This is a genomic window from Streptomyces sp. NPDC003393, assembly GCF_053589015.1.
Genome location: NZ_JBSFRB010000007.1, coordinates 112,847 through 169,203, shown reverse-complemented (window position 1 = coordinate 169,203; position 56,357 = coordinate 112,847). Strand labels below are relative to the sequence as shown.

At 71.1% G+C, this 56,357-nt stretch carries 50 protein-coding genes, 1 tRNA gene and 2 pseudogenes (1 of these 53 cut by a window edge); 21 read left to right on the top strand and 32 right to left on the bottom strand.

Annotation, left to right across the window (positions count from 1 at the left end; genetic code table 11):
- Positions 1-240: 240 nt before the first annotated feature.
- The 5 genes from ACWDUZ_RS10160 to bldG form a co-directional block, all read right to left on the bottom strand.
- Positions 241-1,770, bottom strand: coding sequence for a DUF7059 domain-containing protein (locus ACWDUZ_RS10160; protein ID WP_451631347.1), 1,530 nt, complete (start codon positions 1,768-1,770; stop codon positions 241-243).
- Between the two features lie 226 nt (positions 1,771-1,996).
- Positions 1,997-2,614 (bottom strand): small secreted protein, encoded by a 618-nt coding sequence (locus ACWDUZ_RS10155; RefSeq protein ID WP_451631346.1) that lies wholly within the window; start codon positions 2,612-2,614, stop codon positions 1,997-1,999.
- Between the two features lie 196 nt (positions 2,615-2,810).
- Positions 2,811-5,216 carry a sodium-translocating pyrophosphatase gene (locus ACWDUZ_RS10150; RefSeq protein WP_451631345.1) on the bottom strand — a complete coding sequence of 802 codons (2,406 nt, stop codon included), beginning with the start codon at positions 5,214-5,216 and terminating at the stop codon, positions 2,811-2,813.
- Positions 5,217-5,528: 312 nt separating this feature from the next.
- Positions 5,529-5,960: an ATP-binding protein gene (locus tag ACWDUZ_RS10145; protein ID WP_451631344.1), complete on the bottom strand. Its 432-nt coding sequence runs from the start codon at positions 5,958-5,960 to the stop codon at positions 5,529-5,531.
- 106 nt (positions 5,961-6,066) lie between these two features.
- A complete protein-coding gene (bldG, locus tag ACWDUZ_RS10140; protein ID WP_009189842.1) occupies positions 6,067-6,408 on the bottom strand; it encodes an anti-sigma factor antagonist BldG in 342 nt (113 codons plus the stop codon).
- 80 nt (positions 6,409-6,488) lie between these two features.
- On the opposite strand from bldG, the gene ACWDUZ_RS10135 reads away from it, so the two are divergent.
- Positions 6,489-8,975 (top strand): DEAD/DEAH box helicase, encoded by a 2,487-nt coding sequence (locus ACWDUZ_RS10135; protein WP_451631343.1) that lies wholly within the window; start codon positions 6,489-6,491, stop codon positions 8,973-8,975.
- Between the two features lie 24 nt (positions 8,976-8,999).
- On the opposite strand, the gene ACWDUZ_RS10130 is transcribed toward ACWDUZ_RS10135, so the two are convergent.
- The 7 genes from ACWDUZ_RS10130 to ssd form a co-directional block, all read right to left on the bottom strand.
- Complete coding sequence (locus ACWDUZ_RS10130; RefSeq protein WP_451631342.1) at positions 9,000-9,419, bottom strand: Rv3654c family TadE-like protein; 420 nt, start codon at positions 9,417-9,419, stop codon at positions 9,000-9,002.
- The gene (locus tag ACWDUZ_RS10125; RefSeq protein ID WP_451631341.1) at positions 9,416-9,856 is read right to left on the bottom strand and encodes a TadE family type IV pilus minor pilin; all 441 of its coding nucleotides are present in this window, start codon (positions 9,854-9,856) and stop codon (positions 9,416-9,418) included. The genes ACWDUZ_RS10130 and ACWDUZ_RS10125 overlap by 4 nt, the downstream gene beginning before the upstream one ends.
- Positions 9,843-10,043 carry a DUF4244 domain-containing protein gene (locus tag ACWDUZ_RS10120; RefSeq protein WP_451631340.1) on the bottom strand — a complete coding sequence of 67 codons (201 nt, stop codon included), beginning with the start codon at positions 10,041-10,043 and terminating at the stop codon, positions 9,843-9,845. Before ACWDUZ_RS10120 ends, ACWDUZ_RS10125 begins: the two co-directional genes overlap by 14 nt.
- 86 nt (positions 10,044-10,129) lie before the next feature.
- A complete protein-coding gene (locus ACWDUZ_RS10115; protein WP_451631339.1) occupies positions 10,130-10,930 on the bottom strand; it encodes a type II secretion system F family protein in 801 nt (266 codons plus the stop codon).
- Positions 10,927-11,817, bottom strand: a complete 891-nt coding sequence (locus ACWDUZ_RS10110; RefSeq protein ID WP_451631338.1) for a type II secretion system F family protein — start codon at positions 11,815-11,817, stop codon at positions 10,927-10,929. Before ACWDUZ_RS10110 ends, ACWDUZ_RS10115 begins: the two co-directional genes overlap by 4 nt.
- 23 nt (positions 11,818-11,840) lie before the next feature.
- Positions 11,841-13,025: a TadA family conjugal transfer-associated ATPase gene (locus tag ACWDUZ_RS10105; protein ID WP_451631337.1), complete on the bottom strand. Its 1,185-nt coding sequence runs from the start codon at positions 13,023-13,025 to the stop codon at positions 11,841-11,843.
- A 278-nt stretch (positions 13,026-13,303) separates the two neighbouring features.
- Complete coding sequence (ssd, locus tag ACWDUZ_RS10100; protein ID WP_451631336.1) at positions 13,304-14,407, bottom strand: septum site-determining protein Ssd; 1,104 nt, start codon at positions 14,405-14,407, stop codon at positions 13,304-13,306.
- Positions 14,408-14,987: 580 nt separating this feature from the next.
- On the opposite strand from ssd, the gene ACWDUZ_RS10095 reads away from it, so the two are divergent.
- Positions 14,988-15,821 carry an HAD family hydrolase gene (locus ACWDUZ_RS10095; RefSeq protein ID WP_451631335.1) on the top strand — a complete coding sequence of 278 codons (834 nt, stop codon included), beginning with the start codon at positions 14,988-14,990 and terminating at the stop codon, positions 15,819-15,821.
- A 435-nt stretch (positions 15,822-16,256) separates the two neighbouring features.
- On the opposite strand, the gene ACWDUZ_RS10090 is transcribed toward ACWDUZ_RS10095, so the two are convergent.
- Positions 16,257-17,081, bottom strand: a complete 825-nt coding sequence (locus tag ACWDUZ_RS10090; protein WP_451631334.1) for an oxidoreductase — start codon at positions 17,079-17,081, stop codon at positions 16,257-16,259.
- A gap of 100 nt (positions 17,082-17,181) precedes the next feature.
- On the opposite strand from ACWDUZ_RS10090, the gene ACWDUZ_RS10085 reads away from it, so the two are divergent.
- A complete protein-coding gene (locus ACWDUZ_RS10085) occupies positions 17,182-18,162 on the top strand; it encodes an ATP-binding protein (protein ID WP_451631333.1) in 981 nt (326 codons plus the stop codon).
- A 26-nt stretch (positions 18,163-18,188) separates the two neighbouring features.
- Here the strand turns inward: ACWDUZ_RS10085 and ACWDUZ_RS10080 are convergent, their stop codons facing one another.
- Positions 18,189-19,484 (bottom strand): hypothetical protein, encoded by a 1,296-nt coding sequence (locus ACWDUZ_RS10080; protein WP_451631332.1) that lies wholly within the window; start codon positions 19,482-19,484, stop codon positions 18,189-18,191.
- Between the two features lie 274 nt (positions 19,485-19,758).
- Here ACWDUZ_RS10080 and ACWDUZ_RS10075 point away from each other — a divergent pair, with 274 nt between their 5' ends.
- The 6 genes from ACWDUZ_RS10075 to ACWDUZ_RS10050 all read left to right on the top strand — a co-directional run bounded on the left by ACWDUZ_RS10075 (position 19,759) and on the right by ACWDUZ_RS10050 (position 28,175).
- Positions 19,759-22,362 (top strand): bifunctional SulP family inorganic anion transporter/carbonic anhydrase, encoded by a 2,604-nt coding sequence (locus ACWDUZ_RS10075; RefSeq protein ID WP_451631331.1) that lies wholly within the window; start codon positions 19,759-19,761, stop codon positions 22,360-22,362.
- A 266-nt stretch (positions 22,363-22,628) separates the two neighbouring features.
- Positions 22,629-24,584 carry an acetate--CoA ligase gene (acs, locus tag ACWDUZ_RS10070; RefSeq protein ID WP_451631330.1) on the top strand — a complete coding sequence of 652 codons (1,956 nt, stop codon included), beginning with the start codon at positions 22,629-22,631 and terminating at the stop codon, positions 24,582-24,584.
- A 257-nt stretch (positions 24,585-24,841) separates the two neighbouring features.
- Positions 24,842-26,281 (top strand): Na+/H+ antiporter NhaA, encoded by a 1,440-nt coding sequence (gene nhaA / locus ACWDUZ_RS10065; RefSeq protein WP_451631329.1) that lies wholly within the window; start codon positions 24,842-24,844, stop codon positions 26,279-26,281.
- 59 nt (positions 26,282-26,340) lie between these two features.
- Positions 26,341-26,835 carry a phage holin family protein gene (locus tag ACWDUZ_RS10060; protein ID WP_306188706.1) on the top strand — a complete coding sequence of 165 codons (495 nt, stop codon included), beginning with the start codon at positions 26,341-26,343 and terminating at the stop codon, positions 26,833-26,835.
- Positions 26,832-27,782, top strand: coding sequence for an alpha/beta fold hydrolase (locus ACWDUZ_RS10055; RefSeq protein ID WP_451631328.1), 951 nt, complete (start codon positions 26,832-26,834; stop codon positions 27,780-27,782). The genes ACWDUZ_RS10060 and ACWDUZ_RS10055 overlap by 4 nt, the downstream gene beginning before the upstream one ends.
- A 213-nt stretch (positions 27,783-27,995) precedes the next feature.
- Positions 27,996-28,175 carry a hypothetical protein gene (locus tag ACWDUZ_RS10050; RefSeq protein WP_451631327.1) on the top strand — a complete coding sequence of 60 codons (180 nt, stop codon included), beginning with the start codon at positions 27,996-27,998 and terminating at the stop codon, positions 28,173-28,175.
- Between the two features lie 34 nt (positions 28,176-28,209).
- On the opposite strand, the gene ACWDUZ_RS10045 is transcribed toward ACWDUZ_RS10050, so the two are convergent.
- The 3 genes from ACWDUZ_RS10045 to nth all read right to left on the bottom strand — a co-directional run bounded on the left by ACWDUZ_RS10045 (position 28,210) and on the right by nth (position 31,563).
- Entirely contained in the window at positions 28,210-29,409 is a 1,200-nt protein-coding gene (locus ACWDUZ_RS10045) for a MarP family serine protease (protein ID WP_451631326.1), read from the bottom strand.
- 127 nt (positions 29,410-29,536) lie between these two features.
- Positions 29,537-30,259, bottom strand: coding sequence for an NUDIX hydrolase (locus tag ACWDUZ_RS10040; RefSeq protein WP_451631434.1), 723 nt, complete (start codon positions 30,257-30,259; stop codon positions 29,537-29,539).
- A 182-nt stretch (positions 30,260-30,441) separates the two neighbouring features.
- Complete coding sequence (gene nth, locus ACWDUZ_RS10035; protein ID WP_451631325.1) at positions 30,442-31,563, bottom strand: endonuclease III; 1,122 nt, start codon at positions 31,561-31,563, stop codon at positions 30,442-30,444.
- 387 nt (positions 31,564-31,950) lie between these two features.
- Between nth and ACWDUZ_RS10030 the strand changes: the two genes are divergently transcribed.
- Positions 31,951-32,625 (top strand): Crp/Fnr family transcriptional regulator, encoded by a 675-nt coding sequence (locus ACWDUZ_RS10030; RefSeq protein WP_028421034.1) that lies wholly within the window; start codon positions 31,951-31,953, stop codon positions 32,623-32,625.
- A gap of 384 nt (positions 32,626-33,009) precedes the next feature.
- Here the strand turns inward: ACWDUZ_RS10030 and ACWDUZ_RS10025 are convergent, their stop codons facing one another.
- The 4 genes from ACWDUZ_RS10025 to ACWDUZ_RS10010 form a co-directional block, all read right to left on the bottom strand.
- Entirely contained in the window at positions 33,010-33,840 is an 831-nt protein-coding gene (locus tag ACWDUZ_RS10025) for an MBL fold metallo-hydrolase (protein ID WP_451631324.1), read from the bottom strand.
- 46 nt (positions 33,841-33,886) lie between these two features.
- Positions 33,887-34,759: an NUDIX hydrolase gene (locus tag ACWDUZ_RS10020; RefSeq protein WP_451631323.1), complete on the bottom strand. Its 873-nt coding sequence runs from the start codon at positions 34,757-34,759 to the stop codon at positions 33,887-33,889.
- A 308-nt stretch (positions 34,760-35,067) separates the two neighbouring features.
- A complete protein-coding gene (locus ACWDUZ_RS10015; protein ID WP_451631322.1) occupies positions 35,068-35,532 on the bottom strand; it encodes a RidA family protein in 465 nt (154 codons plus the stop codon).
- Positions 35,529-35,687 carry a DUF4177 domain-containing protein gene (locus tag ACWDUZ_RS10010; protein ID WP_107473408.1) on the bottom strand — a complete coding sequence of 53 codons (159 nt, stop codon included), beginning with the start codon at positions 35,685-35,687 and terminating at the stop codon, positions 35,529-35,531. Before ACWDUZ_RS10010 ends, ACWDUZ_RS10015 begins: the two co-directional genes overlap by 4 nt.
- Before the next feature lie 219 nt (positions 35,688-35,906).
- Between ACWDUZ_RS10010 and ACWDUZ_RS10005 the strand changes: the two genes are divergently transcribed.
- Together ACWDUZ_RS10005 and ACWDUZ_RS10000 are read left to right on the top strand one after the other, a co-directional pair.
- Positions 35,907-36,893 carry an ArsA family ATPase gene (locus tag ACWDUZ_RS10005; RefSeq protein WP_451631321.1) on the top strand — a complete coding sequence of 329 codons (987 nt, stop codon included), beginning with the start codon at positions 35,907-35,909 and terminating at the stop codon, positions 36,891-36,893.
- Complete coding sequence (locus ACWDUZ_RS10000) at positions 36,890-38,353, top strand: ArsA family ATPase (protein ID WP_451631320.1); 1,464 nt, start codon at positions 36,890-36,892, stop codon at positions 38,351-38,353. Before ACWDUZ_RS10005 ends, ACWDUZ_RS10000 begins: the two co-directional genes overlap by 4 nt.
- A 23-nt stretch (positions 38,354-38,376) precedes the next feature.
- Here the strand turns inward: ACWDUZ_RS10000 and wblA are convergent, their stop codons facing one another.
- On the bottom strand, positions 38,377-38,715 hold the full coding sequence (gene wblA / locus ACWDUZ_RS09995; RefSeq protein WP_451631319.1) for a transcriptional regulator WblA: 339 nt from the start codon (positions 38,713-38,715) through the stop codon (positions 38,377-38,379).
- Between the two features lie 494 nt (positions 38,716-39,209).
- Between wblA and ACWDUZ_RS09990 the strand changes: the two genes are divergently transcribed.
- Positions 39,210-41,498 carry a transglycosylase domain-containing protein gene (locus ACWDUZ_RS09990; protein WP_451631318.1) on the top strand — a complete coding sequence of 763 codons (2,289 nt, stop codon included), beginning with the start codon at positions 39,210-39,212 and terminating at the stop codon, positions 41,496-41,498.
- A 229-nt stretch (positions 41,499-41,727) separates the two neighbouring features.
- Here the strand turns inward: ACWDUZ_RS09990 and ACWDUZ_RS09985 are convergent, their stop codons facing one another.
- A complete protein-coding gene (locus tag ACWDUZ_RS09985) occupies positions 41,728-42,192 on the bottom strand; it encodes a GatB/YqeY domain-containing protein (protein WP_358865179.1) in 465 nt (154 codons plus the stop codon).
- Between the two features lie 181 nt (positions 42,193-42,373).
- Here ACWDUZ_RS09985 and ACWDUZ_RS09980 point away from each other — a divergent pair, with 181 nt between their 5' ends.
- The 3 genes from ACWDUZ_RS09980 (at position 42,374) to ACWDUZ_RS09970 (ending at position 44,375) form a co-directional block, all read left to right on the top strand.
- Positions 42,374-43,300 (top strand): metallophosphoesterase, encoded by a 927-nt coding sequence (locus ACWDUZ_RS09980; protein ID WP_451631317.1) that lies wholly within the window; start codon positions 42,374-42,376, stop codon positions 43,298-43,300.
- Between the two features lie 245 nt (positions 43,301-43,545).
- Positions 43,546-44,268: a Pr6Pr family membrane protein gene (locus tag ACWDUZ_RS09975; protein ID WP_451631316.1), complete on the top strand. Its 723-nt coding sequence runs from the start codon at positions 43,546-43,548 to the stop codon at positions 44,266-44,268.
- Positions 44,269-44,301: 33 nt separating this feature from the next.
- Positions 44,302-44,375, top strand: a tRNA-Pro gene (locus tag ACWDUZ_RS09970).
- Between the two features lie 71 nt (positions 44,376-44,446).
- Here ACWDUZ_RS09970 and ACWDUZ_RS09965 read toward each other — a convergent pair.
- A pseudogene (locus ACWDUZ_RS09965) lies at positions 44,447-44,720 on the bottom strand (tyrosine-type recombinase/integrase); the annotation flags it as partial.
- Between the two features lie 85 nt (positions 44,721-44,805).
- Positions 44,806-46,182: an NAD(P)-binding domain-containing protein gene (locus ACWDUZ_RS09960; RefSeq protein WP_451631315.1), complete on the bottom strand. Its 1,377-nt coding sequence runs from the start codon at positions 46,180-46,182 to the stop codon at positions 44,806-44,808.
- 414 nt (positions 46,183-46,596) lie between these two features.
- On the opposite strand from ACWDUZ_RS09960, the gene ACWDUZ_RS09955 reads away from it, so the two are divergent.
- Positions 46,597-46,971 (top strand): ArsR/SmtB family transcription factor, encoded by a 375-nt coding sequence (locus ACWDUZ_RS09955; protein ID WP_451631314.1) that lies wholly within the window; start codon positions 46,597-46,599, stop codon positions 46,969-46,971.
- 143 nt (positions 46,972-47,114) lie between these two features.
- On the opposite strand, the pseudogene ACWDUZ_RS09950 reads toward ACWDUZ_RS09955, so the two are convergent.
- From ACWDUZ_RS09950 to ACWDUZ_RS09940, 3 genes and pseudogenes are all read right to left on the bottom strand, one after another.
- Positions 47,115-48,178, bottom strand: a pseudogene (locus tag ACWDUZ_RS09950) (ArsO family NAD(P)H-dependent flavin-containing monooxygenase).
- Positions 48,175-49,266 (bottom strand): ACR3 family arsenite efflux transporter, encoded by a 1,092-nt coding sequence (gene arsB, locus ACWDUZ_RS09945; protein WP_451631313.1) that lies wholly within the window; start codon positions 49,264-49,266, stop codon positions 48,175-48,177. Before arsB ends, ACWDUZ_RS09950 begins: the two are co-directional and overlap by 4 nt.
- Entirely contained in the window at positions 49,263-49,571 is a 309-nt protein-coding gene (locus tag ACWDUZ_RS09940; RefSeq protein WP_451631312.1) for an ArsR/SmtB family transcription factor, read from the bottom strand. Before ACWDUZ_RS09940 ends, arsB begins: the two co-directional genes overlap by 4 nt.
- Positions 49,572-49,675: 104 nt before the next feature.
- Here ACWDUZ_RS09940 and ACWDUZ_RS09935 point away from each other — a divergent pair, with 104 nt between their 5' ends.
- Both ACWDUZ_RS09935 and ACWDUZ_RS09930 read left to right on the top strand, forming a co-directional pair.
- Positions 49,676-50,101 carry an arsenate reductase ArsC gene (locus ACWDUZ_RS09935; protein ID WP_451631311.1) on the top strand — a complete coding sequence of 142 codons (426 nt, stop codon included), beginning with the start codon at positions 49,676-49,678 and terminating at the stop codon, positions 50,099-50,101.
- 569 nt (positions 50,102-50,670) lie between these two features.
- Complete coding sequence (locus ACWDUZ_RS09930; protein ID WP_451631310.1) at positions 50,671-51,504, top strand: PIG-L family deacetylase; 834 nt, start codon at positions 50,671-50,673, stop codon at positions 51,502-51,504.
- A gap of 266 nt (positions 51,505-51,770) precedes the next feature.
- Here the strand turns inward: ACWDUZ_RS09930 and ACWDUZ_RS09925 are convergent, their stop codons facing one another.
- Positions 51,771-52,211 carry a hypothetical protein gene (locus ACWDUZ_RS09925; RefSeq protein WP_451631309.1) on the bottom strand — a complete coding sequence of 147 codons (441 nt, stop codon included), beginning with the start codon at positions 52,209-52,211 and terminating at the stop codon, positions 51,771-51,773.
- 104 nt (positions 52,212-52,315) lie between these two features.
- Complete coding sequence (locus ACWDUZ_RS09920; protein ID WP_451631308.1) at positions 52,316-52,759, bottom strand: hypothetical protein; 444 nt, start codon at positions 52,757-52,759, stop codon at positions 52,316-52,318.
- Between the two features lie 212 nt (positions 52,760-52,971).
- Here ACWDUZ_RS09920 and ACWDUZ_RS09915 point away from each other — a divergent pair, with 212 nt between their 5' ends.
- Entirely contained in the window at positions 52,972-53,442 is a 471-nt protein-coding gene (locus ACWDUZ_RS09915) for a cation:proton antiporter regulatory subunit (protein ID WP_451631307.1), read from the top strand.
- Between the two features lie 6 nt (positions 53,443-53,448).
- Positions 53,449-54,690: a cation:proton antiporter gene (locus ACWDUZ_RS09910; RefSeq protein WP_451631306.1), complete on the top strand. Its 1,242-nt coding sequence runs from the start codon at positions 53,449-53,451 to the stop codon at positions 54,688-54,690.
- Between the two features lie 102 nt (positions 54,691-54,792).
- Here the strand turns inward: ACWDUZ_RS09910 and ACWDUZ_RS09905 are convergent, their stop codons facing one another.
- The gene (locus tag ACWDUZ_RS09905; RefSeq protein ID WP_451631305.1) at positions 54,793-55,848 is read right to left on the bottom strand and encodes a PucR family transcriptional regulator; all 1,056 of its coding nucleotides are present in this window, start codon (positions 55,846-55,848) and stop codon (positions 54,793-54,795) included.
- 148 nt (positions 55,849-55,996) lie between these two features.
- Positions 55,997-56,357, bottom strand: the final stretch of a protein-coding gene (locus ACWDUZ_RS09900; protein ID WP_451631304.1) for a cation:proton antiporter. It continues 860 nt past the right edge of the window; the window shows 361 of its 1,221 coding nt (coding positions 861-1,221); the start codon falls outside the window, past its right edge; the stop codon is at positions 55,997-55,999.

The following is a 56,357-nucleotide window of genomic DNA, read 5'->3' as shown; positions in this document are numbered from 1 at the left end:
ACGGGCCTCCATCCCCCTCACACACGGTCATCGCCCGGTGGCTCATATGCGCCGGGGCCGCGTCCGAAAAAAGTTCGCCGACGGCTTTCCCCTTCTTCCGCCTTCTGTCCCCTGGCGCACTGCCGCCGGGTCGCGCCGTCGTCGGGCTCCGGCCCGCTGTCGCCCAGCCCTTCGCTGTCGGCCGGCCCTCGTCCGCGGCCGCCCGTGCCTGCCCGCCGTCCTGTGCCCCGCCCGCAGCTGTCAGCCAGCGGGCTCCAGGAACCCCTGCTCCACGAGCAGCCGGATCTGCGCGGGCGTCCGTTCGCGCAGCAGCGCCGGGTCCTCGCCCACCAGCTGGGCGATGGCGTCCAGGATCCGGCCGGCGCTCAGCGTCCCGTCGCAGACACCCGCGAAGCCCGCTCCGACGGTGTCCACCGTGGTCGCCCGGCGCATCCCGCGCTGCTGGCGCAGCACCACATGCTCCGGGTCCTCGGCGCCCGGCAGTCCGACCTGCTCCTGCACGATCTCGCCGACGAGCCGGAAGTGTCCCTCGAGCAACGCCGCGTCGTCGTGGTCCCGCAGATAGTCGAGGCGTGCGAAGTGCGCGCGCACGGTGTCGCCGAGCGGCTGCTCGACCGGGTGCGGCCACTCCTCCGCGGTGACGGAGGGCACCGCGGAGCCCGTCCGGCGCAGGGTGATCCAGCCGAAGCCCACCGCCTTCACCTTGCGCGCCTCGAACTCCTCCAGCCAGGCGTCGTAGCGCGCCTGGTACTCCGCCGGGTCGCCCCGGTGGTCGCCCGCGTCCCTGAGCCACAGCTCGGCGTACTGCGTGACGTCCTGCACCTCGCGCTGCACGATCCACGCGTCGCACCCGCGGGGCACCCAGGACCTGAGTCTGTCCTGCCAGTCCTCCCCTTCCACGTGCTGCCAGTTGGCGAGGAACTGCGCGAACCCGCCCTCGTTCAGCCGCTCCCCCGACTGCTGAACGAGCGTGCGGCACAGATCGTCCCCGCCCATCCCGCCGTCGCGGTAGGTCAGCCGGGCGCCGGGAGAGATCACGAAGGGCGGGTTGGACACGATCAGGTCGAACGTCTCGTCGTCACGGACCGGTTCGAACAGCGAGCCCTGGCGCAGATCGGCGGCCGGTGCGCCGGACAGGGCGAGCGTGAGCGCGGCGATGTGCAGCGCGCGCGGGTTGACGTCGGTGGCGGTCACCCGGGTGGCGTGCCGGCTCGCGTGCAGGGCCTGGATGCCCGAGCCGGTGCCGAGGTCGAGCGCGGAACCGACGGGCGTACGGACGGTGATGCCGGCCAGGGTGGTGGAGGCGCCACCGACGCCGAGGACGACGCCCTCCTCGTGGCGCCCGATGCCGCCCGCGCCACCGACCGCGCAGCCCAGGTCGGAGACGATGAACCAGTCCTCGCCGTCGAGCCCGCCGTACGGCCTGACGTCCACGGTCGCGGCCAGCTCGTCCCCGCCGACACGCGTCAGCCAGCCGGTCTCCAGGCACTCCGGCACGGGCAGGACGTCCGCCACACGCGCGGACGGCACGGGCTGTTGCAGCAGGAACAGGCGGACGAGCAGTTCCAGCGGTGCGTCCCCGCGGGTGGCCCGGAGCGCGGGCACGGTCTCACTGCGCGCCAGCGCAGCGTAGGCGGGGGCGCCGAGCAGCTCGAGCAGACCGTCGGCGGTGAAGGAGGCGCCGAGCAGGTCGTCCCGGAGCCGGGAGGCGACATCGGGGCGGTCGGCGGCGGGCAGGGCGGTCGGTGCGGGCACGCTGGAGTCACTCACGCACCCATTGTGTCCGCTCCCACCGACATCGCATGTCCCACCGGCGCGCCTGCGCGTCCCACGGCGTCGCGGACGCGGATCCCACGGCGTCGTACGCACGGATCCCACGGTGCCGTACACGCGCGTGCCACCGGAGTCGTACGCGCGACATCGCACGCGCGCGTGCCCGTGGGGCGGCGGCACGGGCCTGCGGGTCAGCCGTGGGGCGGCGGCACGGGCCTGCGGGTCAGCCGTTGGCCGGCGCGTCCGACGTGGAGGCGGAAGTGGAGGCGGAGGTGGACTTGCAGCTCGGCTGCTTGGCCATCGCCTGGCCGACGTCGCCCTCCTCGAGGTTCTTCAGGGCGTCGCTGCCGCTCTTGCTGAGCTTGTCCAGCTGGGTCGCGATGTCCTTGAGGCCGTCCGCGAACTTCGCCTGGTCCTTGGTGTCGAGCTTGTCCACCTGCTGCTTGAGCGAGGCGTAGGAGGCGCCGAGGTCGTCGAGCTCCTTGACGGCGTCCTGCTGCTTCTTCTTGCCGTTCTCGACCTCGGGCGCACCGGCCGTGTTCACGGCGGCGCCGATCGCCTTGTAGGCATCGGCCATGTCCTGGAAGGCCTTGGCGTCGGTCTTCTGCACGTCGGCCGGAGAGCTGCTGTCCGAGGTCTCCTTCTGGATCGCGGCGTTGGCGGCCTCGATCTTCTTCGCCTGCGGCTGCACCCCTTCGCACACCTGCTTGGCCCAGGCGTCCAGCGCGTCGTTCTTGTCGTCGGCGCCGCTGCCGGTGCATCCCGTCAGTGCCAGTACCAGTACCGCACCGCCGGACAGCGCGGCCGCGAGCTTCTTGTTCACCGGTTTGGTCCCTTCCATGGCTCTCGGCCCCGGAACATACACGCCGTATGGGCGACAACCAGGTTCCGAACGCACCGTATGACCCTTCTTGTAGCCATTTGCACCATGCGAGAGAAGGCTCACGGGAGTGGGTCCGGGCGCACACGCAGCGGGCGGGCGACGCTGTGTGTGCGCCACCCGCCCGCTGCGTGAGCTGGGTCTGTCGTACGACCGCTTACGAAACCACCGCTGGATCGGCTGACTTCGACGTCTGGTCGGCGTTGTCTTCGTCACCCACGGCGATTCCGCGCCGCTTGGAGATGTAGACCGCGACGACGATGACGGCCAGCGCGAGGATCGCGATCGCGATCCGTACGCCGATGCTCTTGTCGCTGCCGTAGCTGAACTTGATGACCGCGGGCGCGATGAGCAGCGACACCAGGTTCATGACCTTCAGCAGTGGGTTGATCGCGGGACCGGCGGTGTCCTTGAAGGGGTCGCCGACCGTGTCGCCGATGACGGTGGCGGCGTGGGCCTCACTGCCCTTGCCGCCGTGGTGACCGTCCTCGACGAGCTTCTTGGCGTTGTCCCAGGCGCCGCCGGAGTTGGCGAGGAACACCGCCATCAGCGTGCCCGCGCCGATGGCGCCCGCGAGGTACGCGCCGAGCGCGCCGACACCGAGGGTGAACCCGATGAAGATCGGCGCCATGACGGCGAGCAGACCGGGCGTGGCGAGTTCGCGCAGGGCGTCCTTGGTGCAGATGTCGACGACCTTGCCGTACTCCGGCTTCTCGGTGAAGTCCATGATCCCGGGCTTCTCGCGGAACTGCCGCCGCACCTCGAACACCACCGAGCCCGCCGACCGCGACACCGCGTTGATCGCCAGTCCGGAGAAGAGGAAGACGACCGCGGCTCCGGCGATGAGACCGACCAGGTTGTTGGGCTGCGAGATGTCCATGATCAGGCTCATCGGAGCACCGGGGCCGGACAGCTTCGCCCCGACGTCCTGCGCGCCGGTGGTGATCGCGTCGCGGTACGACCCGAAGAGCGCCGACGCCGCGAGCACGGCGGTGGCGATGGCGATGCCCTTGGTGATGGCCTTCGTGGTGTTGCCGACCGCGTCCAGGTTGGTGAGCACCTGGGCGCCCGCACCCTCGACATCGCCGGACATCTCGGCGATGCCCTGCGCGTTGTCGGAGACCGGGCCGAAGGTGTCCATGGCAACGATCACACCGACCGTGGTGAGCAGGCCGGTACCGGCCAGGGCCACCGCGAACAGCGCCAGCATGATCGACGTGCCGCCGAGCAGGAACGCCCCGTAGACGCCGAGGCCGATCAGCAGGGCGGTGTAGACGGCCGACTCCAGGCCGACGGAGATGCCGGCGAGGACGACGGTGGCCGGGCCGGTGAGCGAGGTCTTGCCGATGTCGCGGACCGGCCGCCGGTTGGTCTCGGTGAAGTAGCCGGTCAGCTGCTGGATCACCGCGGCGAGCAGGATGCCGATGGCGACCGCGACCAGGGCGAGGATCCGCGGGTCGCCGTCCTTGCCGCGGACCGCCGCGTCGGTGACGCCGGTCAGGTCGGCGTACGACGAGGGCAGATAGGTGTAGACGGCGATCGCGACCAGCGCCAGCGAGATCACCGCGGAGATGAAGAAGCCGCGGTTGATCGCGGACATGCCGCTGCGGTCGGCGCGTCGCGGTGCCACCGCGAAGATGCCGATCATGGCGGTGATCACGCCGATCGCGGGCACCAGCAGCGGGAAGGCGAGCCCGTCGTCGCCGAAGGCGGCCTTGCCGAGGATGAGCGCGGCGACCAGCGTCACCGCGTAGGACTCGAAGAGGTCGGCCGCCATGCCCGCGCAGTCGCCGACGTTGTCGCCCACATTGTCGGCGATGGTCGCGGCATTGCGCGGATCGTCCTCCGGAATGCCCTGCTCGACCTTGCCGACCAGGTCGGCGCCGACGTCGGCGGCCTTGGTGAAGATGCCGCCGCCGACACGCATGAACATCGCGATCAGCGCGGCGCCGAGGCCGAAGCCCTCCAGCACCTTCGGCGCGTCGGCCGCGTACACCAGCACCACACAGGAGGCGCCCAGCAGGCCGAGCCCCACCGTGAACATGCCGACCACGCCGCCCGTACGGAAAGCGATCTTCATGGCTTTGTGCGAGACGGTGGTGAGATCCTTTTCCGGCTCACCCTCCGCCGGAGTCGCTTCCCGTGCCGCCGCGGCGACACGCACATTGCTGCGCACGGCGAGCCACATGCCGATGTACCCGGTGGCCGCCGAGAAAGCGGCTCCGATCAGGAAGAACACCGACCGTCCGGCGCGCTGATTCCAGTCGTCCGCGGGCAGCAACATGAGCAGGAAGAACACCACGACGGCGAAAACGCCGAGGGTGCGCAGCTGACGGCCCAGATAGGCCTTCGCGCCTTCCTGCACCGCTTCCGCGATCTTCTTCATGCTGTCGGTGCCTTCGCCCGCCGCGAGCACCTGGCGCACCAGGACGCCCGCGACCACGAGCGCGGCCAGCGCGACGGCCGCGATGACCGCCACGATGATCCGATTGTCGTGGGTCAGCACTGCGGCTGCGAAGGTTGTGGGTTGGCCCAACTGATGAGGGGTAGAAAGCCCCGCCATTCGTCCTCCTTGACGCTTGGGCTGAGCTCAAGATGTGGACGGATTGTAGGTAGCTGAACCCGATCAAAACAGTGTGCGGTAAATGGAATCAGCCGTCACACCCTTCTCAGCAAATGATCGCCGGGCGCCACGCCACCCGAAAGCAGTAATGCCCCTGGGGCATTGACCCTTGATCCATTATCGGGTTAGTCGATCGTGAACGGCTTCACGAAATGATGGCCCACCCATAGTAAATACGTTCAGCGTCCCGCGACATGCCGAAGGGCCCCACCTCGGTGGGGCCCTTCGGTACGAGAACTGCGAGCCGCGGGCTCAGGCGAGCACGGCTGTGGGCGGTGTGGTCGGCCAGGTCATCTTGATCAACCCGCCGTCCTGCCCGGCCGACACCTTGACGTCGTCGACCAGGCCGCTGATGACCGCGAGGCCCATCTCGTCCTCCTCGGCCTCCGCTTCGTCCACGGCGTCCGGAGCGTCCCCGGGGCCGTGCGTCGCGTGGCGGGCCTCGTCGCCGACCTCGATGGAGAACTGCTTCTCCTCCTCGATCAGCATCACCGTCACCGGTGCCACGATGCCGCCGCTCTGATGCAGCCCGACCGCCCGGGAACACGCCTCGCCGACGGCGAGCCTGACCTCGTCGAGGACGGCCTCGTCCACCCCGGCCCTGCGCGCCACCGCTGCCGCCACCAACCGGGCGGTCCTGACATGCTCGGGCTGCGCGCTGAAGCGGAGTTCGACGGTGGCCATGCATCCCCCTAGGAGCTACGGGCGTGCTGTGGCAGGGCCGGGCCGCCGAGAGCCCGGTCTCCCGCGTTGAGTTCTTCCGCCCCGGACACCGGCCCGGGACCGGCGGTCAGTCGGTGGCCGCCACCGCTTCGTCGACCGAGGTGTGGATGGGGAACACCTTGGTCAGACCGGTGATGCGGAAGATCTTGAGAATGCGCTCCTGGTTGCAGACCAGGCGCAGCGAGCCCTCGTGGGCACGCACTCGCTTCAGACCGCCGACCAGCACGCCGAGACCGGTGGAGTCGAGGAAGTCCACGCCCTCCATGTCGACGACGAGGTGGAAATTCCCGTCGTTCACCAGCTCGACCAGCTGCTCGCGCAGCTTGGGCGCGGTATATACGTCGATTTCGCCACCGACCTCGACGACCGTACGATCGCCGACGGTACGGGTCGACAGGGACAGGTCCACGGATCCTCCAGCACCTTGCTATCGAGCGGTCGCCCATCGGGCACCTCGGCAGAGGCCCCCAGGACGGTTCGCCAGCCGCGATGGCATTCAATCACTTACCGGCAGGCGTGCACGACGCCTTGGCTCCATTGTCCGTCACGCCGGTGACACACTCGGGGCCAATGGCCAAGAATCACCGATCCGATCGATCCCCGACGGACCCCGCAACCCGCCTGACTCCGGGCGCGGTTCTGCACCGGCTCGCCTCGGGGCCGAGCAGGGCTGCGCGCATCACTCATACGGAGCACTTGCCCCCGCGGGCGGGTCGCCATGCCGTCTGGCCCGCAGAGATTCGCCCGGAGGTCGTCGCGGCCGTCCAGGCGTGCGGAATCGAACACCCCTGGGCCCACCAGGCGCGCGTAGCCGAGCACGCCCTCGACGGCGACTCGGTGGTCGTCGCCACGGGCACGGCGTCCGGAAAGTCCCTGGCGTATCTGGTGCCGGTGCTCTCGACGCTGCTGGAGGGTTCCGAGGCGCCCAACGGCCGTGGTGCCACGACCCTCTACCTGGCCCCCACCAAGGCCCTCGCGGCCGACCAGAGCCGCGCGGTACGGGAACTGGCCCGGCCGCTGGGCAGCGCCGTACGGGCCGCCGTGTACGACGGCGACACACCGGTCGAGGAACGCGAGTGGATCCGGCAGTACGCCAACTACGTCCTCACCAATCCGGACATGCTGCACCGCGGGATCCTGCCCTCCCACCCGCGCTGGTCCTCCTTCCTGCGGGCCCTGAAGTACGTCGTCATCGACGAGTGCCACACCTACCGGGGTGTTTTCGGCTCCCATGTCGCCCAGGTCCTGCGCCGGCTGCGTCGGCTGTGCGCGCGCTACGGCGCCTCACCGGTCTTCCTGCTGGCCTCGGCGACCGCCGCACAGCCCTCGGTGGCCGCCCGCCGGCTGACCGGCCTGCCGGTGGTGGAAGTGGCCGACGACGCCTCGCCCCGGGGTGAGCTGGTGTTCGCTCTCTGGGAGCCCCCGCTCACCGAACTGCACGGCGAGAGGGGTGCCCCGGTCCGCCGCACGGCCACCGCGGAGACCGCCGACCTGCTGACTGATCTCACCCTCCAGGGCGTGCGCTCGGTCGCCTTCGTACGCTCCCGGCGCGGCGCCGAACTGATCTCGGTGATCGCCCAGGAGCGGCTGGCCGAGATCGACCGACCGCTGGCCCGGCGCGTCGCGGCCTATCGCGGCGGCTACCTCCCCGAGGAGCGCCGCGCCCTGGAACGCGCCCTCCACTCCGGCGAACTGCTCGGCCTGGCCGCCACGACCGCCCTCGAACTCGGCGTGGACGTCTCCGGTCTCGACGCGGTCCTGATCGCCGGGTATCCCGGCACCCGCGCCTCCCTGTGGCAGCAGGCCGGCCGGGCCGGCCGCGCCGGCCAGGGGGCCCTGGCCGTGCTGGTGGCCCGCGACGACCCGCTGGACACCTTCCTCGTCCATCACCCGGAGGCCTTGTTCGACCAGCCGGTGGAGTCCACGGTCCTCGACCCGGACAACCCCTACGTCCTCGCCCCGCACCTGTGCGCGGCCGCCGCCGAGCTGCCCCTCACCGACGAGGACGCCGAGCTGTTCGGCCCGGCCTGCGCGGAGCTGCTGCCGCAGCTGGAGGCCGCGAAGCTGCTGCGCCGCCGGACGAAGGCCTGGCACTGGACGCGCCGGGAGCGGGCCGCGGACCTTACCGACATCCGCGGCGGGGGCGGACGCCCGGTGCAGATCGTCGAGGCGGACACCGGGCGGCTGCTCGGCACGGTCGACGAGGCCGCCGCGCACACGACCGTGCACGAGGGCGCCGTCCACCTCCACCAGGGCCGCACCTACCTGGTGCGCTCCCTGGACCTGGACGACTCGGTGGCCCTGGTACAGGAGGCCGCCCCGCCGTACACCACGGTCGCCCGGGACACGACGGCGATCTCCGTCCTGGAGACGGACGTCGAGGTCCCCTGGGGCGAGGGCCGCCTGTGCTACGGCTCCGTCGAGGTCACCAACCAGGTGGTCTCCTTCCTCCGCAGGCGGGTCATCACCGGCGAAGTGCTGGGCGAGACGAAACTCGACCTCCCTCCTCGTACGCTGCGCACCCGCGCCGTGTGGTGGACGGTCACCGAGGACCAGCTCGACGAGGCCCGGATCAACCCGGAGATCCTCGGCGGGGCCCTGCACGCCGCCGAGCACGCCTCGATCGGCATGCTGCCCCTCTTCGCCACCTGCGACCGCTGGGACATCGGCGGCGTCTCCGTCCCCCTGCACCCCGACACGCTTCTGCCCACCGTCTTCGTCTACGACGGCCATCCCGGCGGTGCGGGATTCGCCGAGCGCGCCTTCCTTACCGCCCGCGCCTGGCTCACCGCCACCCGCGAGGCCATCGCCTCCTGCGAGTGCGACGCCGGCTGCCCGTCCTGCATCCAGTCCCCCAAGTGCGGCAACGGCAACGACCCGCTCCACAAGAGGGGAGCCGTCCGACTGCTGACGGTGCTGCTGAAGGGGGCTCCCGAGGCGCCCGAGGGACCGGAGGAGAAGGAGGACGTGGCTTAGGCCGTCAGGCTGCGGGCTCGCCTCTCATGGGCCGGGATCGGGCCGTCCGGGGGCGGCTTGGTCCATGTGGGTGATCGGGGGCACAGGCCGCCCCCGCACGGGCCCCTGTGGGCCGGCTCTCGCCCGGACCCGTGCCGTGAACGGCCCGCGTTCCGATGCCGCCGTGACGTCCGAGATGTCGCCGGCGATCGCGCACCGGACGAGTCCGGCGCCCTGCGCCCGTGCCACCCGGTCCGCCCGGGCACAGGCCGCGGCGCGGCCCTCCGCCCAGTGCTCCGCCGCGGCCAGCGCGGCGAGGTCGGCGGCACCGGCCGCACGATGCCGGGTGACCACGGCCTGCCCCAGCGCGAGACCGACCCCGAACACCACGCACAACAGGGCGATCGCCCCCACGCTCCAGACCGTGGCGGAGCCCCGGTCACCGCCGGGGAACCGGCGCCTCATGAGCCCCTCCCGCTCTGCGCCGCGTTGGGCGCCCCGCTCTCCGTGGCGGTCCGGTCCGGGTCCCGGACCGCCCCCACCGATTCCTCCGCCTCGGCAACGGCCTCCTCCCTGAGGCGGAAGGGCAGCGCGCCCAGCCCCGGCGGCTCGGCCTCGACGATCACGCGGACGTACTCGCCCTGCCGGGCCACCGTGACCCTCGCGCCATGGGGCGCCGCCTCGCGCGCCACCCGGGTGACGGCGCCGTCCGGGTCCTGCCGGGCCGCGGCCCGGGCGCCCACCCGGGCCGCGTCCACGCACTGGATCTGCGCGAGCACCACCAGCAGCCCCCAGACCAGGGCCGTCACCACCAGCACCAGCACGGGCAGGACCATGGCGGCCTCCGCGGTGACGAACCCCTGGTCGGCTCCCCGGTCGCGCCGGTGCTCACATCCGGGCACTGAGCGCTCGCTTCACGATGTTCTGCAACTCGGTCTTGACCTGTCCGCTCGTCACCACCTCGTACAGCAGCACGGCGAAGGCCACCGCCGCGATGATGCCCATCGCGTACTCGGACGTGACCATTCCCGCGTCCCCGTGCATCCGGCTCAGCTGGGCACGCAGCCGTGCCCGTGTCCTTGCGTACATCTCAACCCCCGTGAGGTCTCGGTCCGTTCTTCGCTCAGCGCGTACACCCATCGCGCGTTCAGCGCCGTCGGCGCATCCGCCGCCCGTCACCCACCACCTCCTCTCAGCACCCCTCCCGCGAGGCCGATCACCACGGGAAGCACCCCGACCGCGACGAAGGCGGGCAGAAAACACAGCCCCACCGGCGCGGAGACCAGGACGGCCGCCCGTCGGGCCCGGGCGGTGGCGGTGCGCGCCCGGTCGGCGCGTACATCGGCCGCGAGCCGCGCGGCCGGTCCGGCGGCGGGGAGCCCCGACTCGTCGGCCCGCTCCAGCAGCCGCGCGAGGGCCGCGGCGCCCGGTATCGAGGCGAGCCGGCGCCACGCGTCGGCCGGTGCGCCGCCGAGCCGCACCTCCGCCGCCCCGCGCGCCAGCCCTTCCCCCACGGGCCCGCCCAGGGCCTCCCCCACCGCCTGGGCGGCGATCACCGGACCGGCGCCGGCCGTGATACAGGCCGCCACCAGGTCGGCCGCGAGAGGAAGCTGCCGGGCGGCTTCGACCGTGTCGAACTCGTCCCCGGGGCGGGCAGCCGCCCGTTGCCGCCGTTGTAGCCGCCACAGGCCCACGGCGCCGACGATCCCGGCCACCACCCCGACGGGCCCACCGATCAGCACCCAGCCGGCGCCCACGACCCCTGCCGCCGACAGCCCCCACCGCAGGGCGCCCGGCACCGGGAGACGAGGACCGGTACGCACCCGCCGGAGCGCCTGAGCCGTCTCCAGCAGCGAGGCCGCCCGCCGCCGCACTCTCCGCCTCCCACGCAGACCCTTCAGCCACCGCACCGAAAGAGCCACGAGCGCCACCGCTCCCGCGACCGTCCCCAGCCTGTGGACAACCTCCCCGGTCACGCCGCCTCCGCCCGTCGCACGATGCCCAGGGCCCACCACAGCCCCGCCGCTTCCAGCACCCCGCCGACCAGCAGGCAGCCCAGGCCCGCTCCCGTGTGCAGCAGCACGTGCAGCGGATCGGCGCCCATGGCCGAACCGAGCAGGAGACCCAAGGCCGGCAGCCCGGCGAGCATCACCGTGGTGGCCCGCGATCCCGACAACTGAGCACGCAGATCGGCGCGTTGGTCCAGCTCCGTACGGAGCGCCGCTTCGAGCCGCTCGAGCCCGGCGGCCAGGCCCGCGCCCTGGTCCACGGCCACCAGCCAGCAGGCGGCAAGCCCGCGCAGCCCCTCGGCACCCGGTTGCCGGGCCGCCGCGGCGAGCGCGCCGGGCACGTCGCCGCCGAACCGCGCCGCCGCCGACACCGCCGCCTCGGCCTCCCCCAGACCGCCCGACTCCCGTGCCGCGTACTGCAGCGCCTCGCCCGGCTGGCGCCCGGCCCGCAGCTCTCCGGCGAGCGCCGAGCACAGGGCGATCACGGCATCGGCCCGCCGCTCCCGTTCCCGGAGCGCGGCCCGTGCGAGCCGGATCCGGCGCAGCACCGGCACACCGGCCACCCCCGCGACGACCGGCAGCACCGAGGCGCCCAGCACCGCCAGCACCAGCCCGGCGGCCGGCGCCCACCACTCCGCGCGCAACCGCCCCCCAAGGCGGGCCAGTTCGTCGCGGGCCCTCTCCCACACCGGCGGCCCTGCGCCCACCACCCCGCCACCGGCGAGCAGCAACCGCGCCCGCCGCTCCGCGGAGTGCCGCCCGCCCAGCAGCCACACTGCCGCCCCGGCACAGACCACGGCCACCGCCACGGACACCCGCCCGGAAGGCACCGGCCCGGAGAACCCCTCCCCCATGGATGACAATCCCCGCATTCCGCTCACCACTCCTCCTTCGAAAGCCCCGGATCCCTCTCCGAACTCTCCGCACCGAGCACCTTTTTCAGCCGCTCCCACCCTCGTTCCGCCACGAACGCATCCGGGCCCCAGCGCAGCGCCGGTACCGTCCGCACCAGCCCCGAGGCGTCCCGTTCCAGCACCCGCACCTCGGCGATCCGCCGCCGCCCGGAACGGTCCCGCACGAGGTGCACCACCACGGACAGCGCCGCGGCCAACTGGCTGTGCAGCGCGGCCCGGTCCAGCCCGGCGGCCGTGCCCAGCGCCTCCAGCCGGGCTGGCACGTCCGCGGCGGCATTGGCGTGGACCGTGCCGCAGCCGCCCTCGTGGCCGGTGTTCAGAGCGGCCAGGAGATGGACCACCTCGGCGCCGCGCACCTCGCCCACGACCAGCCGGTCCGGCCGCATCCGCAGCGCCTGCCGCACCAGGTCCTCCAGGGTGACGAGGCCCGCGCCCTCCTGGTTGGCGGGTCTGGTCTCCAGGCGTACGACGTGCGGATGATCGGGGCGCAGCTCCGCCGAGTCCTCGGCCAGCACGATCCGTTCCCCTGGCCCGACCAGGCCGAGCAGCGCACTGAGCAGTGTGGTCTTGCCGCTGCCGGTGCCACCGCTGACGAGGAAGGACAGCCGCGCCCGCACCAGTGCCCGCAGGACGCGGTCCCCGCCCGGCGGTACCGTGCCCGCCGCCACCAGTTCGCCGAGCGTGAACGCGCGTGGCCGCACGACGCGCAGGGAGAGGCAGGTGCAGTCGACGGCGACCGGGGGCAGCACGGCATGCAGCCGGGTGCCGTCGGGCAGTCGGGCGTCGACCCAGGGCCGGGCGTCGTCCAGGCGCCGTCCGGCGACGGCGGCCAGGCGCTGCGCGAGGCGTCGTACGGCCGCCGCGTCGGGGAAGGCGACGGCGGTCCGCTCCAGTCCGCCTCCGCGGTCGACCCAGACCCGGTCCGGGGCAGACACCAGGACGTCGGTCACCGAAGGGTCGGCGAGCAGCGGCTCCAGCGGGCCGCTGCCGATCAGCTCGGACCGCAGCCGCTCGGCCGCCCCGAGGACTTCCGCGTCCCCGAGCACCCGCCCCTGCTCCCGCAGCGCCTGGGCGACACGCGCGGGCGTCGGCTCGGCCCCGCTCTCGGCGAGCCACCGCCGCACACGGTCCAGCAACTGGGCTGACATCTCGGCGCCCCCCAGACCCTCGCCGTACCCGAGCCCGTCAGCACTCTTCAGCCCGTCCGCACCCTTCGCCCCGGCAGCGCCCCCGGGCCCGCCGGCAGGGCTCCGGGGGGCACCGGCACGCCCGCCTCCGTTCACCAGCCCCCCGTCCGCCCGGCTCCGTCCGTCGCGATCCTGTCCGTCCGCACGCCCGGCCTCGTCGGCCCGCCCGGCCGCGCTCGTGACGCCCGTCGAAGTGCCCCGCATCCCCGTGCGTCCCCGCCGGGGATCGACCAACGGCCTCATGCGGCACCCGCCTCGGTCAGGGCCCGCTCCCAGAAGGCCGTACAGAACCGGGCCAGCGGACCGCGCGCGTTCCCGCCGGGCGGTGTCCTGCCCTCGCCGGGTCGCCGCAGTCCGGGCTCCACGGGCACCTCGCCCACCAGCGGCAACCCGAGCAACCGGGCCACCTCCCGGTCATCGAGGCCGAGCTCGTACGGCCCCCGTACCGCCACCCGCAGGTCGCGCAGGACCATGCCGACGGCGGAGGCCACACGTGTGGCCGCGGCCACGGCCCGCAGTTCGGCGGGAACCACGAGCAGCCCGATGTCGATCTGGGCCAGAGCCTCGGCGACGCCCTCGTCCACACGGCGGGGCAGGTCGACGACCACGGCACCGCCGCGCCGCCGGGCGGCGGCCAGCACCGCCCGGACGGCCTGCGCCGGGATGGCGACGCAGTCGCCGCGGTCCCAGCTGAGCACCCGCAACGAGTGCAGTTCCGGCAGCGACTCCTCCAGGGCGCCGCCGCCGACCCGGCCGCGCGAGGCGGCGAACGCCGGCCAGCGCAACCCCTCGGCGGCCTCCCCGCCGAGCAGCACATCGAGCCCGCCGCCCAGCGGATCGGTGTCCACAAGAAGGGTGCGCAGCCCCTCCCGCGCGGCGGTGACGGCAAGCCCGCAGGCGAGCGTGGACGCGCCGGCGCCGCCGCGGCCGCCGATGACGCCGACGGTGAGCGCGGGCCGGCCGACACCCTCGGCGACATCGGCGATCCGGTCGACCAGCCATTGCTCACCGTCGGGCAGCACCAGCACATGGTCGGCGCCGATCTCGACGGCACGCCGCCAGACCCCTGAGTCGTCCTGGTCACGGCCGACCAGGACCACTCCGCGCCTGCGCGCGGCCCCGCGCACCCGCCGGGCTGCGTCGTCGCCCACCAGTACCAGGGGCGCGGCCTCCCAGGTGCCCCTGCGCTCGGGCAGCCCGTGATGGACCTCGGGTGTGGCGCCCGCCGCCGCGCACAGGCGCAGCAGGTCGTCGAGGAGTCCGGCGTCCTCGGTGACGATCAGCGGTCCGCCCTGCCGCCCTCCGGTGCCGGGCGGCGGATCGTGTGTGACGGTTCCGGTCACGGGTCGGTCCCCCTTCGATGTATCACTCGCGCGGCCCCTGCGACGGCGCGAATCCAGAACATGTGAAGAACCGGCAACCGGCCTTCATATGGACGGCCGATACGAACCGGCCATACGCGCCCGACAATCGGAACCGGCCATGAACTCGCCGCGAGCGGTGCGCGCAGGAATCACGGTGCAGCGAACCGGGAAATGATGTGGATCTTGGTCGAAATCTGTGGACAACTCAGCCGGTGTGAAAATGGCCATCACCCAAACCGGTGACCCCTGCGCCGGTTCTCGCACGACTGCCACAGCGCAGCCCCACGACTACTCACGGTGACGGATCATGGTGGCGGCGCGGAAGGCGCTCGGTACGGCAGACGCGACCCGTGACGGCCGACAGAAGAGGGAAAACCCACCCGGACATGCGACGACCCCCGCCGGGGGGGAGAGCGGGGGTCGTCTCCACGGCCGACTCGGGGGGGGAGGAGTCGGACCGGGTTAGCACGGTCGCGAACGATCCGTGACTTCCATGGTGTACCCGAGAGGCCTCTCAGGCAAACCCACGCGCCCACCTTACGCCGAATGGGCTGCCCCTATGCTCAAGGGCGTGGAAAACCACTCCTGGCCCCGCACAGCGGCGTTCTTTGATCTGGACAAGACGGTCATTGCGAAGTCGAGCACGCTCACGTTCAGCAAGTCCTTCTACCAAGGCGGGCTGATCAACCGCAGGGCTGTCTTGCGCACCGCGTATGCACAGTTCCTCTTCCTTGCCGGCGGCGCCGACCACGACCAGATGGAACGCATGCGCGCGTATCTGTCCGCGCTGTGCCGCGGCTGGAACGTGCGGCAGGTCAAGGAGATCGTCGCCGAGACCCTGCACGACCTGATCGACCCGATCATCTACGACGAGGCCGCCTCGCTCATCGAGGAGCATCACCGCGCCGGACGGGATGTCGTCATCGTGTCCACGTCGGGTGCGGAGGTGGTCGAGCCGATCGGGGAACTGCTGGGCGCGGACCGGGTGGTGGCCACCCGGATGGTGGTGGGCGAGGACGGCTGCTTCACCGGCGAGGTGGAGTACTACGCCTACGGGCCGACGAAGGCGGAGGCGGTCCGCGAGCTGGCCGCGTCCGAGGGGTACGACCTCGACCGCTGTTACGCCTACAGCGATTCGGTCACCGACCTGCCGATGCTGGAGTCGGTGGGGAACCCGCACGCCGTGAACCCGGACCGGGCCCTGCGCCGAGAGGCTCTCACGCGCGGGTGGCCGATTCTCGACTTCCACCGTCCGGTACGGCTCAAGCAGCGGTTCCCCGGGTTCTCCGTGCCGCCGCGCCCCGCCCTGGTCGCGGCGGCCGCCGTCGGAGCGGCAGCGGCCACCGCGGGACTCGTCTGGTACGCGAGCCGGCGCCGGGGCACGGCCACCTGAGCCCGCTCGCCGGGAATCGGGCGCCGGGTTGCACGCCAGGAATCACACGCAGAACCCGGCGCCCGTTTATGCCCGGTTTAAGACTAAAAGTAAAGAAGTGCGGACAGGGGTTCCGCTTGCCCCTCGCTTGCAGTACAAAGGAGTCAGCGGCCCGCGAGACCGAAGGACATCCGAGAGGATCACCTTTGAAACGCATTCGGCCCACGGACCCAGCATGAACACCGGGCACCCACGCGACGTCGACCCGTCGATTACGGGCCAGCCGCACCAGGTGACGGGCAAAGAACCCGACCTGATGGGCGACATATCGAGGACGCTTGGTAACTCGGTGTTCGTGCCAGCGGCGGTACGAGATCTCGTACCGCCGCAACTCTGTGTACGGGCGCTAAGCACGCGTCTGACACCCCGCACGGGCCCGCGCCCGCTACGCCGCCGTCACGCGGCCCCGCGCTGGAGCGCCTCACACACCGCCGTCGACTCACGTGCGCCCAGCTCGACGGCCTTGGCACAGTGGGTGATCCAAGCCGCCACGCCCTCCGGAGTGCCGGAGACATAGCCGTCCAGGGCCGCCAGGTAGGCCGCGCGGCCCAGTTCGGCGTGGCCGACCTCGGCCGGGCAGACCGACTTCGGGTCCAGGCCGCTCCCGATCAGGACGATGCGCTCGGCCGCTCGCGCCACCAGGCCGTTGTGGGAGACGAAGGGGCGCAGCGCCACCAGCTCGCCGTGCACGACGGCCGCAGTGACCAGGGCGGGCGCGGAAGTGCCTGCGACGATCAGCTCGGACAGGCCCTCCAACCGCCCGGAGACCTCGTCCGCCCCGGGCAGCGGCAGCTCGATCAACGGCTCATGGACGTCCTCGCCCTCCTGGCGCGGCCGCCCGACCGTGTCGTCCGTGCCGGCGGCGGCCACCAGGTGCAGTCGGGCCAGGACCCGCAGCGGCGACTGCCGCCAGATGGACAGCAGCTGACCGGCCTCGGCCGTCAGCCGCAGGGCCGCGCCCAGCACGCGCGCCTCGTCGTCGCCGCTGAAGTCGGTGCGCCGGCGCACCTCCTCCAGGGCCCAGTCGGCCCCGGAAAGCGCGGCGGACCCGCGCGCACCGCGCAGTGCCGCCTCGGAGGTGATCGCGTTGCTCCGGCGCCGCATGATCCGGTGCCCATAGACCCGGTCGACGGCCTTGCGCACGGACTCCACGGACTCGGCCACACCGGGCAGCGCGCCCAGGGCCGCGAGCGGATCGGCGGTCGCGCCTTGCGTACTCATGGGTACGACCCTACGCACCCGAGCGCCACCCTCCCCGAAGGAGTGGTCTTCTTCACGCGGGCTGCCACGTACAGCTATCGCGGCACTACGCTTGGTGAACATGAAAATTGCTTTCGTCGGAAAGGGCGGCAGCGGCAAGACCACGCTGTCCTCCCTGTTCATCCGCCATCTCGCGGCGGCCGGGGCGCCGGTTGCCGCCGTCGACGCCGACATCAACCAGCATCTGGGCGCCGCGCTGGGCCTGGAGGAGGCCGAGGCGGCCGCACTGCCCGCGATGGGCGAGCGGCTGGCGCTGATCAAGGACTGGCTGCGCGGCAGCAATCCGCGCATCGCCTCCGCGGAGACGATGATCAAGACGACCCCGCCCGGCGAGGGCTCGCGGCTGCTGCGGGTGAGTGAGGACAACCCGCTGTACGAAGCCTGTGCGCGTGGGGTGGAACTCGACGGCGGCGCCGTCCGTTTGATGGTCACCGGGCCCTTCACGGACGCGGACCTGGGGGTCGCCTGCTACCACTCCAAGACGGGAGCGGTGGAGCTGTATCTGAACCACCTGGTGGACGGCCGCGACGAGTACGTCGTGGTGGACATGACGGCGGGTTCGGACTCCTTCGCCTCCGGCATGTTCACCCGCTTCGACATCACGTTCCTCGTCGCCGAGCCGACCCGGAAGGGAGTCTCCGTCTACCGCCAGTACAAGGAGTACGCCCGCGACTTCGGCGTCGTGCTGAGAGTCGTCGGCAACAAGGTGCAGGGGCAGGACGACCTCGACTTCCTGCGGGCCGAGGTCGGGGACGACCTGCTCGTGACCGTCGGGCACTCGGACTGGGTGCGCGCCATGGAGAAGGGCCGGCCGCCCCGGTTCGAACTGCTGGAGGACACCAACCGCCGCGCCCTGCGCACGCTCCAGGTCGCCGCCGACGCCACGTACGAACTGCGCGACTGGCACCGCTACACCCAGCAGATGGTGCACTTCCACCTGAAGAACGCCGCCTCCTGGGGGAACGAGCGGACCGGCGCCGACCTGGCGGCGCAGGTCGATCCGGGCTTCGTCCTCGGCGAGGGCGTCACCGCCCTCGCCTGACGACACCCCTGAGCCTCGGACCCCGACTAGGTGTGCCGTTCGGACGGGCCCTGAGACGTCGGTGCTCCGGGCGCGCCCCTGGGCGCCGGGGCCGGCTCGGCCGAGAGGAAGGACGCCCAGCCCTGCGCGGGGGCCTCGCCGACGTCCAGCGTGCGCAGCTTGGCCAGGATCCGCGGGTCCTGGGCGTCCAGCCAGTCGACGAGTTGGTGGAAGGAGACGCAACGCACCTCGGGCTTGTTGCAGACCTCCTTCACGACGTCCTCGACGGCGCGCATGTAGGTGCCGCCGTTCCAGGACTCGAAGTGGTTGCCGATGATCATCGGGGCGCGATTGCCGTCGTAGGCCCGGTAGAAGCCCTTGAGCAGGCCGTCACGCATCTGGTCGCCCCAGTACTCGAACTTGTCGGGGTCTCCCTGGGTCTGTGTGCCCGACTGGCTGACCATGAACTTGTAGTCCATGGTCAGCTGTTCGAAGGTGTGCCCTGGGAACGGCACGAGCTGCATGGACAGGTCCCACAGGTCGTCCTTCCTCCTCGGCCACACCTGGTGGGCGACGCCACTGCTGTCGTAGCGGAAGCCGAGCCGGCTCGCCGCCTTCACGAAGTTCTCCTGGCCCTCCAGACAGGGAGTCCGGGCGCCGATGAGCTCCTTGTCGAAGTCGAAGGGCAGCGGGGCGAGGTTCTCCAGGCCGCTGTTGGTCTTCCAGGTCTTCACGAAGTCCTTGGCCTGGGCGATCTCGCTCTTCCAGTCGTCGACCGACCACTGGCCGACCCCGCCGTTCGGGCCGCAGAAGTGGCCGTTGAAGTGGGTGCCGATCTCGTTGCCCTCCAGCCACGCCAGCCGGACCTGCTGCGCGGTGTCGGCGATGCCCCGCGCGTCGTTGAAGCCGATGTCCGAACTGCCCGGCGCGTGCTGCGGGGCGTCGTACAGGCCCCGCTTGCCCTTGGGCAGCATGGAGACACCGCTGAGGAAGAACGTCATCGTCGCGTTGTTGGCCTTCGCCACCTCACGGAAGTGGGAGAAGAGCTTCCGACTGTCCTCGCCGGCCCCGTCCCAGGAGAACACCACGAACTGCGGGGGCTTCTCACCGGCCCTCAGCCGCTCCGGCCGGAGCAGGTGCGGCTGGGCCCCCGTATACGCGGTGGATCCGTCCCCGATCAGGCGGACGATGCTCCCGGGCGGCTGCTGGACGGCCCCGGGTGCACCAGGCGCGCCCGGAGGGCCCGGTGAGGGGCCGTCGGCGTCACTCACGCACCCGGCGAGCGACGAGGCGCAGGCCGCGGCGGCTACCACGCTCGCGGCGATCCTCTGGGTGGCGGCCATGTTCCGTCCACCTTCTTCCTTCTCTCGTCCGACGCCGTGGCGGCGTGTGCGGGTGGTGTGCCGGGCATGCCGGCAGCGCCGCCAAGGTCGCACGGACGCGAGAAGGAATTAATACGACAAGCCGATAAAAGACTGCATTCACCCATCGAGATGATTGACTGCCCCGTTTGCATCGAAAATCCGTATGCAGACTTTACGTTGCATTACGATTGCTTTACTCAGCGTTGGTTCAGCTGATCCGGAGAAGACCAAAGTTCCGGAGGAAACCAGATTCATGTCAGCCTGCGCCCCCACACATGCGGCAGACTCCGCCCGGCCCCGGCACTCGCATCCACCGCACAGCCCACCCCCACGACGCACCCCTCGACTCACGAGCGCCGATGTCTCGGCCGCCGTCGCGGTCTTCCTGATCGCCCTGCCCCTGTCCCTCGGTATCGCCCTCGCCACCGGCGCCCCGCTTCAGGCCGGGCTCGTGGCCGCCGCGGTGGGCGGACTCGTCGCCGGACGGCTCGGCGGATCCCCGTTGCAGGTCAGCGGCCCCGCCGCCGGACTCACGGTGGTCACCGCCGACCTGATTCACCGTTATGGATGGCGTACGACGTGCGCCATCACCGTTCTCGCCGGCCTCGCCCAACTCGGCCTCGCCTGCCTGCGCATGGCCCGCGGAGCGCTCGCCGTCAGCCCCGCCGTGGTGCACGGCATGCTCGCCGGCATCGGTGTGACCATCGCCGTCGCCCAACTGCACATCGTCCTCGGCGGCAACCCGCAGAGCTCCGTGCTCGACAACCTACGCGCCCTGCCCGCCCAGTTGGCCGACCTGGACCCGGCCGCCCTGGCCATCAGCGTGCTCACCCTGGCGCTGCTGCTGCTCTGGCCCCGGCTGCCCGGCCGGGCCGGGAGCCTGCTGCGCCGGGTGCCGGCCGCGCTCGTCGCCGTCGCGGGCGCCACCGCGATCGCCTCCGCCGGCGGGCTGGTGCTGCCCCGGGTCGATCTGCCGGCCTGGCGCAGCCACGCCCTGGCCGGACTGCCCGAGGGCCCGGTGCTCGGCCTGGCCGCCGCCGTTCTCAGCACCACGCTGGTGTGCAGCGTGCAGTCGCTGCTCGGCGCCGTCGCCGTGGACAAGCTGGTGGCCGCCCGTCCGGGTCCGGCCGCCCCCACCCGCTCCGACCTGGACCGGGAGCTGCTCGGCCAGGGCGCTGCCAACGTTGTCTCCGGCGCGCTCGGCGGGCTGCCCGTGGCGGGAGTCGCCGTACGGAGTTCGGCGAATGTGCGCGCGGGTGCCGTCAGCCGGAACTCCACGATGCTGCACGGCGTTCTCGTAGTGGTTGCCGCGCTGCTGATGGTCCCGCTCCTGGAGTTCATCCCGCTCGCCTCGCTCGCCGCCCTGGTGATGGCCGTCGGCATCCAGATGGTGTCCCTGCACCACATCCGCACGGTGACCCGCCACCGCGAGGTGCTGGTCTACGTCGTCACCACCCTCGGCGTGGTGGCCCTCGGCGTCCTGGAGGGCGTGGCCCTCGGGGTGGCCGCGGCCGTCGCCGTCGCCCTGCACCGCCTCGCCCGCACCCGCATCACGCACATCGAGCAGGAAGGAGTCCATCACGTACATGTGCGCGGACAGTTGACGTTCCTCGCCGTTCCACGGCTCAGCCGGGCCCTGCACATGGTGCCCCACGGGGCGCCTGTCGTCGTCGCCCTGGACGGCTCGTTCATGGACCATGCCGCGTACGAGTCGCTCCAGGACTGGCAGCGTACGCACGCCGCGCAGGGCGGCTCCGTCCAGCTCACCGGCCGCCGCGCCGGAGTCCGCATCGCCGAGCCGGCCGGACCATCCGGATCACCGGGCTGTCGCTGCCGGCCCTGGACACCCTGGCGCAACCACCAGTGCGAGGGCGGCCCACGGACGCTGCCGGCCTCGGGCGACGGCCCTTACCCGGGAGCGGAACCGCTGCCGGTCCCCGACGCGGGAATGGGCGGAGGTACGGCTCGAAGCGCGGGCGCGGGCGCGGACACCGACACGGGATCGGACGCGACTCAAGACGTGGACGCGCATACGGCCCAGGGTGCGGACAGGAGCGGGGGTGCGTTCGAGGGCCGCCGGCCGGCTTCGGACCCCGGTCCGAGCAGACGGCAGCTGGCCAGGGGCATCAGCATGTTCCAGCGGACGGTCGCACCACATGTGCGGGACGAGCTGGCGCGGCTGGCACGCGAGGGGCAGGAGCCTTCCCAGCTCTTCCTCACCTGTGCCGACTCCCGGCTGGTCACGTCGATGATCACCTCCAGTGGTCCCGGCGACCTCTTCGTCGTGCGCAACGTGGGCAATCTCGTGCCGCCACCCGAGGACGACCGGGGTGACGACTCGGTGGCGGCCGGGATCGAGTACGCGGTGGACGTGCTCGGCGTGGGCTCCATCACCGTGTGCGGCCACTCCGGGTGCGGGGCGATGCAGGCCTTGCTCGACGCGGGCACGGGCAGCGGCCACGGCTCCGGCTCCGGCTCGGGCTCCGGCTCCGGCTCCGGCTCCGGCTCCGGCTCCGGCTCCGGCTCCGATAACGCCGGGACACCGCTCGGGAGATGGCTGCGGTACGGGCTGCCCAGTGTGGAACGGATGGCCGACGGCAGCCGCCCGGAGCCCTGGACGGCCGAGGGACGGCCCGCCGAGGCGGTCGAACGGCTGTGTCTGGTCAACGTCCTCCAGCAGCTGGAACACCTGCGCGCCCACGACTCGGTGGCCCGGGCCCTGCGGGCGGGCACGCTGGAGCTGCACGGAATGTACTTCCACGTGGCCGAGGCGCAGGCGTATCTGCTGACGGGAACGGGTGGCAACGAGGTGTTCACCCGTGTGGCGGAGACGCAGGAGTCGCCCAGACCGGTGTGAGGCGGATCCGAGCACGGTCCGGCGGGCCGCACCGGCTGAACCCGGGCGGCCCGCCGTCCGTGGGAACGAATGACACCGATGCCGGGCGCGAGCGGCTCGGGCAAGCGGCTCGGGCGGCCGAGCAGGCAGCGGACGCAGCTCGAGCAGGCACATGGAGGTTCGACAACAGGTCTAAACCAATCTACCGTCGGCCCTTGTCAGCGAGCCCCCGGGTCTGATGAGCTGTGGCCTGGGACACAACGGACACCCTGAGAAAGGGAGATGTCGTGAGCAACGAAAGCCTGGCCAACCTTCTGAAGGAGGAGCGACGCTTCGCGCCGCCCGCTGACCTGGCCGCAGGAGCCAATGTCACGGCCGAGGCGTACGACCAGGCCAAGGCTGACAGGCTCGGCTTCTGGGCCGAGCAGGCCCGCCGGCTGACCTGGGCCAAGGAGCCGACCGAGACCCTCGACTGGTCGAACCCGCCCTTCGCCAAGTGGTTCAAGGACGGCACGCTCAACGTGGCGTACAACTGCGTGGACCGCCATGTGGAGGCCGGGCTCGGCGACCGCGTCGCGATCCACTTCGAGGGTGAGCCCGGTGACAGCCGGGCCATCACCTACGCCGAGCTGAAGGACGAGGTCTCCAGGGCCGCCAACGCCCTGCTGGAACTGGGCGTCCGGAAGGGCGACCGGGTCGCCATCTACATGCCGATGATCCCGGAGACGGCGATCGCGATGCTGGCCTGCGCCCGCGTCGGTGCCGCGCACTCCGTCGTCTTCGGCGGCTTCTCCGCGGACGCGCTCGCCACCCGTATCCAGGACGCCGACGCCAAGGTCGTGATCACGGCCGACGGCGGCTACCGGCGCGGCAAGCCGTCCGCGCTCAAGCCGGCCGTCGACGAGGCGATCGGGCGCGTGGACAACGTCCGCAACGTCCTCGTGGTCCGCCGCACCGGTCAGGAGGTCGCCTGGGACGACAGCCGCGACCTGTGGTGGCACGAGGTCGTCGGCCGGCAGTCGGCCGAGCACACCCCGGAGGCGTTCGAGGCCGAGCACCCGCTGTTCATCCTCTACACCTCCGGTACCACGGGTAAGCCGAAGGGCATTCTGCACACCTCGGGCGGCTACCTCACGCAGGTCGCGTACACGCACTGGGCCGTCTTCGACCTCAAGCCGGAGACGGACGTCTACTGGTGCACCGCCGACGTCGGCTGGGTCACCGGCCACTCGTACATCGTGTACGGGCCGCTGGCCAACGGCGCCACGCAGGTGATGTACGAGGGCACTCCCGACACCCCGCACCAGGGCCGTTTCTGGGAGATCGTGCAGAAGTACAAGGTCAGCATCCTGTACACGGCGCCCACCGCGATCCGTACGTTCATGAAGTGGGGCGACGACATCCCCGCGAAGTTCGACCTGTCCTCCCTGCGCGTGCTCGGCTCGGTGGGCGAGCCGATCAACCCCGAGGCATGGATCTGGTACCGCAAGAACATCGGCGCGGACCGGACGCCCGTCGTGGACACCTGGTGGCAGACGGAGACCGGCGGCATCATGATCTCCCCGCTGCCGGGCGTGACCGACGCCAAGCCCGGCTCCGCCCAGCGCCCCCTGCCCGGCGTCAGCGCGACCGTCGTGGACGACGAGGCGAACGAGGTGTCCAACGGCGGCGGTGGCTACCTGGTGCTCACCGAGCCGTGGCCGTCGATGCTGCGCACCATCTGGGGCGACGACCAGCGCTTCATCGACACCTACTGGTCACGCTTCGAGGGCCGCTACTTCGCCGGTGACGGCGCCAAGAAGGACGACGACGGCGACATCTGGCTGCTCGGCCGGGTCGACGACGTCATGCTGGTGTCCGGCCACAACATCTCCACCACCGAGGTCGAGTCCGCGCTCGTCTCCCACCCCTCGGTCGCCGAGGCGGCCGTGGTCGGCGCGGCGGACGAGACGACCGGACAGGCGATCGTCGCCTTCGTGATCCTGCGCGGTACGGCCGCCGAGACCGAGGACCTGGCCGCCGAGCTGCGCAACCACGTGGGCGCCACGCTCGGCCCGATCGCCAAGCCGAAGCGGATCCTGCCGGTGGCGGAACTGCCCAAGACCCGCTCCGGGAAGATCATGCGGCGCCTGCTGCGCGACGTGGCGGAGAACCGGCAGCTCGGCGACGTCACCACGCTGACGGACTCCACCGTGATGGACCTCATCCAGGCGAAGCTTCCGGCGGCGCCCAGCGAGGACTGAGGCCCGAGCGAGGACCGAGCGACCCGCGCGCTCGGTCAGGACTGAGCACGGCCCGAAGGGGCACCCGGCGGCAGACGCCGCGGGTGCCCCTTCGGGCCGTTCAAGAGCGCACCCGCACACATGGCGAGCGAAGCCGCGCCTCAGCTTAGGTAAACTAAACAAAGCGACGTCAACGCAAGCAGATCCACAAGATCCTCAGGTGTGCCGGGAAGTCTGGTCGGCATGTGCTCGTTCCTGCCCACCGACCGGAGGTTCCCGTGGCCGCGCCCCGCACCAACACCACCAGCAAGTTCCTCGGACGCCTGTCCCTGCCCGAGCGGAACTTCCTCGCAGACGCGCTCCGCACCGAGACCGTCGGCGGCGTCCTGCTGCTCCTCGCCGCGATCGCCGCCCTTCTGTGGGCGAACATCCCGGCCCTGCACGGGAGCTACGAGAGCCTCGCCCACCACCACCTGGGTCCCGCCTCCCTGGGCCTGAGCCTGTCCGTCGAGCACTGGGCCGCCGACGGACTCCTCGCGATCTTCTTCTTCGTGGCCGGGATCGAACTCAAGCGCGAGCTGGTCGCCGGGGACCTCAAGGACCCCAGAGCCGCGGTCCTGCCGGTGGTCGCCGCGCTGTGCGGCATGGCGGTCCCCGCCGTCGTCGACGTGCTCACCAACCTCACCGGCGGCGGCTCGCTCGGCGGCTGGGCGGTGCCGACCGCGACCGACATCGCCTTCGCGCTCGCCGTGCTCGCGGTCATCGGCACCTCGCTGCCCAGCGCCCTGCGCGCCTTCCTGCTCACCCTCGCCGTCGTCGACGACCTGTTCGCCATCCTGATCATCGCGGTCTTCTTCACCGACAGGCTGAACCTCGCCGCCCTCGGCGGGGCCGTCGCCGGACTTGCAATCTTCTGGCTGCTGCTGCGCAAGGGCGTGCGCGGCTGGTACGTGTACGTACCGCTCGGCCTGGTCATCTGGGGGCTGATGTACAACAGCGGGGTGCACGCCACCATCGCGGGCGTCGCGATGGGCCTGATGCTGCGCTGCACACGGCGCGAGGGCGAGGCCCACTCCCCCGGCGAGCACATCGAGCACCTCGTGCGGCCCCTGTCGGCGGGCCTGGCCGTACCGCTGTTCGCACTGTTCAGCGCGGGAGTGTCGATATCCGGCGGGGCGCTGGCGGACGTGTTCACCAAGCCCGAGACGCTCGGCGTCGTCCTCGGTCTGGTCGTCGGCAAGACGCTCGGCGTCTTCGGCGGGACGTGGCTGACCGCCCGGTTCACCAGGGCGTCGCTGAGCGAGGACCTGGCCTGGGCCGACGTCTTCGCCCTCGCCTCGCTCGCCGGGATCGGCTTCACCGTCTCCCTGCTCATCGGCGAGCTCGCCTTCGCGGGCGACGCGGCCCTCACGGACGAGGTCAAGGCCTCCGTCCTCGTCGGTTCCCTGATCGCGGCGGCCCTGGCCACGGTCCTGCTGAAGCTGCGCAACGCCAGATACCGGCGGCTGTGCGAGGCCGAGGAGCGCGACGAGGACCTCGACGGCATACCGGACGTGTACGAGCAGGACGACCCCACGCACCACCTGCGCATGGCCGGCATCCACGCGCGCAAGGCCGCCGAACACCGGCGGCACGCCGAGCTCAGGAAGGCCGAACATGCCGGACGGCGTGCCGAAGTACCGGGCGGGGCAAGCGAGGAGAACGACAGTCCGGCATGATCTGACGGGACGGTACAAAAGCAGCACCGTTCCCAGTCAGGCAGGAGAGGGAGATTGCGATGAGCGCACCCGACGGCAGCCCGGTCGGCGCCGAACGCAGCATCGGCCAGCTGTTCGCCTCGGCGACGACCGAATTGTCGGCGCTGGTGCATGACGAGATCGCACTGGCCAAGGCCCAGCTGAAGCAGGACGTCAAGCGCGGCGCGGCGAGCGGCGGCGCGCTCTCGGCGGCCGGCATCGTCCTGGTGTTCTCGCTGCCGATGCTCAACTTCGCCCTGGCCTACGGCATTCGGACGTGGAGCGGCTGGAACATGGCGGTCTGCTTCCTGCTGTCCTTCGCGGCCAACGTCCTGCTCGCCGGCCTCCTCGCGCTGATCGGCCTGGTGTTCGCGAAGAAGGCCAAGAAGAGCAAGGGCCCGCAGAAGGTGGCCGCGTCGATGAAGCAGACGGCGGGTGTCCTGCAGAACGCCAAACCGCACCCGCGTCCGGAGCGTCCCGCTCTGGAGGACCGGACACCCGAGGCCATCGAAGCTGTGGCACGCTCGTCCTCATGACGGACCCCGCCACCCCTTCGGCGCATTCGCCCTCGGTCGTACGGATCGACGTGCCCGGCGACCGGAAGGTGACGCACCGGGACGTCGCCGCCAACGGCGCTCGCTTCCACATCGCCGAGCTCGGCGACGGCCCGCTGGTGCTGCTGCTGCACGGCTTCCCGCAGTTCTGGTGGACCTGGCGGCACCAGCTGATCGCACTCGCCGACGCGGGATTCCGGGCGGTGGCGATGGATCTGCGGGGCGTGGGCGGCAGCGACCGCACCCCCCGCGGCTACGACCCGGCCAACCTGGCCCTCGACATCACCGGCGTGGTCCGCTCCCTCGGCGAACCGGACGCCGCCCTGGTGGGCCACGACCTGGGCGGCTATCTGGCGTGGACGGCCGCGGCGATGCGCCCCAAGCTGGTCCGGCGCCTGACGGTGGTCTCCATGCCGCACCCGCGGCGCTGGCGCTCGGCGATGCTCGCGGACGTCCGGCAGACCGCGGCGAGTTCCTACATCTGGGGGTTCCAGCGGCCCTGGATCCCCGAGCGGCAGCTCACCGCCGACGACGGCGCGCTGGTGGCCCGTCTGGTACGGGACTGGTCGGGACCGCGGCTGCCGGACGACGAGGCGGTCGAGACCTACCGCCGGGCCATGTGCATCCCGTCCACGGCGCACTGCTCCATCGAGCCCTACCGCTGGCTGGTGCGCTCTCTGGCCCGCCCCGACGGCATCCAGTTCTACCGCCGGATGAAGCGCCCCGTGCGCGTGCCCACCCTGCATCTGCACGGCTCCTTGGACCCGGTGCTGCGGACCCGCAGTGCGGCCGGTTCCGGCGAGTACGTCGAGGCGCCGTACCGCTGGCGGCTGTTCGACGGGCTGGGCCACTTCCCGCACGAGGAGGACCCGGTGGCGTTCTCCGCCGAGCTGGTCAACTGGCTGAAGGATCCCGAGCCCGACCGGTGACCGCGTGACGCGTGACGCGTGACGCAGCGTGAGGATCTCGGCCCGGCCGGTCATGGCGCGTTCCGCGCCGGGTGACCGGTCGGTGACGCTCGCCGGTGCGCCCGGTATCCGAACGTGAACACCTGTCCTTCGAACGGCCATTTGCCCGGCGCATAGGCCAATTGATGCGTCCGTGGGAGGTTATCGACCTTGGGCAGGGGCAGACATCGCAGTATGGGCTGGACGCACGACTACAGTGACGTAGCACGCACCCGCCGTTCGGCGAGCGGTCCGAGCTCCCTCCATGAGGGCGCCCGGCAACTGACGGACGCGGACCCCAGGGTGGGCATTCCGCGCATTCTGCGCCGCCGGGCCCGCTGGGTCTCGATGCGCCTGCGCCACCACCGCGGCTGATCCGCTCCGTCGGCCTCGAGAGCCCGGCACCGGTCTACATCGCGCAGCTGTCGCTGTCCACCTGCTGGTTGGCGGCCCGTCCCTTGGCGATGTCCTGCCGGATCTCGTCCGCCGTCAGCGCGTACCCGGTGTCGGGGTCGTCGAGCGACTTGGCGAACACCACGCCGTAGACCTTGCCGTCGGTGGTGAGCAGCGGGCCGCCCGAGTTGCCCTGGCGGATGGTGGCGTAGAGCGAGTAGACGTCGCGGCCGACGTTGCCGCGGTGGTAGATGTCCGGGCCGTTGGCGGTGATGCGCCCGCGCACGCGCGCGGCACGCACGTCGTACGACCCGTTCTCCGGGAAGCCGGCCACGATCGCGCCGTCGCCGCTGCGTGCGTCCTTGTCGGCGAACCGCAGGGCGGGTGCCTTCAGGTCGGGCACGTCGAGCACGGCGATGTCGCGGCGCCAGTCGTAGAGGACGACTTTGGCGTCGTACCTCCTGCCCTTGCCGCCTATCTGGACGGTCGGTTCGTCGACGCCGCCGACGACATGCGCGTTGGTCATGACCCGGCGGTCGCCGAAGACGAACCCGCTGCCCTCCAGCACCTTGCTGCAGCTGTGCGCGGTGCCGACGACCTTGACCACGGAGCGCTGGGCGACGGCGGCGACGGCGCTGTGCCGCAGGGCCTGGTCCGGGGGCCGCACCTCGGTGATGGGCTCGTCGGCGAACGGGCTGAAGACCTGCGGGAAGCCGTTCTGCGCGAGGGCCGAGGTGAAGTCGTCGAACCAGGTGTTGGCCTGTGTGGGCAGCACCTCGGAGACCCCGATCAGCACCTTGGAGCTGCGGACCTCCTTGCCGACGGTCGGTATCGTCGTGCGGCCGATGAGCGAGCCGATCAGCCAGGCGACCAGCAGCAGGGCGGCGACGTTGACCAGGGCGCCGCCGGTCGCGTCCAGGGCGCGGGCCGGGGACCAGGTGATGTGCACGCGCAGCTTGTTGCCGAGGTGGGTGGTCAGGGCCTGTCCGACCGAGGCGCAGACGATGACGATGATGACCGCGACCACGGCCGCGGTGGTGCTGACCGGTGTGTTGTCCGTCACCGCGTCCCAGAGGACCGGGAGCACGTAGACGGCGGCCAGGCCACCGCCGAGGAAGCCGATCACCGACAGGACGCCGACGACGAAGCCCTGGCGGTACCCCACGACCGCGAACCACACGGCGGCGACCAGCAACAGGATGTCCAGCACGTTCACCGCGTCGAGCCTCGCCTCGTCGTCTTCCGATTCCCACAGTCCGGCCGAGGCCCGCCCCGCCGTTCAGCGGCACAGGACACAGCGTCCTCCCCAGGCCCCGGCCGGAACGGCACGGATCCCCACCCTGTCATGCCCGCCAGTCGAGTGGGACCTGCTTATCGCGGTCCCAGGGCAGCTCCCAGCCCGCGTAATGCAGCAGGCGGTCGATGATTCCGGCGGTGAACCCCCAGACGAGGGCCGATGCGACCAGGAATGCCGGACCTCTGTGGCCGCTGGGGTGGATGGCCATGGCCCGGTTGCCCGGGTCGGTGAGATCCGCCACGGGGACCGTGAAGACCCGGGCGGTCTCGGCGGGGTCGACCACACCGACCGGGCTGGGCTCGCGCCACCAGCCGAGCACGGGGGTGACCACGAAGCCGCTGACCGGGATGTAGAGCCGGGGCAGCACGCCGAAGAGCTGTACGCCGTCCGGATCGAGGCCGGTCTCCTCCTCGGCCTCGCGCAGCGCGGCCCGCAGCGGACCCTGGCCCTTCGGGTCGCCGTCCTCGGGGTCGAGCGCTCCGCCGGGGAAGGACGGCTGGCCGGCGTGGGAGCGCAGCGAGCCGGCCCGCTCCATGAGTAGCAGCTCGGGCCCGCGCTCGCCCTCACCGAACAGGACGAGCACGGCGGACTGGCGCCCCGCCCCGTTCTCCGGGGGCAGGAAGCGGCTCAGCTGCACCGGCTGGACCGTCTCGACGACGCGCACGACCGGCCGCAGCCATACGGGCAGCCCGTCCTTGCTGAGCACGATCGCACCGTCGTGCGACCCGCTCACCGGCCCGTGTGCCGGCCCCTGTGCCGTCCCGCGCATCGTCTCGTGTGCCGGCCCTTGTGCCGTCCCGCTCGCCGTGTCGCCGGCCCTCGTCATCGCCACCCCCGTCCCGATCGCCGTACTGCCGTGTCCAACGCCCGACGGCACCGGGATCGTTCCTCCCGATCCGCCCGAACCGCCGGTTGCGCCGAAACCGTGGGACTCCGTCGGCTTCGCCGGGGTCATCCGGCGGCTCCCAGGGGCGGGGCCGGCTTGCCGCCCGCGTCCAGGTACGCCTGCGGGGGCTTGAGGCGCTGGCCCGGGAAGCCGCCCTTCTCGTACTTCAGCAGCTTCTTCGCCTTCTCCGGGTCGGTCTCGCCCTCGCCGTACGCCGGGCAGAGCGGGGCGATCGGGCAGGCGCCGCAGGCGGGCTTGCGGGCGTGGCAGATACGGCGACCGTGCCAGACGACGTGGTGGGAGAGGTCGGTCCAGTCGCTCTTGGGGAACAGCGCGCCGACGGCCGCCTCGATCTTGTCGGGGTCGGTCTCCTCGGTCCAGCGCCAGCGCCGCACCAGCCGCTGGAAGTGGGTGTCCACGGTGATGCCCGGGTGTCCGAAGGCGTTACCGAGGACCACGAAGGCGGTCTTGCGTCCGACGCCCGGCAGCTTGACCAGGTCGTCCAGCCGGGCCGGTACCTGCCCGCCGAACTCCTCCACCAGCGCCTTGGACAGACCCATCACCGACTTGGTCTTGGCCCGGAAGAAGCCCGTGGGGCGCAGGATCTCCTCGACCTCCTCCGGGTTGGCGGCGGCGAGGTCGTCGGGCGTGGGGTACTTCGCGAACAGGGCGGGCGTCGTCTGGTTGACCCTGAGGTCCGTGGTCTGCGCGGACAGGACGGTGGCGACCAGCAACTGGAAGGGGTTCTCGAAGTCCAGTTCGGGGTGGGCGTACGGGTAGATCTCGGCGAGCTCGCGGTTGATGCGGCGGGCACGGCGGACGAGAGCCGTACGGGACTCACCCTTCGGCGGCTCGGGGGCGAGGGTCTTGGCGGGCGCGGCCTCGCGCAGGACGACGGTGGCCTTCGGCGGCGCGATGGTCACCTTCTTGGGCGGGCGGGCCTTGCTGATCGGGATGGCCTTCTTGGCGGCGGTCTTCCCGGCGGAGGCGGTCTTCCCGGCGGAGGCGGTCTTCCCGGCGGAGGCGGTCTTGCCGGCGGTCTTCTCAGCGACCGGCTTCTTGGCCGGAGCCTTTTTGGCAGGGGCAGCCTTTTCGGCAGGGGCAGCCTTTTCGGCAACTGCCTTCTTGGCAGGGGTCCCCTTCTTGGCGGAGCCCGTCTTCTTGGCGGCGGCCTTCTTGGCGGACACCGTTCCCTTAGCCCCGGTGGAGGCGGAGGCCGTCCTCCTGGACTTGCTCCCGGAGGCACCTTTGGCCGCTTCCGCCGCTTTCCGGCCGCCGCCGGGCTCATGTTCGCCCACAGCGGAATCCTGTTGCGCAGCCACCTGCCCAGCCCCCTAGACCTGTGCTCTCACCGGCGATTTGGACACCCGGCCAGCCTAAAGCCCTGCACCGACATCCGCCCGGGACCTTGAAGATCAGCGTCCGATCGGACCCCTGCCGCGTACGTCTGGACACCTGTGCGGCATCCTTGTGACAGATCACACTGTTTGGACCGTCCGGCAAAATGGGGAACACGGTCCCCTGGCGCACCGGGGGAGCAAGATCCCCTGAGCAGGTCGACAAGGAGAGAACTCGTGGACGACGTTCTGCGGCGCAATCCGCTCTTCGCGGCGCTCGACGACGAGCAGGCCGCGGAGCTTCGCGCCTCCATGACGGAGGTGACTCTCGCCCGTGGCGACTCCCTGTTCCACGAGGGCGACCCGGGCGACCGCCTCTACGTGGTCACCGAGGGCAAGGTGAAGCTGCACCGCACCTCCCCCGACGGCCGCGAGAACATGCTGGCCGTGGTGGGGCCCGGCGAGCTCATCGGCGAGCTGTCCCTCTTCGACCCCGGCCCCCGCACCGCGACGGCGACCGCGCTGACCGAGGTCAAGATGCTCGCCCTCGGCCACGGCGACCTCCAGCCCTGGCTGAACGCCCGGCCCGAGGTGGCCGGCGCACTGCTGCGCGCCGTCGCCCGGCGCCTGCGCAAGACCAACGACCAGATGTCCGACCTGGTCTTCTCCGATGTGCCGGGCCGCGTCGCCCGCGCCCTGCTGGACCTCTCGCGCCGCTTCGGCGTGCAGTCCGAGGAGGGCATCCACGTCGTGCACGACCTGACGCAGGAGGAGCTGGCCCAGCTGGTCGGTGCCTCCCGTGAGACGGTCAACAAGGCCCTGGCCGACTTCGCCCAGCGCGGCTGGCTCCGCCTGGAGGCGCGCGCGGTCATCCTTCTGGACGTGGAGCGGCTGGCCAAGAGGTCCCGCTGACACGGCACCCGCACGGGCACGTCCCGGACGAGGTTCCGCCCGAGGACCTCTCCCCAGGATTCACCCCGCAGGGGGACATCGCGCGCGAGGGTTCCCTCGCGCGCGTGCCGTACGGCTTCGACGCCGACCTGGACCCGTGTGACGGGCCGCCCCGCTCCGTACAGCGGCCGCATCCGGCCGCGGGCCGGTCGGCGGCCTGATCGACGAGGCACTGACTAGGCTAGTGATGTGGCCGGAAAGGTTTGCCGGAGAGCTCGCGGCGTCCGGTGCGGTACGTCGCAAGGCGGAGCATCATCCGTGTACTGGATGTACTCGGGTGATGCGACAACGCGGCGAGGTGCCGGGCCGGGCGTCGCGAGCCGGTGAACCTTTCCGGTCACAGCACTAGATCAGCCCGTGTTCCTTCAGGTAGTCCAGTTGGGCCCGGACCGACAGCTCCGCCGCCGGCCACAGGGAGCGGTCGACGTCGGCGTAGACGTGCGCGACGATGCCGGCCGGGGTGCGGTAGCCGTCCTCGACGGCCGTCTCGACCTGGGCGAGCCGGTGGGCGCGGTGGGCGAGGTAGTACTCGACGGCGCCCTGGGCGTCCTCCAGGACGGGGCCGTGCCCCGGGAGGACCGTGTGCACTCCGTCGTCGACCGTGAGGGACCTGAGCCGTCGCAGCGAGTCCAGATAGTCGCCGAGGCGGCCGTCGGGATGGGCCACGACCGTCGTGCCGCGCCCCAGGATCGTGTCGCCGGTGAGGACGGCCCGGTCGGCCGGGATGTGGAAGCAGAGCGAGTCCGCGGTGTGGCCGGGGGTCGGTACGACCCGCAGCTCCAGGCTGCCGACGGTGATCACGTCGCCCGCGCCCAGGCCCTCGTCGCCGAGCCGCAGGGACGGATCCAGGGCACGCACGCGCGTGCCGGTCAGTTCGGCGAAGCGGGCGGCGCCCTCCGCGTGGTCGGGGTGACCGTGGGTCAGCAGGGTCAGGGCGATCCGCTTGCCGGCCTTCTCGGCGGTGTCGACGACATTGTTCAGATGGCTCTCGTCCAGCGGGCCCGGATCGACGACGACGGCCGGCTCGGAGTCGGGCTCGGAGACGATCCAGGTGTTGGTGCCGTCCAGGGTCATGGCGGAGGCGTTGGGCGCGAGGACGTTGACGGCCCGTGCGGTGGCGGGGCCGGAGAGGACGCCGCCCCGGGGCTGACCGGGGAGCGCTGATGCGTCCGTCATGCGAGGGGACCTTCCTGGGCGTCGGTCGAGTGGTGCCGGCGCGCCGTCACTCGGGCGTCGTACCGCCGTTGGGGATGTGCTTGGTGAACTCGTCGTGGCCCGGCCAGGACAGGACGACCTCGTCGCCGACCAGGCGGGCCCGGGCCAGCACGGGGGTCAGATCACGGGAGGGCGCGGCCGCGAGGGCCTCGGTGGGAGAGCCGTAGCCGACCAACTGGCGCAGGGTGGCGACGGTGGGCGGCAGCATCAGCAGTTCGCCCTTGTCGTAACCGGCCGCCGCGTCCTCGGGGCGGATCCACACCGTGCGGTCGGCCTCCGTGGAGGCGTTTCGGGTGCGCTGGCCCTCGGGGAGGGCGGCGACGAAGAACCAGGTGTCGTAGCGGCGGTGTTCGAACTCGGGGGTGATCCAGCGGGTCCAGGCGCCCAGCAGATCCGAGCGCAGCGCCAGACCCCTGCGGTCCAGGAACTCCGCGAAGGACAGCTCACGGGCCACCAGGGCGGCGCGGTCGGCCTCCCAGTCCGGGCCCGTGGTGTCGCCGACGACCGAGTCCGGGTCGGGGCCGGCGAGCAGGACGCCCGCCTCCTCGTACGTCTCCCGGACGGCCGCGCAGACGATCGCCTGGGCCTCCGCCTCCGCCACGCCGAGCCGGTCGGCCCACCACGCGCGCGTAGGACCGGCCCAGCGGACCCGGAGGTCGTCGTCGCGGGGGTCGACGCCCCCGCCGGGGTAGGCGTACGCGCCTCCGGCGAAGGCCATGGAGGCGCGTCTGCGCAGCATGTGCACGGCGGGCCCGGCATCGGTGTCCCGCAGGAGCATGACGGTGGCCGCGCGCCTGGGGGTGACCGGTGTGAGGGTGCCGTCCGCGAGCGCGCGGATGCGGTCCGGCCAGTCCGGGGGAAACCACTGCCCATTCGCCATGGGCGGAGGCTATCCCGTGGTGGGCGAATGTTCGAGAGGTGCCCGAGGTCAGGGGCCTGCCGCGCACGCTCTTGTGACGTCGGTGGCGGCCCCGCGCCCGCCATGAGCCCCGGTGCGTCGGTCCGCTGCGCCACGGCCCGCCACAACCGGTCGGCGATGCACCGTCCGCACGGCCAGTGGGCTATGTCACCGTCGGCACGGCCGGTCGGCTATGTCACCGTCCGCACGGCCGGTCGGCCACGTCACCGTCGGCGCGACCGGCCCGCACCGGCACCGTGGTCGCCGATGGCCCGCACCGGCGCCCTCCGCTACGGCACCAGCTCGACCTGGATCTCCACCTCCACCGGCGCGTCCAGCGGCAGCACGGCCACGCCGACCGCGCTGCGCGCGTGCACGCCCTTGTCGCCCAGGACCTCGCCCAGCAGCTCGCTGGCGCCGTTGACGACGCCGGGCTGGCCGGTGAAGTCCGCGGCCGAGGCGACGAAGCCCACGACCTTCACGACGCGCGCGATGCGGTCCAGGTCGCCCGCGACGGACTTGACGGCCGCGAGGGCGTTCAGCGCGCAGGTGCGGGCCAGCTCCTTGGCCTCCTCGGGAGTGACCTCCAGGCCCACCTTCCCGGTGACCGGCAGCTTGCCGTCGACCATCGGCAGCTGGCCGGCCGTGTAGACGTACGGCCCGGACTGCACGGCGGGCTGGTAGGCGGCCAGCGGAGGCACGACCTCCGGCAGCGTCAGACCGAGTTCGGCCAGCTTGGCCTCGACCGCGCTCATGCCTGCTTCTCCCGCTTCAGGTAGGCCACCAGCTGCTCGGGGTTCGGCCCGGGCACGACCTGGACGAGCTCCCAGCCGTCCTCGCCCCAGGTGTCCAGGATCTGCTTCGTGGCGTGGACGAGCAGCGGCACGGTCGCGTATTCCCACTTCTTCATGTGGCCGACTGTATCCGCTGCGGTCCGCCGGGCAGCGGCCGACCACACGGCGGTTGTCCGCCCGGCGCACGAGCGACGGCGAGGGCGGTCGGCCGCCGTGCGCACGGCCGTCGGCGGCGGTGGTGGTCCACGTTTTCCACAGGGCGGGAGGCCGACCACGACGCCGGTTGTCCACAGCCTCCCGCGTGCTCGGAGCGCGGACTGGTTAGTCTCGAAGGCGTGAGCAGGCTCCAGGTCGTCAGCGGCAAGGGCGGGACCGGAAAGACGACGGTCGCCGCCGCCCTTGCGCTGGCCCTGGCCACGGAGGGGAAGCGGACGCTCCTCGTCGAGGTCGAGGGCCGGCAGGGCATCGCACAGCTCTTCGAAACCGAGGCGCTGCCCTATGAGGAACGGAAGATCGCCGTCGCTCCGGGGGGCGGGGAGGTGTACGCCCTCGCCATAGACCCCGAACTGGCTCTGCTGGACTACCTCCAGATGTTCTACAAGCTGGGCGGCGCGGGCCGGGCCCTGAAGAAGCTCGGCGCCATCGACTTCGCCACCACCATCGCGCCGGGCCTCAGGGACGTCCTGCTGACCGGCAAGGCGTGCGAGGCGGTGCGCCGCAAGGACCGCGGCGGACGGTTCGTCTACGACTACGTGGTCATGGACGCACCGCCGACCGGCCGCATCACCCGCTTCCTCAACGTCAACGACGAGGTGGCCGGCCTCGCCAAGATCGGGCCGATACACAATCAGGCCCAGGCGGTGATGCGGGTGCTGAAGTCGGCGGAGACGGCCGTGCACCTGGTGACGCTGCTGGAGGAGATGCCCGTCCAGGAGACCGTGGACGGCATCGCGGAACTGCGCGGCGCCCGCCTGCCGGTGGGGCGCGTCATCGTGAACATGGTGCGGCCGCAGCTGCTGGACGCGGCTGACCTGGAACTCGTACGGACCGTGCCGCGGGCCTCCCTCGCCCGGTCGCTGTCCGCCGCCGGGCTCGGCGGCGCACGGCGCGGCGGGCACGCGGAGCGCCTGGTGGAGCCGCTGCTCGGGCAGGCGGAGGAGTACGCCGAGCGGTACGCCCTGGAGGAGGAGCAGCGGTCCGTCCTGGGCGAGCTCGGTCTGCCGCTGCACGAACTGCCGCTGTTCGCCGAGGGCATGGATCTGGCGGGCCTGTACGAACTGGCGACCGAGCTGCGCAAGCAGGGATTGCAGGAAATGTCATGAGCCCGGATCCGGCCCCGGCGAGGGAGACCACGCGCGCGCACGAGGCGTCACTCGGCGCCCGTCGCCTCGCGCCCGCGCGTGTGCTCGACATCGACCCGCTGCTCGACGACCCGGACACGCGGATCCTGGTGTGCTGCGGCTCGGGCGGTGTCGGCAAGACGACGACGGCGGCGGCCCTCGGGCTGCGCGCCGCCGAGCGCGGCCGCAAGGTGGTGGTCCTGACGATCGACCCCGCCCGCCGCCTGGCCCAGTCCATGGGCATCGACTCGCTCGACAACGTCCCCCGCCGGGTGAAGGGCACCGAGGGCGAGGGCGAGCTGCACGCCATGATGCTCGACATGAAGCGCACCTTCGACGAGGTCGTCGAGGCGCACGCCGATCCGGAGCGGGCGGCCGCGATCCTGGCCAACCCCTTCTACCAGTCGCTCTCGGCGGGCTTCGCCGGCACGCAGGAGTACATGGCGATGGAGAAGCTGGGGCAGCTGCGGGCGCGGGACGAGTGGGACCTCATCGTCGTCGACACGCCTCCCTCCCGCTCGGCGCTGGACTTCCTGGACGCGCCCAAGCGGCTCGGTTCCTTCCTGGACGGCCGGCTGATCCGGCTGCTGACGGCGCCCGCGAAGCTGGGCGGGCGCGCGGGAATGAAGTTCCTGAACGTCGGCATGTCGATGATGACCGGCACCCTCGGCAAGCTGCTGGGCGGTCAGCTGCTCAAGGACGTGCAGACCTTCGTCGCCGCGATGGACACCACGTTCGGCGGCTTCCGTACGCGCGCGGACGCCACGTACAAGCTGCTCCAGGCGCCCGGGACGGCGTTCCTGGTGGTCGCGGCCCCGGAGCGGGACGCGCTGCGCGAGGCCGCGTACTTCGTGGAGCGGCTGGCCGCGGAGCGGATGCCGCTGGCCGGTCTGGTGCTCAACCGCGTCCATGGCAGCGGCGCCGGCCGGCTGTCGGCCGAGCGGGCGCTCGCCGCCGCGGAAAATCTTGAAGAACCCCGCATTGTGGATCAGGGAGGCGGGAAAGCTGGACTTCGTAACTCTCCCGAAACGTACGGCGGTTCGGACTCCCCCGAACCTTCACCCTCTTCTCCCGATCCCGTCCCGGCGCCGTCCGCCGACGAGCTGCCCGACGAGCCGTCGGACGCACTGCCTGGCGAACAGACGCCCATGGACTCCGTCCAGGCGTCCGTGGACTCCGTCCAGGCGTCCGTGGACCCGGTCCGGGCGTCCGTGGACCCCGTCGACCAGGTGACCGCGGGCCTGCTGAGACTGCACGCCGAGCGCATGCAGCTGCTCTCTCGCGAGCAGCGCACGCGAGACCGCTTCACCGCCCGCCACCCCGAGGTGGCGGTGGCCGAAGTCGGTGCGCTGCCCGGCGACGTGCACGACCTCGCAGGGCTGCGGGACATCGGCGCCAGGCTCGCGGACAACCGCCGCGAGCTGCCCGAGCCCGGCGAGTGACGGAGGCACCCTCGTGGGTGCCCTCAGCTCACCGCCGCGTAGTTCTCGTACACCTGCTCGTCGTCGAGGGGCACCAGTCCGGCCCCGCGCTCGTACTCCATACGAGCGGTCTCCAGCAGCCGGCGCCACGAGGTGACGGTCGGCCGTCTGCGCAGCAGTGCGCGGCGTTCACGCTCCGTCATGCCTCCCCAGACCCCGAACTCGACGCGGTTGTCGAGCGCGTCGGCGAGACATTCGGTGCGTACCGGGCATCCGGTGCACACCGCTTTGGCCCTGTTCTGCGCTGCTCCCTGAACGAACAGTTCATCCGGATCGGTAGTGCGGCAGGCCGCCTGCGCACTCCAGTCGGTTACCCAGCCCATACCGGCGCCGTCCTCTCCCGAATCGAGGCTCCCCCACGGCGGCAGCGGCATATTCACCGCCGCCAGTTGAGGACGTTACGGAAGGTGGGCACAGCGCAACACCCCCTGCGGGCCCAATCTTGAATGGCCCGAACGGACTATGGGTTAGCGGCAGATCACCCGGGGGAGTGAGGTGGCGACATACACGACGATCCCGGCAGAACAGGACGATTGTGTTACGTCACAACGGACGCCAGATGGCACACGAGGCGATTTCGGGCACGCCACACACGCGCGAGGGACGCGCCGGGCCACCCGACGGGCACCGCATCAACTCCTCCGAACCGCCCCCGGAACACCCCCGGTCAGCACCCCGATCAAAAAAGTCGGGGGAACCGGGAACGTTTCGAGGCCGCCGGACGTATTGATACGTGGCCGCACTGCTGTGACAGTTGAGAGCAGCTTAGGCCAATGCCTGTACGTGTGTCCGGCGAATGAGAACGTAGGCTGCCCTCATGCCAAAGAAGCGCTCGGGCGGAGGCCTGTCGCCCACGCAGCAGGCCGCCAAGTTCCTCGGTGTCAGTGTGCTCGCGGGGGCGGTGATGGCCGGCATCGCGCTGCCCGCGGCCGGCGCGCTCGGCCTGGCGGCCAAGGGGTCGGTCCAAGGGTTCGACGACATCCCCGCCAACCTCAAGCGTCCGCCGCTCAGCCAGCGCACCACCATCCTGGACAGCAAGGGCCAGCCGCTCGCCCAGGTCTACTCCCGGGACCGCACGGTGGTGGAACTGAAGGACATCTCGCCGTACATGCAGAAGGCCATCGTCGCGATCGAGGACGACCGCTTCTACGAGCACGGCGCGATCGACCTGAAGGGCGTGCTGCGCGCGCTGAACAAGAACGCCCAGAGCGGCGGAGTGGCTCAGGGCGCCTCCACCCTCACCCAGCAGTACGTGAAGAACGTCTTCGTGGAGGAGGCCGGAGACGACCCCACCAAGGTCGCCCAGGCCACCCAGCAGACCCTCGGCCGCAAGGTCCAGGAACTGAAGTACGCCATCCAGGTCGAGCAGGAGCTGGGCAAGAAGAAGATCCTCGAGAACTACCTGAACATCACCTTCTTCGGTGAGCAGGCCTACGGCATCGAGGCCGCCTCCCAGCGCTACTTCTCCAAGCACGCCAAGGACCTCACCCTCCCGCAGGCGGCCTTGCTGGCCGGCATCGTCCAGTCGCCGAGCCGCTACGACCCGGTCGGCGACGAGGCGGAGGCCACCAAGCGGCGCAATGTCGTGCTCCAGCGCATGGCCGAGGTCGGCGACATCTCGCAGGCGGAGGCCGACCGGGCGAAGAAGCAGCCGCTGGGCCTGAAGGTCACCCAGCCGCGCAACGGCTGCATCACCGCGGTCAAGGACTCGAGCTTCTTCTGCAAGTACGTCGAGCAGGTCTTCCTCAACGACCCGGTCTTCGGCAAGACCCGCGCCGACCGGGCCAAGATCTGGAACCAGGGCGGCCTGACCATCCGTACCACCCTGGACCCGAAGGCCCAGGCCTCGGTGCAGGCCTCGCTGAAGCAGCACATCTACCAGTCCGACCCGGTCGCGGCGGCGGCCGTGCTGGTCGAACCGGGCACCGGCAAGGTCCTGGCGATGGGCCAGTCCAAGCCGTACGGCTACGGCAAAAACCAGACCGAGATCAACTACTCGGTCGGCAGCGACCGGGGCGGCTCGAACTACGGCTTCCCGACCGGTTCGACGTTCAAGCCGTTCGTGGCGGCCGCGGCGATCGAGGGCGGCAAGCCGCCGTGGCAGGAGTACTCGTCGCCGTACAAGATGCCGTACCCGAGCCCGGTGCAGGCGTGCGACGGCAAGCAGTGGCTCAACAAGGACCACGACACCGTCGAGAACGAGAGCACCTCGGAGCACGGCCCGTACGCCATGAAGGAGGCCATGGCGAAGTCGGTCAACACCTACTTCGTGCAGATGATCTCCGACATCGGCCTGTGCCCGGTGGTCGGCATGACCGACAAGCTCCACGTGGTGCAGGGCAACGGCGACAAGCTGCCGCAGACGCCGTCCATCGCGCTCGGCGCGGTGGGCATCTCCCCGCTCACGATGGCGAACGCGTACGCCACCTTCGCCTCCCGCGGGGTGTACTGCACCCCGATCGCCATCGAGTCGATCAGCCAGAAGATCGGCGGCCAGGAGAAGACGCTGGCGGTACCGAAGTCGACCTGCTCGCGCGCCATGTCCGTGAAGACCGCGGACACCGTCAGCACACTGCTCCGCGGCGTGATCGACTCCGGCACGGGCCGGCAGGCGGGCCTCTCGGACCGCGACAGCGCCGGTAAGACGGGTACGACGGACGAGCGCAAGAACGCGTGGTTCGTCGGCTACACGCCGAACCTGGCGGGCGCGGTGTGGGTGGGCAGTGCCACCCAGAAGGTCAAGATGACCAACATCCGCATCGGCGGCGTGCCGCACGCGCTCGTCTACGGCGCCGACGTCCCCGGCCCGATCTGGCGGGACGCGATGACCGGCGCCCTCCAGGGCAAGCCGGTCCTGCCCTTCCACCTCGTCGACATCCCCGACAAGGAGAAGGACAAGAAGAAGGACAAGGACAAGCACAAGGGCCGCGGGCGCGACGACGGGCACAACGGTGACACCGGCGGCCTCATCGGGGGCCTCTTCGGCGGCGCGACCGACGGCGGCGCGACCGGGGGCGCCCCGGACCCCGGCGCCTCCACCCCGGCGGGCTTCGTCCAGGGCCAGGACGGCGGCATCCACGGGAACGGGAACGGAGGCCGGCGCTGACGGCGGCTGTCGCTGCTGACGGCCGCTGACTGTCGCAGGCGGCGCGGCTGACGCGACAGGAGCGTCGGACGGCGACAGGGACGGCCGACAGCGGCAGGGACGTACGAACGCACGAGCAAGGGGCGCACGGCGGAAAGCCGGCGCCCCTTCGCGTGCGGCTCCTCGCGCCCCCACCGGGAACGAACCGGAGCGGACGGGCGTCCGCCGGGCGCGGGCCGGACCAGCAGGATCAGCCGGCCAGCAGCTTCTTCACCGCGGCGGCGACACGACCGCCCTCGGCCTGCCCCGCGACCTTCGGGTTCACGATCTTCATGACCGCGCCCATGGCACGCGGACCCTCGGCGCCGGCCGCCCGCGCCTCCTCGACGGCCTGGGCGACGATCGCGTTCAGCTCGTCGTCGGACAGCTGCTTGGGCAGGTACGCGGCCAGCACCTCGCCCTCGGCCTTCTCCCGCTCGGCCGACTCCGTACGGCCACCCTGGGCGAAGGCCTCGGCCGCCTCACGGCGCTTCTTGGCCTCCTTGGTGATCACCTTGAGGACCTCGTCGTCGGAGAGCTCGCGCTTCTCCTTGCCCGCGACCTCCTCCTTGGTGATCGCGGCGAGCGTCAGGCGGAGCGTCGAGGAGCGCAGCTCGTCGCGCTCCTTGATCGCGGCGTTGAGGTCTTCGTGCAGCTTCGACTTGAGCGTGGTCATGCTCCTGATTGTCGCAGGTACGGCAACGCCGGTGCGCGGATATTCACCGGTGCCGCGCGCGTGGCCACCGCCCGGCCCGGCCGCGGCGTCCGTGCGGGGCCGTCCCTGCGGAACGTCCGTACCGGACGTCCCCACACGGCCCAATTTCCGCTGTCCGGCCCGCTCCTGAGACGATGGACGCATGCGCGCGCGATACCGAGTTCCCCTGGGCATCACGGCGGTCGCGACCGCCGGTCTCCTCTACTCGGCGGGCTTCGAGGCCCGCTCCTTCCGCCTGCGGCGGGTGACGGTCCCCGCACTGCCCTCCGGCATGCGCCCCCTGCGCGTCCTGCAGGTCTCCGACATCCACATGGTCAGCGGCCAGCGCAAGAAGCAGCGCTGGCTGCGCTCGCTGGCCGGTCTGCGCCCGGACTTCGTGATCAACACCGGGGACAATCTCTCGGACCCGGAGGGTGTGCCGGAGGTACTGGACGCGCTGGGCCCGCTGATGGAGTTCCCGGGCGCGTACGTCTTCGGCTCCAACGACTACTACGGCCCGAAGCTGCGCAACCCCGCCCGCTATCTGCTGGAGAAGGCCAGCGGCCGGCACGGACTGAACGGCAACGCCCCGGCGGTCGGCGCGATCCACAACCCGTGGGAGGACCTGCGCAACGGCTTCGACGAGGCGGGCTGGCTCAACCTGACCAACACGCGCGGCATGCTCAAGGTCGAAGGCGTCTCGGTGGAGCTGACCGGCCTGGACGACCCGCACATCAAGCGGGACCGTTACGCGAAGGTGGCCGGCGGCCCGTCCGGCGTGGCGGACTTCTCCATGGGTGTGGTCCACGCCCCGTACCTGCGCACCCTGGACGCCTTCACCGCGGACGGCTACCCCCTGATCCTGGCCGGCCACACCCACGGCGGCCAGCTCTGCATTCCCTTCTACGGCGCCCTGGTCACCAACTGCGACCTGGACACCGACCGGGTGAAGGGCCTGTCCACGCACACCTCCGAGGGCCGCACCTCCTACCTGCACGTCTCGGCCGGCTGCGGCACCAACCGGTACACCCCGGTCCGTTTCGCCTGCCCTCCGGAGGCGACACTGCTGACGCTCGTGGGCCGGGACTAGCCGGGCGGTAACCCGGCCGGCCCACTCCGATCGCCGGTCATGGCCTCCCTCCCTACGGTGAGGTCATGACCGCCGCCCCCACTCCCCCCACGCCGGATCCGCCCCCACCAGCGGAAACGCTGGAAGCACCACTTTCAGCGGAAGCAGAACCACCCCCCGAACCAACACTGCCACCGCTACCGCCCACCCCTTCATTCCCCCGAGAGATACCGGATCTCCCCGCGATCCCGGGCATCTCGGCAGTGATGCCCGGGAGCGTCCCGGCGACCGCGGTGATGAGCCCCGTCCGGCGCCCGTGGACGGGGGTGTACCGCCTGGTGATCGCCGCGGTCGCCGCGGCGGCGGTGACCGCCGACATGGTGATCGGCCCCCCGCTGCGCGTCCTGAGCCACTTCGCGATCCAGTGCAACATCGCGGTCGTGCTGCTCCTCACGGTCTCGGCCCGCAGGGCCTGGGCCGCCCGCAGCCCCGTCCCCGCGACACTGACCGGCGCCATGGTGCTCTACGTCACGGTCTCCGCCCTGGTCCACCATCTGCTGCTGACCGACACCTCCCCACCGTTCTCGATCACGGGCACCCCCGGCACCCACCCCCTGTGGCAGTCGACGGCCGGCCACCTCCTCCACACGGCGGTGCCGATCGCCGTCCTCCTGGACTGGCTCCTGCTGACCGCCCCCGCCCCTCTGCGCCTGCGCCAGGCGACACCGTGGCTGCTCTACCCCCTGGCCTACCTGGCCTTCTCCCTCGCCCGCGGCGAGCTGCTCCCCGCGGGCACGACGGACCGCTACCTCTATCCCTTCCTCGACGTCGCCCGGCACGGCTACAAGCACGTCCTGGCCAACGCCCTGCTCCTGGGCCTGTCCTGCTACACCTTGGCCGTCCTCCTCGTGGCCGCCGACCACACCCGCCCGAACCTGATCCGCCGCCACCCCAAAACCGGATTTCGTCTCCGGCCACCGGTGGGCTAAAGTAAACGTCGTCGCCGCGACAAGCAGCGACATCGGGGTGTAGCGCAGCTTGGCAGCGCGCTTCGTTCGGGACGAAGAGGTCGTGGGTTCAAATCCCGCCACCCCGACGCCGGTCAGAGGGCCAATCGCATGATCGCGATTGGCCCTCTGTCGTGCTCGGGGGGCCAAACGAATTTGATCAGGCCACCGCGTCGCCCTCTTCCTGGCCCTCCGTGTCCTCCCCTTCCTGATCTTCCGCGAAGATGTCTTCCATCGCTTCGGCGCCCTGCGTGATCACGGGCCGGAGCTGCTTGCGGTAGACCGTCTCCGTGGTCGCCTGGCTGCTGTGACCGACCAAGAGCGCGATCCGCTCCAAGCGGGATGCCGTGGTCGGAGAGCAGGGACACGAAGCTGTGCCGGAGCTCCCGCGGCGTCCACTCAGGCTTCAGCCCAGCCTTCTTCACGATGGCCTTAGGCAGTGGGCGGGCAGGACCGCGCGGGGCCGCGACCGGTTCCCTGTTCCGGTCGCGGCTCCGTCATTGCGTGTGTTGAGACCAGTCACGAGCCGCAGCAGCCGCCCGCCGGGGCCCCTTCGGCAGATGTCTTCGTGCCGAGCTGGATCAGCTGCGGTGCCGGGGCGCAGCATCCGCCGGTTTCGTCCGCTTCCGGGGCGTCGAACAGCCCTGCTCCACCGCACACGCCGGTTGCCGGGAGGGTGAGTTCGACGCGGTCGGCGGACTCGATGTCCCCGTCGATGGCGGCCACGACGGAGCGAACCTGCTCATAGCCGGTCATCGCCAGGAACGTCGGAGCGCGGCCGTAGGACTTCATGCCGACCAGGTAGACGCCCTGTTCGGGGTGGGCCAGTTCCCGGTGGCCGTGCGGGTATACGGTGCCGCAGGAGTGCTGGTTGGGGTCGATCAGCGGAGCCAGCTCGACCGGGGCCTGGAGGCGCTCGTCCAGGCCGAGGCGGATCTCCGACAGGAACGACAGGTCCGGCCGGAAGCCGGTCAGCACGATCATCTCGTCCACCGGTTGCAGGCGGCGCCCGTCCTCGGCGACCACGACCAGGCGGCCGTCGCCGTCGTGCTCTATCGCCTCGGTGCGGAAGCCCGTGACGGCGTCTGCGTGGCCCTCGTCGACTGCGGCCTTTGCGGCCAGGCCGAGGGCGCCGCGAGCCGGGAGCTGGTCGGCGGTGCCGCCGCCGAAGGTAGAGCCGGAGATACCGCGGCGCAGGATCCACACCGCGTGCGTTCCAGCACCGTCGCCTGCCTTGGCCAGGTCGGCGAGGTAGGCCAGCGCCGTGAACGCGGAGGCGCCGGAGCCGATGACGGCGGTGCGCTTGCCCGCGTACCGGGCTCGTACGGCCGGGTCCTTCAGGTCCGGGACACGGTAGGCGATGCGGTCGGCGGCCGCGCGCTCGCCGAGCGCGGGAAGTCCGCTGCCGCCGGCGGGGCTGGGGATCATCCAGGTGCCGGAGGCGTCGATGACAGCGCGGGCGAACAGCCGCTCCTCCCGGCCGTCGGTGTACTCGACGTGGACGACGAAGGGCTGAGCTTCGCGGTCGGCGTCGACGATCCGGTCACGGCCGGTGCGGGAAACGCCGGTCGCCCGGGCGCCGGTCCGCACGCGATCGCCGAGGACATCGGCGAGCGGCTGCAGGTAGAGGTCGGCCCAGTCACCGCCGGAGGGGTAGGAGGCGGGGTCGGGCTTGACCCAGCCGGTCGGGGCGAGGAGCTTTTCGGCGGCCGGGTCGGTCAGCTCGCTCCAGGTGGAGAACAGCCGCACGTGACTCCACTGGCGTACCGCGCTTCCCGCTGTGGTGCCGGCTTCAAGGACGAGCGGTTGGATGCCGCGCTCGACCAGGTGGGCCGCGGCGGCCAGGCCGGCCGGCCCGGCTCCGATGACCACGACGGGCAGGTTCTGCTTTTCCATGGCGAGTGTTCCTCGGTGTCGTTGCGGCGCGCGGTTGGTTCAGCGGAGGGGGGCGTGGGTGGCAAGCGTGAGGTAGGTAGCGCGACACTCGGCATCCGCCCGGCACGCAGCGCCGCATACCTCCGCGCAGCTGTCGCAGACCTGGATGCCGACCAGGTGCCGGGCGGTGGAGCGGGCGAGAACGCCTCGGATCCAGGCGGACATGCGGACTCCCTGTTTCGATTCCTGTCGATGTCGTGCGCGGCAAGCATGGCACCTGTATCGATAGGCGTCAACATAGACATTCATCGAATCTAGAGTCGCTTCACAGAGCATGTAGACCTCGCGGTGACCGGCGGCGGCCAGTCGGGGGCCACCCGCCTGCGGCGCCGGTGACTCTGGCCCGCCTGCTTCGACATGTGTCAACATAGACGTATGTCGAATGTCAACGTGCTGCCGCTGCTCGAGCCCGACGGTCAGGGTGTGGCACCGTGCTGCCCGCCGCTGACCGAGCGGCCTATGACCGCCGAGGAGGCCGAGACGACCGCCCGCATGTTCAAGGCGCTCGGCGACCCGGTCCGACTCCGGCTGTTTTCTGCCGTCGCCTCACACGAGGGCGGCGAAGCGTGCGTGTGCGACATCTCCGACGTCGGCGTCTCCCAGCCGACCGTCTCCCACCACCTGAAGAAGCTCAGGGAGGCCGGACTCCTGACCTCCGAGCGGCGCGGCACCTGGGTCTACTACCGGGTGGAGCCGTCCGTGCTGGCCGCCATGGGCCAGTTGTTGACCAAGGCGTCGACCGCAGCCTGACAGTCAGCCCTACGCAACCCCAACAGCCACGAGGTCTGCCGGAGCTGCCCGAACACGAGGCTCTGGAACAGCTGGCGGCATTCAGCGTGCTCACACGCTGGGTCGCTACCGCCACCGTCGAGACCGCCTAGAACCAGGGCGACTCAGCTGAGAAGCGCCGCGATCTCCCTCACCGCGTCCCGAGCCGGTCGGCCGACGTCGATGAGGGTGGCGGAGGCGGGGCCGGTCCAGTCGCCGTAGCCGAGCAGGTGCAGGCGCGGCTCGTCCACCGTCCGTGTGCCCACCGTGGCGATACGGCCGCGCGGGCCACGGAGTTGGAGTGGAGCGAGGTGGGAGAGGGCGGGTCGGAAGCGCGTGCACCAGATGATCGCCTCCGCCTCGGCGTGGGTGCCGTCCGTCCACTCGACACGGTCGGGCAGGAGACGGGTGAACATCGGAGCGGCTTTGAGCAGGCCGAGGTCGAGCCTCGCGGACAGGCGAGACGGCGACGATGTCGCCGAGGGAGGCGACACCGCCGGTGTCGGTGCGGCCTCGGTCGAGGGCTCGGCGGCGGGCCGTGGCGACGTCGAACAGGGCCCGGCCGTCGATGTCATCAGCCAGGAAACAAGACGGACGCTGGGTCACCCAGGTCGTCTCGATGCCATCCAGGGCGAGGTCGGCGGTGATCTGCGCGCCGGAGTTCCCGCCGCCCACGACCAGGAGGCGTTGCCCGGTGACGTCGGCCGGGCACCGGTAGCCGGTGGTGTGCAACTGGCTGCCTGTGAAGACGTCACGGCCGGGGACGGCGGGAATGAAGGGCCGTGACCAGGTACCGGTGGCGCTGATGGCCGCTCGCGCCCGCCAGGCACCCCCATCGCTTTCCACCCGTAGCCAGTCACCGTCACGGTGCACCCCCTGCGCCCTGACACCGTGCTGGACGGGCAGGTCATAGCTCATAGCGCTTTTCGTAGTCGGCGAGGTAGCCGGTCACATGCCCGGCGTCGGGGTAGGGCTGGCCGGGCTGGACGGGCATGAGCCGCCCCGGGAGAGAGGAGTACGCGGCCGGGGAGAACAGGTGCAGGGAGTCCCAGGTGTGCTGCCACGCGCCGCCCGGCGCGCAGTTGGCATCGAGGATGACAAAGTCGACGCCGAGGCGGCGCAGGTGATGGCCGGCGGCGAGACCTGCCTGGCCGCCGCCGACCACCACCACGTCGGTGCGCGCTGTCATGTAACCAGCTGCTGCGCCGTGAACCTTCTGCGCCCAGCCAGCGACACGTACACCAGCGCGACCAGGACCGGCACCTCGATGAGGGGTCCCACGACACCGGAGAGGGCCTGACCGGAGGTGACGCCGAAGGTGGCGATGGCAACGGCGATGGCCAGCTCGAAGTTGTTGCCCGCCGCGGTGAACGCCAGCGTGGCGGTGCGGTCGTATGCGAGGCCGATCACCTTGCCGAGGGCGAAGGTGCCGAACCACATGACGGCGAAGTACGCCAGCAGCGGGATCGCGATCCGGGCGACGTCCAGCGGCTGGGAGGTGATGGTCTTTCCCTGCAGGGCGAAGAGGATGACGATCGTGAACAGCAGCCCGTACAGGGCCCACGGACCGATCTTCGGCAGGAACTTCGCCTCGTAGGACTCGCGCCCCATCTTCTGCTCGCCGATGCGGCGGGTGAGGAACCCGGCGACGAGCGGGATGCCGAGGAAGACGACGACGTTGAGCGCGATCTTCCACATGGAGATGTCCAGGTGCTGACCGTCACCCAGGCCGAGCCAGCCCGGCAACAGGTCGAGGTAGAACCAGCCCAGCAGACCGAACGCGAAAACCTGGAAGACGGAGTTCAGCGCAACGAGGACGGCGGCGGCCTCACGGTCGCCGCAGGCGAGGTCGTTCCAGATGATGACCATGGCGATGCAGCGGGCCAGTCCGACGATGATCAGGCCGGTGCGGTACTCGGGCAGGTCCGGCAGGAAGATCCACGCCAGGGCGAACATCACCGCCGGGCCGACGAGCCAGTTGATGACCAGCGAGGAGACCATCAGCTTCTTGTCGCCGGTGACGGCGTCGAGCTTGTCGTAGCGGACCTTGGCCAGGACCGGGTACATCATGATCAGCAGGCCGACGGAGATCGGCAGAGAGACGCCGCCGATCTCCACCTCGGCCAGAGCGTCGTTCAGGCCCGGAATGGCGCGGCCCAGGCCAAGGCCCAGAGCCATGGCGAGCAGGATCCAGACGGCGAGGAACCGGTCCAGGGTCGACAGCTTCGCGACGACCGAGGATTCCACGGCCGGCGCGGTTGCTTCGGTGCGGATCACGGACAGGCCCTCTTGTTGTCGGCGGTGACACGGGCAGTGGCGGCGAGATCGGCGAACTGCCCGGCCAGGGTCTCGATGACGTCAGGCCGCAGCTTGTAGTAGGTCCACCGGCCACACGGCTCGGTCTCCACCACTCCGGCCTCACGCAACACCTTCAGGTGGTTGGAGAGGTTGGTCTGCTTGGCACCGGTTTCCTCCACCAGGTGGGTGGTGCACAGCGTCTCGCGGGCAAGCAGAGTGACGATCTGGAGCCTGAGCGGGTCGGCCAGTACCCGGATCAGATCAGTGTCGACTGACGTCATCATGGACTGATACTGTCACATCAGCCTGCGCTGATACCAGTCAGGGCTGATCCCCGTGGTCCCCTCCCGACCTCCTGTCGGGCCCCAGCCTGAAGGGGCAAGAACCGATGTCCTCCAGCCCGCTCGCCTCCGTGCTGTTCGTCTGCGTCCACAACGCCGGTCGTTCGCAGCTGGCCGCAGGATTTCTCTCCCACTTCGCGGGCGACCGAGTCGAGGTCCGCTCCGCCGGTTCCCTCCCCGCCGACCAGGTCAACCCGGCCGCGGTCGAGGCCATGAAGGAAGTCGGCATCGACATCTCCGAGGCCAAGCCGAAGATCCTCACCACCGAGGCCGTCCAGGCTTCCGACTACGTCATCACCATGGGCTGCGGCGACGCCTGCCCGATCTTCCCCGGCAAGAAGTACCTCGACTGGGCCCTGGAGGACCCGGCCGGCAAGGGCGTGGAGGCCGTCCGCCCCATCCGCGACGAGATCAAGACTCGTATCGAGGCGCTCATCGCGGAGATCGACGCCACTGCGGTGCGCGAGCGCTGACGCTCGCTGCTGCCACCAGGGTCGACGATGTCGGGCCCCACCTCGCCGACAGCTCGTTGCGGTACAGCAGCGGAGTACAGCAACCACCGCGACCGCAGTCGACCGGCGAAGACCCGCGAAGACCCGCGAAGACCCGACGACCAGCGTCCTGGACCGCATTGACCGTCCGGCCGATACTTCGGGACGAAGAGATCGTGGGTTCAAATCCCGCGGCCCCGACGCCGTAGTACCAGGTCAGGGGCCTGATCCGCATCGCGGGTCGGACCCCTGAGCTGTTTCTGGAGATCGCTCGGGAGAAATCCGGGAGAAGATCTTGGTCGGCTTCTCCCAGCGGCATCCGCTCTTTCCCTTACGGTGAGGTGCCTAGCGGGGACCGACGTAAGCCCGTGCGTGAATCGGCGGACCCACAGGACCGGCTCGGTGGGGAACCGGGCCAAGGGACCGGCGCTGCACCGGCGGGGAACTCGGAGACCACCAGGTCGTCCGCCCCGACAGGATCCGAGCACCAGGATCGCGCACGTCCTGCCGCACACTCGGACCAAGACGTATTTCTGCTGGAGGACTGCTTGATGACTGACCGGCCCTTGACACTCATGGCGGTGCACGCCCACCCGGACGACGAGGCCACCGGAACCGGAGGGGTCCTCGCCCGGTACGCGGCGGAAGGCATCCGCACGGTTCTCGTGACGTGTACCGACGGCAGTTGCGGTGACGGACCGGGGGGTGTCAAGCCGGGCGATCCCGGGCACGATCCGGCGGCCGTCGCGTCGATGCGCCGTCAAGAACTCAAGGCGAGCTGCGACGTCCTGAAGGTCAGCGATCTGGAGATGCTGGACTATGCCGACTCCGGGATGATGGGCTGGCCGAGCAACGACGCCCCCGGATCCTTCTGGCAGACCCCCGTGGAGGAAGGCGCTGCCCGACTCGCGGAACTCATGCGGCACTACCGGCCTGATGTGGTCGTCACCTATGACGAGAACGGCTTCTACGGCCATCCCGACCACATCCAGGCCCACCGCATCACGATGGCGGCGCTGGAGACGACCGCGCTGACACCGAAGGTGTACTGGACCACGGTGCCCCGCTCGGGGATGCAGCGGTTCGGGGAGATCATGCGCGAATTTCATCCGGACATGCCGGAGCCGGATCCTGCCGAGGCCGCCGCGATGGCCGAGATCGGCCTCCCCGACGATGAGATCACCACCTGGGTGGACACCACCGCGTTCAGCGGCCAGAAGTTCGACGCGCTGGCCGCGCACGCCAGTCAGGGCGAGAACATCTTCTTCCTCAGGATGGGCAAGGAGAGGTTCGGCGAGTTGATGGGCATGGAGACGTTCGTACGTGTCCAGGACGCCACCGGCGCGGCCATACCCGAGAACGATCTCTTCGCCGGACTGCGCTGATCCACCCACTGATCCACCCATCCGCAGCGGAGCCCTGGGGAGCTCGACCGGCACCAGCCAGTGCGGCATCAGCCCGGCCGAACCCGGCTGATGCGGCAGGAGTTGAGCCGTAGGCTTCGGCAGTCAACGCAGACGACAGGGACGGCAGCTTCGGCTGCCGTCCTGGGCGATGACCGGGGACGGCATCGAGCTCACCGGCGGTCCCGCGGGGAGGTGCCGCGAACAGCGCACCGACGCGCCGGCGGCGATGCGGAGGGGCGACGTGGTCAGGTGGCCTTCTGCAGCCAGTCGGCCGCCAGGACCAGCACGAGCACGCTCCCGAACACGACGACCGACAGACGAGGCATCAGGCCGTAGTCGGGCTGGGCCCTGAAATCGCCGCCCGTACGCAGCTGATGGGCCCAGTGCTCCAGCATCCGGCGGCGCACGGAGAGGAAGCCCAGGGGCAGCCCGACGAGGACAAAGGCGCTGAAGAAGAACAACATGTCGGTCGGCAGGGACAACAGGTCGATCGAGAGGGAGGAGACGGCCAGGAGGGCGAAGAACGTCTCCCACCGGCCGGGTGCTCGCCGCCTTCGTCGGGCCGTCTCGCGTACGTCCTCCGGGAGTGCCTCCGCGCGGAACATCATCCGCAGCGACAGACAGGCGATCGCCGTCGCGGCGACGGCGATCACCGTCCAGCCCGCTCCGGGAATCCAGAGATACATGCGCTCCACCCCGCCCTCGGTCCGGACGCACATTCGTGATGTGTCGTTAGGCATACAACCCGACCGGTGTCCCGGACGCCACGGAACCGGCCGGCGGTTGCGTCTCAGCAGCCGCGCGGTTCACCGCCGGGTTCCGCTGCGGCGGCGTCGACACCTGCCGTGACGCGGCGGTAGGCGGCGCGGGCGTAGAGGACGCGGGCCAGCGTCGTGCCCAGGAGGACGGCGGTGAACAGACAGGTGAGCCGGAACCCGTCACGGTGGCCGGCCCAGGTGAGGGTGCCGGCGGGTGGTATCGCGAAGCCGTTGAGGAAGAGCCAGCACAGGACGGCCGTACCGGGGGCCGCGGTGAAGCGGGCGCGCAGGCCCAGGAGCGCCGCCAGCAGGGACAGGACGACCAGGGCGACGGACGGCTGGTTCTGGCCCACGAGTGCGTTGAGGACTGCCACCAGCAGCAGCGCACCGCCGGACGCGGCGGCCCATACCAGCGGCGTGGCCACGGGCTTGGGGACGGGCCGGGCACCGGCACTGAAGGACACCCATTCGATCATGCTTGCGATTCCTTCCGGTGATTTCCGGCACAACTGAGGTCTAAGCCGACCGCTTTGCTCTTCGGTACCGGCAACCCGCAGACGCCCGTCGGCTCGGTCGGCTCGGGACGGTGCTGGGGAACACCGAGTCCGGAGCGCTCGTTAGGGTGTCATTAAAGATTGGCCAAAGAAACATTCGAATCAGACAGGGGGCAGCCGTGGGCGCTGCGCGTATGAGTAGCACGCCGTTGCCGGGAATCGGAGTGCGCTACGACCTCACCACGAGGGAGCAGCGTCCCCTGTCCGTGGTCGCGCACCGGGACGGGTCACGGACCCTGAGCGCGTACCGCAAGGACGATCCGGATGCCTGTGCGCTGTCGGTGCGGCTGACGTCGGGGGAGGCGGAGGCGCTCATCGACGCCCTGAGGCCGCAGCACCACAGCCCGAGTCTGCTGTCGACGACCGAGCTGGGGCTGGTGGCCGAGCGGATCGAACTGGCGGCGACCTCGTACTGGAACGGGCGGGTGCTGGGCGACACCCGGATGCGTACGGAGACCGGTGTGTCGATCGTGGCGGTGCTGCGCCGCGCCGAGGCGATCCCCTCCCCGGGTCCGGAGTTCCGGCTGGCCGGCGGGGACACCCTGATCGTGATCGGCACTCGCGAGGGCGTGGAGGCTGCCGCCGCGATCCTCGGTCGGGAGTGAGTGCGCGTGCACTCCTACGGCACGTTCCTGATCGAGTTCGGCGCGATCATCCTCGGTCTGGGGCTGCTCGGCCGGCTCGCCGGTCGTTTTCAGTTCTCGCCCATCCCCTTGTACCTGCTGGCCGGACTGGCCTTCGGCCAGGGCGGCCTGTTGCCGCTGGGCGCCAGCGAGGAGTTCGTGGCGATCGGCGCCGAGATCGGCGTGATCCTGCTGCTGCTGATGCTCGGTCTGGAGTACACGGCCAGCGACCTGGTCTCCCACCTCAAGACGCAGTACGCGGCGGGTATGGCCGACGCCGCGCTGAACGCGCTGCCGGGCGCGGCGATGGCGCTGCTGCTCGGCTGGGGGCCGGTGGCCGCCGTGGTGCTGGCGGGCGTCACGTGGATCTCGTCCTCCGGCGTCATCGCCAAGGTGCTCGGTGATCTCGGGCGGCTGGGCAACCGCGAGACGCCCGTGATCCTGAGCATTCTGGTGCTGGAAGACCTGTCCATGGCGGTCTACCTGCCGATCATCACCGCCCTGCTGGCCGGGACCGGTTTCGCGGCCGGCGGCGTCACGCTCGCGATCGCACTCGGCGTGGCCGCGCTCGTGCTGCTGCTCGCGGTGCGCTTCGGGCGCCACATCTCCCGGTTCATCTCCAGCGACGATCCGGAGAAGCTGCTGCTGGTGGTGCTGGGCCTGACCCTGCTGGTGGCCGGCATCGCGCAGGAGCTGCAGGTCTCGGCCGCGGTGGGCGCCTTCCTGGTGGGCATCGCCCTCTCCGGAGAGGCGGCCGAGGGCGCGCACAACCTGCTCGCGCCGCTGCGGGACCTGTTCGCCGCGGTGTTCTTCGTCTTCTTCGGTCTGCACACCGATCCGTCCAGCATTCCGCCGGTGCTCGGGCCCGCACTCGTGCTGGCGGTCATCACCGCCGGCACGAAGATCGCCACCGGTTACTGGGCGGCCAGGCGGGCCGGCGTATCCGTCAACGGCCGCTGGCGGGCCGGTGGCACGCTGGTCGCCCGTGGGGAGTTCTCCATCGTCATCGCAGGCCTCGCGGTCACCGCGGGGATCGAGCCCTCGCTGGGCCCGCTGGCCACGGCGTACGTGCTCATCCTGGTGATCCTCGGTCCGCTCACCGCTCGTTACACCGAGCCCGTGGCCCGGAGTCTGACCGCCCGGTGGGGCAGGCCCGCGCCGACGCCCCCGGCGCCGCTCGCGGAGGCGCAGGAAACCCTGGACGATCAGGACCCGGTCGGCCGGGCCTGAGCGAGGACGGCCGGCCGCGGGCTCGCTCGGGCCGGTAGGTGTGCTGTCCTGAACGCCCTCGGCTCCGGGTGAGGGCCACTTCCCCGGCGACGTGTCCGTGGGTCACAGAGGTCTGGACGGCCAGTCGAGCAGCCGGGCGCCGATGACCGCCGTCTGCAGGGTGTAGCGGTGTGCGGGGTCGGTGGGGTCGGTGCCGGTGAGGGTGTGGATGCGTTCCAGCCGGTAGGTCAGGGCCCGTACGCTCAACGACAGTCGACGGGCGGTTTCGGCGGCCACGCAGCCGGTCTCGAAGTACGCGGTCAGTGTTTCGAGCAGGGGCCGGGCTCCGCCGCGGGCGTGTTCCAGCGGGCTGAGGATGCTGCGTACGAGGTCCATCAGGGCCTGCCGGTCCCGGGCGAGTACGGGAAAGACCAGCAGGTCGGCGGCGCGCAGCAGCGGGTCGTCGAAGCCCATGCGCTGGGCGACGTCGAGGGCGTTGAGAGCTTCTTCGTAGCTGTGTCCGATGCCGACGGCCCCGGGCCGGGAGCGGCCGATGGCGACCTGGCCGCCGTCGGTGGCGGCGTGGGCCTGTTTGGCGAAGTAGGTCAGGACGTCGGCCTGGTCGCCGGGCGCGATGCAGAGCATCCGGCCGTCCTTGGTGGTGAACAGGATCCTGCGGTTCTCGAAGCGGCCGAAGAGGGCGTCCTGCACCTGGCGGGGCACGGGATCGGTCTCGTCGTACTTGGCGGGGCCCTCGGCCACGGCCACGACGTGGTCGCGGGAGAGCCGCAGCCCGAAGCGTTCGGCGCGTGCGGCGAGTTGTCCCGGGTCGCCGCGCCCGTGGAGGAGGTCGTCGATGAACTCGCGTCGGGCCGCCTCCTCCTGGCGTATGACCAGGCGCTGGGCCCGCTCGTACCCGTCCGCGAAGGCGTCGATGGCCTGCTCGATGACGGACACGACACTGTCCGGAGCGGCTGCGGCGGGCCAGTCGGTACGGCTGACCGCGAGGTGCTCGCGCACCAGCACACGCCATCCGTGGCCCGACACCGCGGCCTTCGCGCCCAGTGCGCGACGGGAGTCCAGTTCGTCGCGGGTGAGACGGCGTCCGGTGCTGGAGGCGTCCGTCAGGATGTCGGCGTAGCCGTCGAGAAACTCACCGAGTGCGTCGTGCGCGGTCACTTGCCCCTCCTGCCGATACTGATCCCGAATCCTCGCGCGACAGGGCGTGCGACGGCCAGTCCCGCACCGGGATCGCGGTGAGGCCGTGGAGCTCCTCCGTGCGCGTGGGGCCGCACGGAGGAGTCGCCGCTGCCGCCCGGGCGAGAACTCAGACGTGGGCGTGTGCGTCTTCGGCCCGCTCGGCGTCGGCAGTTTCCTCCGCCGGTGGCGCTGCGGCGGGCCGGCGGGTGAGGCGGCGGGCCAGCGGTTCGGTGTAGCGGGCGGCGAGCGGGCCGACGATGACGAGGATCAGCACGTAGGCGGTGGCCAGGGGGCCGATGCGGGGCTCGACACCGACGGCGAGTCCGGCGATGACGATGGAGAACTCGCCGCGGGCGACGAGGGTGCCGCCGGCTCGCCAGCGGCCCGCGCCCTGGATCCCGGCGCGGCGTGCGGCGTACCAGCCGGTGGCGACCTTGGTGAGGGCGGTGACGACGGCGAGCAGCAGGGCGGGGACGAGGACGGGCGGG

Bases quoted from the DNA above. Each gene is read 5' to 3' on its own strand.
- ACWDUZ_RS09930 (WP_451631310.1), top strand. From the start codon at position 50,671: ATGACTGACCGGCCCTTGACACTCATGGCGGTGCACGCCCACCCGGAC.
- ACWDUZ_RS10000 (WP_451631320.1), top strand. From the start codon at position 36,890: ATGAGCCCGGATCCGGCCCCGGCGAGGGAGACCACGCGCGCGCACGAG.
- ACWDUZ_RS10080 (WP_451631332.1), bottom strand. From the start codon at position 19,484: ATGGCCGCCACCCAGAGGATCGCCGCGAGCGTGGTAGCCGCCGCGGCC.
- ACWDUZ_RS10095 (WP_451631335.1), top strand. From the start codon at position 14,988: ATGCTCAAGGGCGTGGAAAACCACTCCTGGCCCCGCACAGCGGCGTTC.
- ACWDUZ_RS10135 (WP_451631343.1), top strand. From the start codon at position 6,489: ATGGCATTCAATCACTTACCGGCAGGCGTGCACGACGCCTTGGCTCCA.
- ACWDUZ_RS10090 (WP_451631334.1), bottom strand. From the start codon at position 17,081: ATGAGTACGCAAGGCGCGACCGCCGATCCGCTCGCGGCCCTGGGCGCG.
- ACWDUZ_RS10120 (WP_451631340.1), bottom strand. From the start codon at position 10,043: ATGTACGCAAGGACACGGGCACGGCTGCGTGCCCAGCTGAGCCGGATG.
- ACWDUZ_RS09990 (WP_451631318.1), top strand. From the start codon at position 39,210: ATGCCAAAGAAGCGCTCGGGCGGAGGCCTGTCGCCCACGCAGCAGGCC.
- ACWDUZ_RS10010 (WP_107473408.1), bottom strand. From the start codon at position 35,687: ATGAAGAAGTGGGAATACGCGACCGTGCCGCTGCTCGTCCACGCCACG.
- ACWDUZ_RS10085 (WP_451631333.1), top strand. From the start codon at position 17,182: ATGAAAATTGCTTTCGTCGGAAAGGGCGGCAGCGGCAAGACCACGCTG.
- ACWDUZ_RS09920 (WP_451631308.1), bottom strand. From the start codon at position 52,759: ATGATCGAATGGGTGTCCTTCAGTGCCGGTGCCCGGCCCGTCCCCAAG.
- ACWDUZ_RS09980 (WP_451631317.1), top strand. From the start codon at position 42,374: ATGCGCGCGCGATACCGAGTTCCCCTGGGCATCACGGCGGTCGCGACC.
- ACWDUZ_RS10050 (WP_451631327.1), top strand. From the start codon at position 27,996: ATGGGCTGGACGCACGACTACAGTGACGTAGCACGCACCCGCCGTTCG.
- ACWDUZ_RS09975 (WP_451631316.1), top strand. From the start codon at position 43,546: ATGCCCGGGAGCGTCCCGGCGACCGCGGTGATGAGCCCCGTCCGGCGC.
- ACWDUZ_RS10150 (WP_451631345.1), bottom strand. From the start codon at position 5,216: ATGGCGGGGCTTTCTACCCCTCATCAGTTGGGCCAACCCACAACCTTC.
- ACWDUZ_RS10055 (WP_451631328.1), top strand. From the start codon at position 26,832: ATGACGGACCCCGCCACCCCTTCGGCGCATTCGCCCTCGGTCGTACGG.
- ACWDUZ_RS10130 (WP_451631342.1), bottom strand. From the start codon at position 9,419: ATGAGGCGCCGGTTCCCCGGCGGTGACCGGGGCTCCGCCACGGTCTGG.
- ACWDUZ_RS09940 (WP_451631312.1), bottom strand. From the start codon at position 49,571: ATGATGACGTCAGTCGACACTGATCTGATCCGGGTACTGGCCGACCCG.
- ACWDUZ_RS09925 (WP_451631309.1), bottom strand. From the start codon at position 52,211: ATGTATCTCTGGATTCCCGGAGCGGGCTGGACGGTGATCGCCGTCGCC.
- ACWDUZ_RS10015 (WP_451631322.1), bottom strand. From the start codon at position 35,532: ATGAGCGCGGTCGAGGCCAAGCTGGCCGAACTCGGTCTGACGCTGCCG.
- ACWDUZ_RS10105 (WP_451631337.1), bottom strand. From the start codon at position 13,025: ATGTCAGCCCAGTTGCTGGACCGTGTGCGGCGGTGGCTCGCCGAGAGC.
- wblA (WP_451631319.1), bottom strand. From the start codon at position 38,715: ATGGGCTGGGTAACCGACTGGAGTGCGCAGGCGGCCTGCCGCACTACC.
- ACWDUZ_RS10110 (WP_451631338.1), bottom strand. From the start codon at position 11,817: ATGGGGGAGGGGTTCTCCGGGCCGGTGCCTTCCGGGCGGGTGTCCGTG.
- ACWDUZ_RS10145 (WP_451631344.1), bottom strand. From the start codon at position 5,960: ATGGCCACCGTCGAACTCCGCTTCAGCGCGCAGCCCGAGCATGTCAGG.
- ACWDUZ_RS10075 (WP_451631331.1), top strand. From the start codon at position 19,759: ATGTCAGCCTGCGCCCCCACACATGCGGCAGACTCCGCCCGGCCCCGG.
- ACWDUZ_RS09935 (WP_451631311.1), top strand. From the start codon at position 49,676: ATGTCCTCCAGCCCGCTCGCCTCCGTGCTGTTCGTCTGCGTCCACAAC.
- ACWDUZ_RS10025 (WP_451631324.1), bottom strand. From the start codon at position 33,840: ATGACGGACGCATCAGCGCTCCCCGGTCAGCCCCGGGGCGGCGTCCTC.
- ACWDUZ_RS10155 (WP_451631346.1), bottom strand. From the start codon at position 2,614: ATGGAAGGGACCAAACCGGTGAACAAGAAGCTCGCGGCCGCGCTGTCC.
- ACWDUZ_RS09960 (WP_451631315.1), bottom strand. From the start codon at position 46,182: ATGGAAAAGCAGAACCTGCCCGTCGTGGTCATCGGAGCCGGGCCGGCC.
- ACWDUZ_RS10040 (WP_451631434.1), bottom strand. From the start codon at position 30,259: ATGCGCGGGACGGCACAGGGGCCGGCACACGGGCCGGTGAGCGGGTCG.
- ACWDUZ_RS09985 (WP_358865179.1), bottom strand. From the start codon at position 42,192: ATGACCACGCTCAAGTCGAAGCTGCACGAAGACCTCAACGCCGCGATC.
- ACWDUZ_RS09915 (WP_451631307.1), top strand. From the start codon at position 52,972: ATGAGTAGCACGCCGTTGCCGGGAATCGGAGTGCGCTACGACCTCACC.
- ACWDUZ_RS10020 (WP_451631323.1), bottom strand. From the start codon at position 34,759: ATGGCGAATGGGCAGTGGTTTCCCCCGGACTGGCCGGACCGCATCCGC.
- ACWDUZ_RS10060 (WP_306188706.1), top strand. From the start codon at position 26,341: ATGAGCGCACCCGACGGCAGCCCGGTCGGCGCCGAACGCAGCATCGGC.
- ACWDUZ_RS09955 (WP_451631314.1), top strand. From the start codon at position 46,597: ATGTCGAATGTCAACGTGCTGCCGCTGCTCGAGCCCGACGGTCAGGGT.